Raw genomic sequence first — 55739 nt, forward strand, 5'->3', positions numbered from 1 at the left:
TCATCGCCCCGATCGCGATGGAGGAGCGCCTCCGCTTCGCCATCCGCGAGGGCGGCCGCACCGTCGGCGCCGGCGTCGTCGGCACCATCATCGAGTAATCGCCGTACCGGCGATACGAAGGGCCGCCCTCCGGGGCGGCCCTTTTCGTTTGCGCCGGACTCAGGCGATGGCGGCGTGAACGAGCGCCTTCAGTTCCGGCCTCGCCGGATAGGCGGACGACGGCGTGAGCTGGGTCAGGAAGATCGCCGTCAGGTCGAGGACCGGATCGGTCCAGAACACGGTTGAGGCGATGCCGCCCCAGGAGAAGTCCCCGACGCTGCCCGGCGCATGGGAGAGCGCCGGGTCGAGCACGACCGACCCGCCAAGCCCGAAGCCGACCCCGGTCATCGCCGTCTCGGCGAAGCTCTTCGGGCCCATCGAGGCGATGTCTCCCGGCAGGTGATTCCGGCGCATGAAGGCGACGGTCGCCGGGGAGAGGAGCCGCGCGCCGTCATGCGCGCCGCCCTTCCGGATCATTTCCGCGAAGAGGAAATAGTCGTCGATGGTGGAGACGAGCCCGCCGCCGCCCGAAAGGCAGCGCGGCGCGCGCCATGCGGAGCCCTCCGCCGTCTCCACCACGCGCATAGCGCCGTCCTGCACGCGCGTAAGCGCGAGGCCTGCGCCTTCGGGGAGCGCCGTGTAGAGCGTTGCGAGCCTGTCCAGTTTCCGGTCCGGAACGGCGAAGCCGGTGTCCACCATGCCAAGCGGCTCGAAGATCTCCGATTCCAGCCATTCGTCGAGCGGCTTTCCGCCCACGGCCTCGATCACCCGCCCGAGCACGTCGGTTGCGTGAGAATATTCCCAGCGCGCGCCGGGCGCGAAGGCGAGCGGCAGGGCGGCGAGGCGTTTCGTCATCTCCGCGAGCGGAACGGGCGCGTTCGGCCCGAAATTGATCTCCGCCTTCGCATAGGCTTCCGAAAGCGGGCCGGGGTTGAAGCCGTAGGTGAGGCCGGACGTATGGGTGAGGAGATGGTGCAGCGTCGGAGGCGCGCAGGGTTCGGCTTCCTCAACGCTCTTCGCGCCGGGGCGGAGCGCGCGGGGCTCGGCGAATTCCGGCAGGAAGGCGGAGACCGGCGCGTCGAGATGGAAGAGGCCACGCTCCATCAGCATCAGGATTCCGACCGAGACGACGGGCTTCGTCATCGAATAGATGCGCGCCACCGTCTCCTCCCCGAAGGGTTTCTTCCCCGCGACGTCGCGAAAGCCCACCGAGGCGCGATGCGCGACCTTGCCGCCCTTTGCAAGAAGGAAGGTGGAGCCGGGGAAGCGGCCCATCTCCACATATCGGCGCATCCAGTCGTCGATGCGGGCGAGGCGGGGCTTGTCGAATGCGCTCATGATGGCTCCTCGTTCGGACTTGGCGGAGGATAGAGCGGCTTCGCGCAACGGCGCCAGACCCGGAGGCGCAGAGCGCCGCCTTTCCGCACCGGCGCCGGCTAAGATGCTGCAATGCAAAAAGGATATGCCGGGGCCCTGGCGAGAAATGCGCCTTGTGGACGTAGCGTAAGGCTTGACCTTCCGCGCCGATGTGCGACGCTCCGCCGCAATCTGGGCTCCAGAGGCAAGCGCGGCGAACCGCGCCGCGACAATTTGGGAGGACTGCGCATGAAACGGGCTTCGCGCCTTTCGCTCGGCGTCTTCGCCGCGCTTTCCATCGCCGCGTCGGCGGCTTCGGCTGAGGCGATCAAGATCGCCTTCATCGATCCGCTCTCCGGCCCCTTCGCCGCCACCGGCGTCAACGGCCTCCACCAGTACGAGTTCGCCGCCGAGGAGCTGGTGAACAAGGCGGGCGGCGTGCTCGGCGGCAAGACCTTCGAGATCGTGCCCTTCGATAACCAGACGAGTCCGAAGGAATCCCTGATCCAGCTCCAGGTCGCCATCGACCAGGGCATCCGGTTCGTCGTTCAGGGTAATTCCTCCGGCGTCGCCAACGCGATCACCGAGGCGGTGGACAAACACAACCGGCGCAATCCGGATAGCCGGGTGCTCTTCCTCAACTACTCCGCCGTCGACCCGGCGCTGACGAACGACAAGTGCAATTTCTGGCACTTCCGGTTCGACGCCCATGCCGACATCAAGATGGACGCGCTGACCGACGTGATCGCCGCCAATGACGCGATCAAGAAGGTCTATGTCATCGGGCAGGACTATTCCTTCGGGAAGGCGGTGGCCGCCGGCGCGACCTCGATGCTGGCGGAAAAGCGCCCGGACATCGAGATCGTCGGCAACGAGCTGCACCCGATCGGCAAGGTGAAGGACTTCACGCCCTATGCCCGCAAGATCGTGGCAGCCGGGACGGACGCCGTAATCACCGGCAACTGGGGCACGGACATGCTGGGCCTCGGCAAGGCGATCCTCGAGAACGGGTTCACCGGCCCGATCTACACCTACTACGCCGCGGCGGACGGCATCACCGCCGCCTTCGGCGCGGCGGGCGACGGCTCGCTCCGCCTCGTCTCAGAGGGCGCGATCAACCCGCCGGCCTCCGAGCGGATGAGCGCCTATGTCGAGGCCTTCAAGGCGAAGTATCCGGACGGCAACGTATCCCAGCCGCGCATCGCCAACACGGTGGAGATGCTCGCAAAGGCGATCGAGGCGGCGGGCACCGCGGATGATGTCGTCGCCGTCGGCAAGGCGCTCGAAGGCATGAAGCACGAATCGATCTGGGGCGGGGAGCTCTACATGCGCCCCGACGACCACCAGCTGATCCAGGACGTGCACATCTTCAAGCACACGAAGGACGGCGTCGTCTTCGACTACGACAATTCGGGCTATGGCCTCGTCGTCGAATCGACCGTGAAGAACGCCTCGGCGGACATTGCGACGACCTGCGAGATGGAGCGCCCGTAAGAGGCGCCGGGCGCCCGCCCTACCGGGGCGGGCGCTACCTTCAAGATGTTCCGGGCGGGGAGGCGCGGGCCGATGGACCTTGTTCTGGTCAATCTCATCGACGGGCTTGTGACGGGCCTTCTGCTCTTCATGCTGTCGAGCGGGCTGACGCTCATCTTCTCGATGATGGGCGTGCTGAATTTCGCCCATGCCAGCTTCTACATGCTCGGCGCCTATTTCGCCTATCAGATCTCGAAATCGGTCGGCTTCTGGCCGGGCCTCCTGATCGCGCCGCTGATCGTCGGCGTGCTCGGCGCGCTGGTGGAGCGCTACGGGCTCCGGCGGGTGCACAAATACGGCCATGTGCCGGAGCTGATCTTCACCTTCGGCCTCGCGCTGCTGATCGAGGAGATCGTGCAGTTCTTCTGGGGGCGCGCGCAGGTGCCCTTCCTTGCGCCGGAGGCGCTGAACTTCGCGCTCTTCTCGATCTCGGGCAATTCGATCCCGGCGTACAAGGTCTTCATGATCTTCATCTCGATGGCGATCTTCATCGGGCTTCTGCTCGTTCTGACGAAGAGCCGGGTGGGACTCATCATCCAGGCCGCGCTCTCTCATCCGCAGACTGTGGAAACGCTGGGCCATAACGTGCCGCTGATCTTCATGGGGGTCTTCGGCGTCGGCACCGCGCTCGCCGGGGTGGCGGGGGTGATCGCAGGGCCGGTGCTCGGCACCTTCCCCGGCATGGCGATCGTGCTCGGCTCCATCGTCTTCGTGACCATCGTCGTCGGCGGGCTCGGCTCGCTCTGGGGCGCGCTCGTCGCCTCGCTGCTGATCGGCTGGGTGACGACCTTCGCCGCCTCCTACAATGTCGGGATGATGGACGTGCTGATAGGGCTCGGCTTCACGCCGCCGGAAGATCTTTCTGAGAGCCTCTTTCGCGATCTCTGGTCGCTCACGCTGCCGCAGGTCGGCCCGATCCTGCCCTATCTCCTGATGGTGATGGTGCTTGTCTTCCGGCCCTACGGCCTTTTCGGGAAGCGCGACGTATGACTTCGCTCGACCAGACCCGCACGCGCGCCGCCGCCGGGGGCCTCAGCCTCGCCGCGCTCGCGCCATGGCTGATGGCGGCGCTGTTCCTCGCCGTCATGCCCTTCGTTTTCACGGACAACAGCGCCATCACGATCATGAACCAGATGGCGATCACGATCATCTTCGCGCTCGCCTACAACATGCTGTTGGGGCAGGGGGGCATGCTCTCCTTTGGCCATGCCGTCTACATGGGTCTCGGCGGGTTCATGTGCGTCCACATCATGAACTGGATGGAGGACGGCGGGATCTCCATGCCGCTGCCGCTCCTGCCGCTCTTTGGCGGCTTGTTCGGCCTCGGTTTCGCGATGCTGATCGGCTCCTTCTCCACGCGGAAGGCGGGGACGGTCTTCGCCATGATCTCGCTCGGCGTCGGCGAGCTGATCGCCGCCTGCTCCGTCATCGTGGTGGTGTTCTTCGGCGGGGAGGAGGGGGTGAGCGGGGACCGGACCTACGGCATTCCGGTCTTCGGCGTCGAATTCCTCCAGCAGATCGAGGTCTATTACCTGACCGCCTTCTGGCTGATGCTCTCCGCCGCGCTTATGTATCTCTTCTCCCGCACCCCTGTCGGCCGCATGGCCAATGCGGTGCGGGACAATCCGGAGCGGGCGGAGTTCCTCGGATATTCGCAGCGCTGGGTGCGCTATTATTCCTTCTGCGCCTCGGGCTTCTTCGCCGGGATCGCGGGCGGGCTCTTCGCCATCAACTACGAGATCCTGACGGAGGAGAACCTGAACCTCGCCACATCCGGCATGATCCTGCTCGTCACCTTCCTCGGCGGCGTCGGCTTCTTCTTCGGGCCGATCATCGGCGCCATCGTCTTCACGTTGCTGGCCACGGTGCTGAAGCTCCATACCGAGCTCTGGCAGCTCTATGTCGGCGCGATCTTCGTTGCGACGGTGATGTTCTTTCCCGGCGGGCTCGCCGGGCTCCTCGCCATGCATGTCGCGCCGTGGCGGCTGGGGAAGATGGGGCACCTTGTGAAGCCCTATCTCACGACGCTCCTTCCCGGCGTGATCGGCGGGCTCGGCCTCGCCGGGGTGACGGAGATGCTCTTCCATGCGCGGGAGGCCGCGGAGGGAGACGAGGCCATGGGGCTCTTCTTCATGGAGGTCTCCTCCCATTCGCCGGTCGCATGGGCGGCGGTCCTGGCGGTGACGGCCGCCGGCTTCTGGCTCGCGCGGCGCGGGGCGCCGGGGCTGAAGGCGGCGTGGGACGAGGCGAACACGGCGCCGCGGGGGCGGGCATGAGCGCGGCGCTGGAGCTCGAGGGCCTCCGCAAGTCCTTCGGCAAGACGGAGATCATCCGCGGGGTGGACCTTTCCATCGGACGGGCGGAGCGGCATGCGATCATCGGGCCGAACGGAGCGGGCAAGTCCACGCTCTTCAATCTCATCACGGGCCGCTTCCCGAAGACTTCGGGCGCGATCCGGCTGCACGGGAAGGACCTGACGGGCCTCGCGCCCTACGAGATCAACCGGCTCGGCCTTTCCCGCTCCTTCCAGATCACTAACATCTTCCCGAAGATGTCGGTCTTCGAGAATGTGCGCTGCGCGCTCCTCTGGGCGCAGGGGCATCGGTATTCCTTCTGGTCGCTCGTCTCCCGCAGCCGGGAATTGAACCAGGGGGCGGAGGAGATCCTCGAGCAGATCAACCTGACGGCGCGGCGGGACCTGCCGGCGGGCGTTCTCTCCTACGCCGAGCAGCGGGCGCTGGAGATCGGGATCACCATCGCCGGCGGCGCTGACGTCATCATGCTGGACGAGCCGACGGCGGGCATGAGCCATTCGGAGACGGATTACATCGTCAACCTCATCCGCGAGGTGACAAAGGGCAAGACGCTGGTGATGGTGGAGCACGACATGGGCGTGGTCTTCGGCCTTGCCGACCGCATCTCCGTGCTCGTCTACGGTGAGATCATCGCGACGGGAACGCCGGAGGCGGTGCGCGCCAATCCGAAGGTGCAGGAGGCCTATCTCGGCGCCGCCCTCGAAGCGGAGCATTGAGATGCTGAAGGTGACGGACCTCCACGCCTATTACGGCAAGAGCCACATCCTCCAGGGCGTGACCATGAACGTGGAGGAGGGGGAGATCGTCGCCCTGCTCGGGCGGAACGGCGTCGGCCGCTCGACCACCTGCAAGGCGGTGATGGGGGCGGTGGAGCCGGTCGGTTCGGTCCTGTTCAAGGGGCAGGAGATCGCGGGCAAGAAGCCCTTCGAGATCGCCAATCTCGGCCTTGGCTACGTGCCCGAGAACCGGGACATCTTCCCCGGCATGACGACGCGGCAGAACCTCGTCCTCGGCCTCAAGCCCGGGCAGAAGGATGGCGCGGGCCGCTGGTCGATGGAAGATATGTTCGCGCTCTTCTCCAACCTCCGGGAGCGGGCGGATGTGGAGGCGAGCGTGCTTTCGGGTGGGGAGCAGCAGATGCTCACCATGTGCCGCACGCTGATGGGCGACCCCGACTTCATCATGATCGACGAGCCGACCGAGGGCCTTTCCCCCCAGATGACGACGCGGGTGGGCGAGCTTCTGAAGGAGATCGCGCGCCGCGGCGTCGCCATCCTCCTCGTCGAGCAGAAGCTCTCCATCGCGCTCGACATCGCGCAGCGGGTCTATGTGATGGGCCACGGGCGGATGCAGTTCGAGGGGACGCCGACGGAGCTGAAAGGCCGGGCGGACGTGCGGAAGGAATGGCTGGAGGTGTGAGGCGCGGGGGGCGCCCGAGCGTGTGCACACAGTGAGCAGAGGGGTCAACCCTCTGGAATCATACGGCAATCAAAAATTTCGAAATTTTTTCGGCGACTGGAATCGGGGCGTAGAGGTGGGGTTTCCGCCTCCGGCTCGATCCGAGAAAGGGAGCGCCCGACCTATCCATCTTGCTTGCGGACCGGGCCCGGCAACGGGGGCCGCCTTTGGCCGCGTCGTTGGATTGTCGGCCGTCCTCTCGCCCCTCCCGGCGTGAGGGAGGATGCGCCGGAGCCCCGGTCTGCGCCTTAGCCCGCCTTCCGCGGGGCGAGGGCGGGTTCGGCGCCGGCGGTGAGGCCGGCGACGGATTCGGCCAGCGATTCCCGGTCTATCCGGAAATGGCGGCGGAGGTCCCCGATCGTGCCGGTCTGCCCGAAATGCTCGACCCCGTGCGGGATCGTCCGGTGCCCGGCGACGCCGCCGAGCCATGAGAGGGTGAGCGGGTGGCCGTCCACCACCGTCACCAGTGCGCAGCTCTTCGGCAGCGGCTCCAGCAGCGCCTCGACATGGCTCCGCGCGCCCTTCGCCCCGCGCGCCCGCGCGCGCTGCGCCGCCGTCCAGCCCGCGTTCAGCCGGTCCGCCGAGGTGACGGCGAGGACGCCGACATCGCGCCTGACCTCCCCGATCAGGCCCGCAGCCGCGACGGCCTCCTCCGCCACCACGCCCTGATAGGCGATGACCACGGCGGCGTTCGGCCCCGGCTCCCGCAGCCAGTAGGCGCCGTCGATCACGCCCTGCCGGAAGGCTTCGCCCCCGCGCCTCGCGGGCTGTTCGAGCGGCGCGGTCGTGAGGCGGAGATAGACGGAGCCGCCCGTCTCGTCCCGGAGCCAGGTCCGCTCGTCCGGGTCGCCCTCGCCATCCCTCTGCATGTAGTCGAAGGCCCATTCCATGATCACGGCCAGCTCGTCCGCGAACGCGGGCTCGAAGGCGGCGAGACCGTCCTGGCTCATGCCGATCAGGGGCTGGGCGACGGATTGATGCGCCCCGCCTTCGGGCGCGAGTGCGACGCCGGAGGGCGTGCCGACGATCATGAAGCGGGCGTCCTGATAGCAGGCGTAGTTGAGCGCATCGAGCCCGCGGCTCACGAACGGATCGTAGACCGTGCCGATGGGGATGAGCCGCCGCCCGAAGAGCGAATGGGAGAGGCCGGCGGCGGCGAGGAGCAGAAAGAGGTTCATCTCCGCGATGCCGAGCTCCACATGCTGGCCGGCGGGCGTGAACTCCCATTTCGCGAGGGAGGGGATGCGATGCTCGATGAAGGCGTCGGGCAGGGCGGCGCGGGCGAAGAGCTTCCGGCGGTTCACCCACGGGCCGAGGCTCGTCGTCCCCGTCACGTCCGGCGAGGTGGTGAGGATGCGGGCGGCGAGGGGGCTGTCGCCCCGCGCCAGCTGGTCGAGGATCTTGCCGAAGGCGGCCTGGGTGGAAATCTCCCGATCCTCCGGCGCGGCGATGCGCGGCGCGGGCAGGCGCGCGTCCGAGAGCCGCCGCGGGCCGGCGGCGAAGAAGGGGACGCGGGCGAGGAAGGCGCGGAAGCCCGCCTCATCCTCCACCCCCGCGAAGGGCTTCCATTCGGCGCCCTCGGGGACGCGCATGTGCGCCTGCCATTCCGCGAACTGCTTCGCCGTCATCAGCCCGCCGTGATTGTCCTTGTGGCCGGCGATAGGGGTGCCCCAGCCCTTGATCGTGTAGGCGAGAAAGCAGGTCGGCCGGTCATGCGTCACCGAGGCGAAGACCTCCGCCATGGTCGAGACGCAGTTGCCGCCGAGATTCTCCATCAGCGCGGCGAGTTCCGCGTCGGAGCGCCGCGCAATGAGGGCGGAGACCGGGCCCTGGTCGCCGAGATCGTCCATCAGCCGCGCGCGCCAGACGGCGCCGCCCCGGAAGGTGAGCGCGGCGTATTCGGCGTTCGGGCAGGCGTCGATCCAGCTCCGCAGCGCCTCGCCGCCCGGCTCCGCGAAGGCTGCGCGCTGGAGCGCGCCGTATTTCGCCTTCACCACATCCCAGCCGAAGGCGGAGAAGATGCGCTCGATCCGGTCGAAGAGCCCTTCCCGCACGATCCCGTCGAGCGACTGGCGGTTATAGTCGATGATCCACCAGCAGTTGCGGAGGTCGTTCTTCCAGCCTTCCTGGAGGACCTCGTAGACATTGCCCTCGTCGAGCTCGGCGTCTCCCGCCAGCGCGATCATCCGGCCGAAGGGCGCGCCTTCGCCCCACTCCTTCGCGGCGATGAAGTCCTGCACCAGCGAGGCGAGCGCCGTGATCCCGACGCCGAGGCCGACGGAGCCGGTGGAGAAATCCACGTCGTCCACGTCCTTCGTCCGGCTCGGATAGCTCTGCGCGCCGCCGAAGCCGCGGAACGCCTCCAGCTTCTCCCGGCTCTGGCTCCCCATCAGGTAGTGCATGGCGTGAAAGACAGGGGAGGCGTGCGGCTTCACCGCCACCCGGTCCTCCGGCCGGAGGGCGGAGAAATAGAGCGCCGTCATGATCGAGACGATGGAGGCGGAGGAGGCCTGGTGCCCGCCGATCTTGATCGCGTCCTCCTTCGGGCGGACATGGTTGGCGTGATGGATCATCCAGTGGGAGAGCCAGAGGAGGCGCTGCTCCACGGTCTTCAGATGGCGATGGTGTTCGGTCATGGCGGCTCCCGCTTCCGGCGCCTCAACGATGGCGGGCGGGGCGCGGCTGTCAATGCGCCGCCCTTGCCGCCGCCGCGCCGATATGGCGTTCTCCGGCCCGCGCCGGGCGATTCCGGCGCGAGGAGGAAAGATCAGCCCGATGCAGCTTCCCCCCGGCTTCGCCTCCGCGCCGAAGAAGAGCGCCTATGACGTGGTGATCGTGGGCGGCGCGATCATGGGCTCCGCCGCCGCCTGGTTCCTGACCGAGAATCCGGATTTCGACGGCTCGATCCTCGTTCTCGAACGGGCGCCGGATTACGCGGCCTGCTCGACGGCGCATACGAATTCCTGCATCCGGCAGCAATTCTCCACCGAGCTCAACATCCGGATCAGCCAGTTCACCGCAGATTACGTGAAGAACCTGCGGGAGCGGATGGGGGACGAGCGCATCCCGGACCTGCCCATCCGGAATTTCGGTTATCTCTACCTTGCGGATAATGAGGCCTTCGCCGCCCATCTCCGTGCGGCGCAGGCGATCCAGCTGGCCGTGGGGGCGGAGACGCGGCTGCTGACTGCGGAGGAGATCGCGGCGGCCTATCCGTTCTACAATGTCGATGACATTCTCCTCGGCTCGATCAACACGAAAGACGAAGGCTATTGGGACGGCGCGGCCGTCTTCGACTGGCTGCGCCGCCTCGCGCGGGAGCGGGGGGCGGAGTATGTGGCGGACGAGGTCGTCTCGATGAAGCTGAACGCCGCCGGAACGCGGGTCGGGAGCGTGCGGCTGGCGGGCGGGGCGGAGGTCGCTTGCGGGCATGTGGTCAACTGCTCGGGCCCGCGCGCGGCGCGGACGGCGCGGATGGCGGGGATCGACCTGCCGGTGGAGCCGCGGAAGCGGTATTCCTGGATCTTCAAGGCGGAGCGCCCGCTCGACCGCGACCTGCCGCTGACCATCGACCCTTCGGGCGTGCATGTGCGGGAGAACGGGGGCGGGACCTATCTCGCCGGCGGCCATCCGGAGCATGACCCGGCCGCGGAGCCGGACGATTTCACCATGGATCACGGTTTCTGGGAGGAGCACGCCTGGCCCATCATCGCCACGCGCATCCCGCAATTCGAGGCGGTGAAGGTGACGAGCGCCTGGATCGGGCATTACGCGATGAACGTGCTGGACCGGAACGCCATCGCCGGGCCGCATCCCGTGGTCGGCAACTTCCATTTCATGAACGGCTTCTCCGGCCACGGGCTCCAGCAGGCGCCGGCGATGGGGCGCGGGCTGGCGGAGTGGATCGCGTATGGCGAGTATCGCAGCCTCGATCTCTCGCCCTTCGGCTTCGGGCGGATCGCGGAAAACCGGCCGATCCCCGAAAGCGCGGTGATCTGACCCCAAGGGAAAGACGGACCATGAAACGCATCGTTCTCACCGGCGCCGCCGGGCGGCTCGGCTCCTGGCTTCGGGAGCCGCTGACGAAGCTCTGCGAGGAGCTTGTGTCTTCCGATATCGCGGAGGGACTCGGCGCGCTCTATCCGGGCGAGCGCTATGTGCGGGCCGATCTCGCGGACCTCGCGCAGATCGGGCCGCTGCTCGAAGGGGCGGAGATGGTCGTCCATTTCGGGGCGATCGGGGACGAGGCGCCGTTCGAGGAAATCCTCGGGCCGAACATCGTCGGCGCCTATAACATCTGGGAGGCGGCGCACCGGAACGGGGTGCGGCGCGTCGTCTATGCGAGTTCGATCCACGCCGTCGGGATGTATCCGAAGACCGAGCGGATCGGGACGGACGTTCCGCACCGGCCGGACACGTTCTACGGCCTCGCCAAGTGCTTCGCGGAGGATCTGGCGCGGATGTACTGGGAGAAGCGGGGGCTGGAGGCGGTGTGCCTCCGCATCCTTTCCTGCGCGCAGGTGACAGGGCCGCGCGCGCTCGGGACATGGCTGAGCTATGATGACCTCATCCATCTCGTCACGCGCGCGATCGATACGCCGGTGACGGGGTTCACGGTGATCTACGGCGTTTCGGACAATGACCGCGCGCCGGTGGACAATTCGGCGGCGCATTTCCTCGGCTATCGGCCGAAGGACAACGCGGAACGGTTCGCGGCGGAGATCCTCGCGGCTGCGCCAGCCTCGGACCCTTCCGACCCGGCGCAGTTCTGTCACGGCGGGCCCTTCGCTTCCGTGCCGCTCGGGGAGAGCGGGGTCGCGCGGATGAAGATCGTGGACGACCGGAAGGCGACCTGAGGCGGCCCGTCCTGCGCCGGTCAGCCCCCCCAGCCCGTCGCGGGCGGCGCGCCGCCGATGCGCTCCGTGATCGAAGCCGCGGCGCGGCGCACGACGGGGCCGAATTCCGCCGTCGCCTCGGGCGAGAGCCGGGCGGCGGGGCCGGAAATCGATACCCCGGCCACCGCCTCGCCATGATGGTTCCAGACCGGGGCGGCGACGCAGCGCATGCCGAGATACCGCTCCTCATCGTCGAGTGACCAGCCGCGGGCGCGGATTGACTCGAGATCGTCGAAGAGCGCCTGCGGGCTCGTCAGCGTCTTGGGCGTGAATTCGGGAAGGCCGGATTTCAGGAGGAGCCGCTCCGCCGCTGGCCGGCCCATCGCTGCGAGAAGCGCCTTGCCGATGCCGGAGGCGTGCATGTGCGCGCGCATCCCCGGCGCGAAGAAGGCGCGGACGGGCTGCGCCGTCTCCACCTGGCCGACGAAGACGACCTCGGGGCCGTCCGGCACGGCGAGATTGGCGGATTCGCCCGTCTGTTCGACAAGGGCGCGCATCGCCTCCCGCCCCGCCTCGGCGACGCGGGTCCGGCGGAGGAAGGCGGCGCCGGCGCGGAACGCCTCGACGCCGACGCTCCATTCCCCGGTCGGCTCGTCGAACTCGACATAGCGCGCGGCCTGAAGGGTCGTCAGCAGGCGATGGGCTGAGGAGGGCGGCACGCCGGCGCGGAGGGCGAGCTCCGTCAGCGTCGCCTTTTCGGATCGGGAGAGGAGTGAAAGGAGGGAGAGCGCCCGCTCCAGCGTCTGCACCGAGCCCGCCTCGCCCCCCGCTCCGCGGGGGCGCCCGCGCGTCTTCCGCATCGCGCCGTCCATGCCGTCTCCTTCCACATCGCCTCGCGTATCCGATAGGATATTTTTCCGAACTCGGAAAGTGCGAGTCTATGGAAATAATATATATTCATATTTTCAATGGCATAAAACATATTTTTCGATATTGGAAAATCATTCCAGAAAAATTGCAGATGCGCTCGAATCAGGGTATTTCCCATTGCAACAAGAACAAGGAGGACGCGCCATGAAGGGCCTGAATCCGGTCTTCATTCCCGGGCCGACCAACATCCCCGAGGCGCTGCGCCATGCGATGGCCGCGCCTACGATCGACCATCGCGGCCCCGCCTTCGCTGAGATGCTGCCGTCGCTCCTCGCCGATCTCCGGATCGTCTTCGGTGCGAAGAATGCGGGGATCGTCACCTTCCCCTCCAGCGGCTCCGGCGGCTGGGAAGCGGCGCTCGCCAACACGCTCTCGCCCGGCGACCGGGTGCTGGCGGCGCGGCACGGCATGTTCTCCCACAAGTGGATCGACATGTGCCGGCGCTTCGGCCTCGATGTCGAGGTGATCGACGCGCCCTGGGGCGAGGCGGCGCCGGCGGCGGAGATGGCCGCGCGGCTGGACGCCGACAAGGCGCGGAAGATCAAGGCCGTCCTCGTCACCCATAACGAGACGGCGACAGGCGTGACGAGCGATGTCGGCGCCGTCCGCGCCGCGCTCGATGCGGCGGAGCACCCCGCGCTCCTGCTGGTGGACGGGGTCAGCTCCATCGCCTCGATCCCGTTCAGGATGGACGAATGGGGCGTCGATGTCGCCGTCACCGGCTCGCAGAAGGGCTTCATGCTCGCGACCGGCCTCGCCATCGTCGCGGTCAGCGAGAAGGCGCAGGGCGCGATGGCGGAGGCGAAGCTGCCGCGCTGGTTCTTCGACTTCCGCGACATGCTGAAGGCGGGCGCCACCGGCTCCTACCCCTACACGCCGCCGACGCAGCTTTTCGCCGGGCTGCGCCTCTCCACGACGATGCTGCTGGAGGAGGGGCTCGACAATGTCTACGCCCGCCACCGCCGGATTGCGGACGGTGTGCGCGCCGCGATCGCGGCCTGGGGGATGCCGCTCTGCGCCGCGCGGCCGGAGATCGCCTCGGACACGGTGAGCGCGGTGATGACGCCGCCGGGCTTCGACGCAAACCGGCTGACGGCGCACGCCTTCAACGCCTATGACGTCTCCTTCGGCGTCGGGCTCGGCGATGTCGCCGGAAAGCTCTTCCGCATCGGGCATCTTGGCGCCATGACGGACGTGATGGCGCTTTCGGGCCTCGCCGCGGCGGAGATGGCGATGGCCGATCTTGGCCTCAAGGTCGAGCTCGGCTCCGGCGTCGCGGCGGCGCAGGCGCATTATCGGAAAGCGGCGGCGAAGCCTGCGGAAAGAAAGGCGGCGTGAGATGAGGGGAGAGGATGATATGGACCTGCCGGTCTGGGCCGATGTCGAGGCCGCGCATGAGCGCATCAGGCCTTACATCCACCGCACGCCGATCCTGACGAGCGAGACCTTCAACCGCATGGTCGGGGCCGAGCTCTTCTTCAAGTGCGAGAACTTCCAGAAGGCCGGCGCCTTCAAGGCGCGCGGCGCCTCCAACGCCGTGTTCGGCCTCTCCGACGAGGAGGCGAAGCGCGGCGTCGCCACGCATTCCTCCGGCAATCACGGGCTCTCGCTCTCCTACGCGGCAGGGCGGCGGGGCGTGCCCTGCACGGTGGTCATGCCGCGGACGGCGCCGGAGCCGAAGAAGGCCGCGGTGCGCGGCTATGGCGGGCGCGTGGTGGAATGCGAGCCCTCCACCTCCTCGCGGGAGGCGGTCTTCGCCGGGGTGCTGGAGGAGACGGGGGCGGAGTTCGTCCATCCCTACAACGACCCGCGGGTGATCGCGGGGCAGGGGACCTGCGCGAAGGAGATGTTCGAGGATCTTGGCGCGATGGACGCGCTGGTGGCCCCGATCGGCGGCGGGGGGATGATCTCCGGCTCCTGCCTCACGCTCTCGCATCTCTCGCCCAAGACGAAGATCTACGCGGCGGAGCCGACGGCGGCGGACGACGCTTACCAGAGCTTCAAGACGGGCGAGATCGTCGCCTATGACGCGCCGGTGACCATCGCGGACGGGCTCAAGGTGCCGCTCAAGGAGCGGACCTGGCATTTCGTGAAGACCTATGTGGAGGATGTGCTGCTCGCCGACGAGGAGGAGATCGTCGCCGCCATGCGCCTCACCTGGGAACGGATGAAGATCGTCATGGAGCCGTCCTGCGCCGTGCCGCTCGCCGCCATTCTCCGCAACAAGCATCTCTTCGCCGGCAAGCGCGTCGGCGTCGTCATCACCGGCGGCAATGTCGATCTCGACAAGCTGCCCTGGCTCAAGTCCTGACGGGAGGAACGATCATGAACGCCCCAACGACCTTTGAAGGCTACGAGGTCGGATACGACATTCCCGCGGTGCCGGGCATGGCCGAATCCGAAATCCAGACGCCCTGCCTCATCCTCGATCTCGACGCGCTGGAGCGGAACATCGCCAAGATGGGCCGCTTCGCGAAGGAGATGGGCGTGCGGCACCGCGTCCACGGCAAGATGCACAAGTCGGTCGACGTCGCGAAGCTGCAGGAGCGGCTCGGCGGCGCCTGCGGCGTCTGCTGCCAGAAGGTCTCGGAGGCCGAGGTCTTTGCCCGCGGCGGGATCAAGGACGTGCTTGTCTCCAACCAGGTGCGCGACCCCGCGAAGATCGACCGGCTCGCCCGCATCCCGAAGCTTGGCGCGCGGGCGATCTGCTGCGTCGACGACCTCGCCAACATCGCGGACCTCTCGGCGGCGGCGCAGAAGCACGGCACGACCATCGAATGCCTCGTCGAGATCGATTGCGGCGCCGGACGCTGCGGCGTGACGACGACGCCGGCGGTCGTGGCGCTCGCCAAGGCTATCGGGGCGGCGCCGGGGCTCAAGTTCTCCGGAATCCAGGCCTATCAGGGCGCGATGCAGCACATGGACAAGTATGAGGACCGGAAGGCGAAGATCGACATCGCGGTGGCGATGGTGAAGGACGCGGTCGATACGCTGAAGGCCGAGGGGATCGCGTGCGACATCGTCGGCGGCGGCGGCACCGGCTCCTATTACTTCGAGGGCAATTCCGGCGTCTATAACGAGCTCCAGTGCGGCTCCTACGCCTTCATGGACGCCGATTACGGCCGCATCCTCGACAGGGACGGCAAGCGGATCGACCAGGGCGAGTGGGAGAACGCGCTCTTCCTGCTCACCTCCGTCATGTCCCACGCCAAGGCGGAGAAGGCGATCTGCGATGCGGGGCTCAAGGCGCAGTCGGTGGACAGCGGGCTGCCGGTGATCTTCGGGCGGACGGACGTGAAGTACGTGAAGTGCTCGGACGAGCATGGCGTGATCGAGGACCCGCAGGGCGTGCTGAAGGTCAACGACAAGCTCCGCCTCGTCCCCGGCCATTGCGACCCGACCTGCAACGTCCATGACTGGTATGTCGGCGTGCGGGACGGCAAGGTGGAGACGGTCTGGCCCGTTTCCGCGCGCGGCAAGGCCTATTGAGCATGGCGCACGAGGTCGCCTTCGTTTCCGAGGAACTTTGCCGGAAGCTGGTGACGGAGGCGGACGCCTTCGCCGCCGTGGAGGCGACCTTCGCGGCCATGGCCGCGGAGCAGGCCCGGAACTTCCCCGTCGTCCGCGAGGCCGTGGCGCATGGCGCGCTCTACGGCTTCAAGGGCGGGATGGATGAGCCGGGCGGGCTCCTCGGCGTGAAGGCCGGGGGCTATTTCCCCGGCAACGCGGCGAAGGGGCTCATCAACCATCAGTCGGTCGTCGCGCTCTTCGAGCCGGAGACAGGGCGGCTCGCGGCGATCGTCGGCGGGAATTACCTCACCGGGGTGCGGACGGCGGCGGCGGCGGCCGTCTCCGTCCGGCATCTGGCGCGGGAGGATGCGAAGGTTCTTGGGATTCTCGGCGCCGGGCATCAGTCCCTCTTCCAGCTCCGGGCGGTCGCGGCCGCGCGTGGCTTCGAGCGGGTGATTGCGTGGAACCGCGACGAGGCGAAGCTCAAGCGCCTCGCGGATGCGGCGGCGGCGCTCGGGCTTCCTTTCGAGGCGGTGGAGCGGGCGCGGCTCGGCGCGGAAGCGGATGTGATCGTCACCATCGTCTCGGCGCATGAGGCCCTCATCATGGCCGAAGAGGTGAAGCCCGGCGCGCATCTCGCCTGCATGGGGACGGATACTGTCGGCAAGCAGGAGGTCGATCCCGCGCTTCTCGCCCGCGCCGAAGTCTTCGCTGAGGAGCCCTCGCAGAGCGTTACGATCGGGGAGGCGCAGCATGCCCTCCGGCTCGGGCTCATCGCGGCGGAGGCGGTCACGCCGGTGGGCGCCGTCATCAACGGCGCGCATCCGGGTCGGAGCGGGCCGGAGGCGGTGACGCTGTTCGACGGGTCGGGCGTCGGCCTGCAGGACCTTGCGGTCGCCTCGCTCGCGCTGAAACGGGCGAAGGAGGCCGGGCTTGCGGGCGCGGCGAGCCTTTGAGCCGGGCCATGGCGCTTCCGGCCCCGGACTTGATCCGGGCCCCCGCAGTTCCGGGCGCGCATTGTTCTTCGAGGCCCCGGCTCAGGGCCGGGGCCCTGCGAAAGGCCCTATCCCCGGAAGCTCCGGAAGCGGAGCGCCGCCCGCGTCTCGCTGCCGAATTCGCGGCGGAAGAGCATCGCGGCGACGAGAAGCGACGCGACCATGTAGGGGACGGGGCCGAGATACCAGGCCAGCGTCGCCAGCGCGAAATAGATCGCGCGCAGCCCCTCGTTGAAGTTGCGGGCGGCGATCCGGTTGATCGCGGCGCTGCGGGCGGCCTCGTTCTCGATCTCTTCCTCCGTATCCTCCGGCCGGTCCCCTGGCAGGGCGCCGAGGACAACAAGCCCGTAGCCGAAGACGCGAAGCGACCAGACGAACTTGAGGAAGGCGTAGACGAGGAAGGCGATGAGACAGAGCGTCTTCGCGAGCTGCGCCGGGCGGGAGGAATCCACTTCCCCCGCCACGCCCATGGCGACCGATTCGAGCAGCTCCATCTGCCCCAGCAGGGCGACCGCGCCGCCGATGGCGAACATCGTCATGGAGGCGAGGAAGCTCGCGCCGGAGCGGAGATGGCCGAGGAGCGCGACATCGCCGATCCGCACCTCCCGCCGCGCGGCGCGCCGCATCCATTGCAGCCGATAGGCCGAGACCATTTCCCCGGTCGAGCGCCAGCCGCGCGGGTGATGGGTCACCACCCATCCCGTCCCCCAGTGCAGGAACACGGCGAAGGCGAGCGCCGCCCAGTCGAGCGGGGAGAGGGCGTCAAGCCAGGCGGGGAGCGATCCGGTCATGGCCGGAGAGTGCTTCGGCGGCGGCCCGCGCGCAACGGGCGCCTTGCGGCGCGGCGCGGGGGCGCCATCATGGGCGGCGAAGCGAAGGAAGGAGCCTGAGCCATGCAGATGCCGGAACCCGAGGCGCGCATCCTTTCCCGCAAGGCGGAGATCGTGGCGCGGCTCGAAGCCGCGCTCTCCCCCGGCGCGGTGATCCATGCGGAGGAGGAGGTGCGCGTCTATGAATGCGACGCCCTGACCGCCTATCGCTGCCCGCCGCTCGCGGTGATCCTGCCGTCTTCCACAGCGGAGGTCGCCGCCGCGCTCCGGATCCTGCATGAGGAGCGCGTGCCGGTGGTGCCGCGCGGCTCCGGCACCTCGCTCGCGGGCGGGGCGTTGCCGACGGCGGATTCGGTGATCCTTGGCGTCGCGCGGATGAACAGGGTGCTGGAGACGGATTACGCCAACCGCTTCGTCCGGGTGGAGACGGGGCGCACCAACCTTTCCGTCACCGGGGCGGTGGAGGCGGAGGGGTTCTTCTACGCGCCCGACCCTTCGAGCCAGCTCGCCTGCGCCATCGCGGGCAACATCGCGATGAATTCGGGCGGAGCGCATTGCCTGAAATACGGGGTGACGACCAACAACCTCCTCGGCGTCACCATGGTGACGATGGAGGGCGAGGTGCTGGAGATCGGCGGGCCCGCGCTCGACGCGCCGGGGCTCGACCTTCTCGGCGTGATCTGCGGCTCGGAGGGGCAGCTTGGCGTCGTCACCGAGGCGACGCTCCGGATTCTGGCGAAGCCGGAGGGGGCGAGGCCGATCCTCCTCGGCTTTGACGCGAACGAGGTCGCGGGGGCCTGCGTCTCCGACATCATCCGGGCCGGAGTTCTGCCCGTCGCCATCGAGTTCATGGACCGGCCCTGCATCCGCGCCTGCGAGGATTTCGCCCATGCCGGCTATCCGGACGTGGAGGCGCTGCTCATCGTCGAGGTCGAGGGCTCGGAGGCGGAGATCGACGACCAGTTGGCGAAGATCCGGGAGATCGCGGCGCGGCATTCCCCGCGCGAGATGCGCGAGAGCCGCAGCGCCGAGGAGAGCGCGGCGATCTGGAAAGGCCGGAAGGCCGCCTTCGGCGCGATGGGGCAGATCAACGACTACATGTGCCTCGACGGGACGATCCCCGTCTCCGCGCTGCCGCTCGTCCTGCGGCGGATCTCGGAGATGAGCAAGGAGTTCGGGCTCGACGTCGCCAATGTCTTCCATGCGGGGGACGGGAACATGCACCCGCTGATTCTCTTCGACGCCAACAAGCCCGGCGACCTCGAATTGTGCGAGGCGTTCGGCGCGGAGATCCTGAAGCTCTGCGTCGAGGTCGGCGGCTGCCTCACGGGCGAGCACGGGGTGGGCGTGGAGAAGCGGGACCTGATGGAGCATCAATATGCAGCGGCGGATCTCGAGGCGCAGCTACGGGTGAAGGACGCGTTCGACCCGCGCTGGCTCCTTAACCCGGCGAAGGTGTTTCCGCTGCATGTGACGGCCGGGCGGAGGATGGCGGCTTGACGACTGCGCCCTACGCCGCCGCCGAATCTGCGCTCGCGGCGGAGATCGCCGCCGCGCATGAGGCTGGCGAGCCTGTCGAGATCGTCGGCGGCGGCACGCGCCGGGCGCTCGGGCGGCCGGTTCAGGCGTCGCGGGCCGTCTCCACGGCCCCGCTCTCGGGGATCGCGCTGCATGAGCCGGGCGCGCTGACGCTCGTCGCCGGGGCGGGGACGCCGCTTGCCGAGGTCGAGGCGGCGCTGGCGCGGGAAGGGCAGCGGCTCGCCTTCGAGCCGATGGACCATCGCGGGCTGCTCGGCTCCGCCGGGGAGCCGACGCTCGGCGCCGTCGCGGCGATGAACAATTCCGGGCCGCGGCGCATCCAGGCGGGGGCGGCGCGGGACGCGATGCTCGGCGTGCGGCTGATCGACGGGCGGGGCGAGGTCGTCTCCAATGGCGGGCGGGTGATGAAGAACGTCACCGGCTACGACCTCGTGAAGCTGATGGCGGGAAGCTGGGGGACGCTGGGGCTCCTGACAGAGATCGCCTTCAAGGTGCTGCCGATCCCGGAGGCGGAGGCGACGGTGGTCCTGAGCGGGCTGGACGATGCGCGGGCGGTCGAGGCGCTCTCCGCCGCGCTCGGCTCGCCTTACGATGTGACCGGGGCGGCGCATGGCGAGGGGCGGACGCTCGTCCGCGTCGAGGGTTTCGCGGCGCAGATCGCGCATCGCGGGCCGGCGCTGGCGCGGCTGCTCTCGCCCTTCGGCAAGGCCGAGATCGTGAGCGGGGAGGCGAGCGCGGCGCTCTGGCGCGGGGTGCGGGACGTGGCGGGGTTCCACGGGCTGGAGGGGGCCGTCTGGCGCGTCTCCGTCAAGCCTTCGGAGGGGCCGAAGCTGGTCTCGGCGCTGAAGGCGAAGGGGGAGTTCGCAGCGCTCTACGACTGGGGCGGCGGGCTCGTCTGGCTGCTGACGCCGGAGGAGGGCGACGCCGGCGCGGCGCTGATCCGTGCGGAGACGCGGGCGCGCGGCGGCCATGCGACGCTCGTGCGCGCCGCCGCGGCGACGCGCGCGGCGGTCGAGCCCTTCGAGCCGGCGGCGCCGGGGATCGCCGCGCTGGAGGCGCGGCTTCGGGCCGCCTTCGATCCGAAATCCGTCCTGAACCCGGGCCGGATGGGACCCTAAAGGAGAGAGCTTCGATGTTGCCGCAGGCCGCCCTGATCGCCCTCGCCTCCGCCGCCGCCTTCGGCGCGCTCACGCTCATGTCCGACCGCAAGCGCGGCGCGTTCCTGGCGCAGGTCGGGCTGGCCCTTGCCGCTTCGCTGGTCTTCGTGGCGATCATCGCGGACGGCCCCGTCCTCGGAGTCGAGCCCGAGGGCCTCGCGGCCTTCGCCGTCGGCCTGATCTCGGCGGCGGCTGCGGGGATGCTCTATCACCTCTATCTCGGCCGGTTCGAGCGGGTCTGGACGGCGAGGGGGGTGTTCTCCGCCGTCTATCTCGCCCTGTCGGCGATGTTCGGCCTCGTCTTCGCCTCCCTGATCTGAAAGCGCGGCCATGCAAACCTCCTTCACTGCCGAACAGCTCGAAGTTCCTGCGATCAAGCGGTCGAACCAGATCCTCCGGACCTGCGTCCATTGCGGGTTCTGCACGGCGACCTGCCCGACCTATCAGGTTCTGGGGGACGAGCTGGATTCCCCGCGCGGGCGCATCTACCTCATCAAGGACATGCTGGAGAAAGGGCGCCCGGCGGACGAGAAGACGGTGAAGCATATCGACCGCTGCCTCTCCTGCCTCGCCTGCATGAGCACCTGCCCTTCGGGCGTCCACTACATGCATCTTGTCGACCATGCCCGCGAATATATCGAGGAGACCTATCGCCGGCCGCTCGGCGACCGGGCGCTGCGCTGGCTGCTGGCGCGGATCCTGCCCTATCCGATGCGGTTCCGCTTCGCGATGCTGGGGGCGCGGTTCGCCAAGCCCTTCGCGTTCATGCTGCCGGGCAAGCTCCGCTCCATGGTCGCCTTCGCGCCCTCATCCATGCCGCCGCCGAGCCGGATGGAGGAGCCGCAGGTCCACAGGGCGGAGGGCGCGCGGCGGATGCGGGTCGCGCTGATGACGGGTTGCGCGCAGCGGGCGCTCAACACCGACATCAACGAGGCGACGATCCGGCTTCTCACCCGGCTCGGCTGCGATGTGGTGATCGCGGAGGGAGCGGGGTGCTGCGGCGCGCTCACGCATCACATGGGCAAGACGAAGGAGAGCCATGCGACGGCGGCGAAGAACATCGACGCCTGGGAAAGAGAGATGGCGGGGGAGGGGCTGGACGCGATCGTCATCAACACTTCGGGCTGCGGCACGACGGTGAAGGATTACGGGCACATGTTCCGGACGGACGGCGCCTATGCGGAGAAGGCGGCGAAGGTGGCGGGGCTGGCGAAGGATGTCTCGGAAGTGCTGGTGAAGCTCGCGCCGGAGCCGACGGGCGGGGCGCCGAAGCTGCGCGTCGCCTATCACGCGGCCTGCTCGCTCCAGCACGGGCAGCAGATCAAGGATCATCCGAAGACCCTCCTGCGGAAGATGGGGTTCGAGGTCGTGGAGCCGGCGGAGGGGCATCTCTGCTGCGGGTCGGCGGGGACCTACAACCTGATGCAGCCGGAGATCAGCGCGCAGCTCAAGGCGCGGAAGGCGGCGAACCTGGCGGCGACGAAGCCGGAGGTCATATCGGCGGGCAATATCGGCTGCATGATGCAGATCGGCTCGGCGATGGAGGTTCCCGTCGTCCATACGGTGGAGCTGATCGACTGGGCGACGGGCGGGCCGAAGCCGCCCAGCTTGTGCTGAGGGCGCTCGCGCTCCTTCTCCTGCTGCCGCTCGCCGCGGCGGCGGAGGGGCGGGCGATCCTGCCGGCGCATGAGCAGGCGGAGTGGAACGCGGCGGGGCGGCTCAATCTCGGCGGCGGGTTCTGTTCGGGGGCGCTGATCGCGCCCGATCTCGTCGTCACCGCCGCGCATTGCCTCTATGCGCCGCGGACGGGGGTGGAGCGGCGCCCCGAGCGGCTGACCTTCGTCGCGGGCTACCGGATGATGAAGCATCAGGGCTTCGCCAAGGGGGCGCGGTTCGCGATCCACCCCGACTACGTCTACGACCCCGAGGCGGGGATGGAGGAGATCGCCGCCGATCTCGCGCTCGTGCGGCTTGCGGAGCCGCTGGCCCCCGCGCCCTTCGGCCTCGCCCCGGGGATCGAGGAAGGGGACGAGGTGACGATCCTCTCCTATGCGCGGGACCGGCCGGAAATCCCCTCCCTGCAATCGCCCTGCGGCGTCCTCGCCCGGCGGGGCGCGGTGGCGGTGCTGGATTGCGACGTGACCTGGGGCGTCTCCGGCGCGCCGGTCTTCCGGCGGGTCGAGGGGGAGTGGCGCGTCGTCGCCGTCGTCTCCGCGATGGGGCGATGGCGGGGGGAGAAGGCGGCGTTCGCGGTGGCGCTCGACGCGGCGCTCGGGCCCGTTCTGGCGGCGGATTGAGGGCGGATTCGGAGGATTTCCATGGAAATCGACCTCGGAGCATTGATTTAAAAAGAAAAAAGTCGTGATCGATTGTTTCAGGCTTAGCGAGAGGCGGCTGCGCCCCCTCCCCATCCCTCTCCCCGGCGGGGAAGGGGAGCCGGTTGCGCGGGGCGTTGGCGGGGCTCTTGAAGCGGCGATTTCGCCTTCCTACTTCCCTTATGTCGGGCGCCCGGACGGGGCCCGGCGAAGACGTAGAGAGGCGCCGCCCGGCAGGGGGCGCCGCATCAGGATCGCTCCAAGGAGGACAACTGACATGCGCACGTTCGACCTTTCCCCGCTCTATCGCTCCACCGTCGGCTTCGACCGCTTCGCCAACCTGCTCGACCAGGTGCTGACTGCCGAGGGCGCGCAGCCCGCCTATCCGCCCTACAACATCGAGAAGACGGGCGAGAACGCCTATCGCATCTCGCTCGCCGTCGCCGGCTTTTCCATGGGCGACCTCGACATCGAGGCGCGCGAGGGCGTGCTGATCGTCAAGGGCGGCAAGGCGCAGGAGCAGGGCGAGAACGCCCCCGTATATCTCCACCGCGGCATCGCGGAGCGGAGCTTCGAGCGCCGCTTCCAGCTTGCCGACCATGTCCGCGCCACGGGCGCGACGATGGAGAACGGGCTTCTCCATATCGACCTCGTCCACGAGGTGCCGGAGGCGCTGAAGCCGCGGAAGATCGAGATCGGCGGGATGAAGACCATCGAGGGCCGCCGCGGAAACGGGGGCAAGGCCCGCGCCGACGCCTGACCCTGCGCCGCAAGGCCAATGATTCTGCGCGCGCCGGGCGACCGGCGCGCGTTTCGCGTTACGGGCGGCGCAATGCAGGCTCTTGTTCCGCAACGCTTCCTCCGGAATCTCGAAATTCCTGCCCTCCGGCGCTTGACCGCGGCAAGAATGCTGCGCACTTTCCGCCCGCTCTGACATAAAATGACAGAGGGCCCGCAACGACGGGCGAACAGGGAGGGTTCAGTTTGGGCGACCATGTCGCGCCGCCGGAGGCGCTCGATACGCTGCCGAAAATCCTCGACTGGAACGCGACCGCGCGGGCCGGCCTTCCCGCGAGCCGCGAGAAGGCGTTCGGCATCTGGCAGAGCTCCACCTGGGCCGAGGTCCGGGAGGAGGCGCGCGCCTTCGCGCTCGGCCTCCTCAATCTCGGCCTCGCGCCCGGGGACAGGGTGGCGATCGTCGGGGAGAACCGGCCGCGCCTCTACTGGGCGATGGCGGCGGCGCAGATGTGCGGCGCGGTGCCCGTGCCCGTCTATCAGGACAGCGTGGCCGAGGAGATGCAGTATGTGCTCGACCATGCCGGCGCCCGCTTCGCCGTGGTCGAGAACCAGGAGCAGGTGGACAAGCTCCTTTCGGTGAAGGACCGGCTGCCCGCGCTCGAACGGATGATCTATGTCGAGCCGCGCGGGCTCCGGCGCTATGACCATGACCGGCTCCACGCCTTCGGCGAGGTGCAGGCGCGCGGCCGCGCGGGGGCGGACCGGGCGGAGGAGCTCGACGCGCTGATCGCCTCGGCCAGGGGCGCCGACACCTGCGTTATGCTCTATACCTCCGGCACGACGGGCAAGCCCAAGGGCGTGGTGCTGAGCCATGACAACATCCTCTCCGCCGCCCGCTCCTCCTCCGTCTTCGACGATCTTTGCGCCACGGACAGCGTGCTGGCCTATCTGCCGATGGCCTGGGTGGGGGATTTCATCTTCTCGATGGGGCAGGCCTATGTCTGCGGCTTCTCCGTCGCCTGCCCGGAGAGCGCGGAGACGATGCTCTCGGACCTGAAGGAGATCGGGCCGACCTATTTCTTCGCGCCGCCGCGGGTGTTCGAAAACCTGCTCACGAGCGTGATGATCCGGATGGAGGATGCGGGCGCTCTGAAGAAGCGGCTCTTCCGCGTCTTCATGGACCATGCGAAGCGCGTCGGCCCCGACATCCTCGACGGGAAGCCGGTGGGACTCATGGACCGGCTGAAATACCGGCTCGGCGATCTCCTCGTCTATGGCCCGCTGAAGAACACGCTCGGCATGTCCCGCGTCCGGCTCGGCTATACGGCGGGGGAGGCGATCGGGCCCGAGATATTCCAGTTCTACCGCGCGCTCGGCGTGAACCTGAAGCAGCTCTACGGGCAGACGGAAGCCTCCGTCTTCATCACCATGCAGCCGAACGGGCAGGTGCGCGCGGACACGGTCGGCGTGCCCTCGCCCGGCGTGGAGCTGCGGATCGACGAGAAGGGGGAGGTCTGGTACCGCTCCCCCGGCGTTTTCGTCGAATACTACAAGCAGCCGGAAAAGACCGCCGAGACGAAGGACCCGGAGGGCTGGGTCGCCACCGGCGACGCCGGCTTCATCGAGGAGGGGACGGGCCACCTCCGCATCATCGACCGCGCGAAGGACGTGGGGAAGATGGCGGACGGCTCGCTCTTCGCGCCCAAGTTCATCGAGAACAAGCTGAAGTTCTTCCCCGACATCCTCGAGGCGGTGGTGTTCGGCGCGGGGCGGGAGATGTGCTGCGCCTTCGTCAACATCGACCTCGGCTCCGTCGGCAACTGGGCGGAGCGGAACAACATCGCCTACGCCTCCTATACCGAGCTGGCGCAGCATCCGCGCGTCTACGAGACGATCCGGGCGCATGTGGAGGCGGTGAACCGCTCGCTGGCGGAGGACCCGATGCTGGCGGGCGGGCAGATCCACCGTTTCGTCGTGCTCCACAAGCAGCTCGACGCCGATGACGGCGAGCTGACGCGGACGCAGAAGGTGCGGCGGAGCATCATCGCGGAGCGCTATGCGCCGATCATCGAGGCGCTCTATTCCGGGGCGAAGGAGATCTTCGCCGAAACCGAAGTGACCTATGAGGACGGGCGGAAGGGCAAGATCAGCGCGACGCTGAAGATCGAGGATGCGGCGGTCGTTCCCGCCCAGCGGAGGGCGGCGGCGTGAAGGACATGGGGCAGGGCTTCGTGACGCCGGACGGGCGGCGGATCGGCGGGCCGGTGATGGAGGTGAAGAACATCACCCTCCGCTTCGGCGGCGTCACCGCGCTTTCCGACATCTCCTTCGACATCCGCGAGGGCGAGGTGCGGGCGATCATCGGGCCGAACGGCGCCGGCAAATCCTCCATGCTCAACGTCATCAACGGGTTCTATCACCCGCAGGAAGGCGAGGTCTGGTTCCGGGGCGCGAAGCGCGGGCCGATGAAGCCGCACCAGATCGCGCATCAGGGCATCGCCCGCACCTTCCAGAACATCGCGCTCTTCAAGGGCATGTCGACGCTGGACAACATCATGTCCGGCCGGCTCACGAAGATGAAGGCCTCGATGTTCGCCCAGGCCTACTGGTTCGGCGCGGCGGAGCGGGAGGAGACGGAGCATCGCGAGGCGGTGGAGCGGATCATCGACTTCCTGGAGATCCAGGCGATCCGCAAGACGCCGGTGGGGCGGCTGCCCTACGGCCTCCAGAAGCGGGTGGAGCTGGGGCGCGCGCTGGCGGCGGAGCCCTCGCTCCTCCTCCTCGACGAGCCGATGGCGGGCATGAACGTGGAGGAGAAAGAGGACATGAGCCGCTTCATCCTCGACGTGAACGACGAGTTCGGAACGACCATCGCGCTCATCGAGCACGACATGGGCGTGGTTATGGACATTTCCGACCGCGTGGTGGTGCTCGACTATGGCCGCAAGATCGGGGACGGGCCGCCGGACGAGGTGCGGAACGACCAGGCGGTGATCGACGCCTATCTCGGGGTGCCGCATGAATAGGGCGCTCGCCGCCGCGCTCGCGGTCTCTTTCGCGGCGGCGCCGGCCGCGGCGTCCGACGATGTTGCGGAGCGGTTCGTCAGCTGGTTCCAGGAGCGCTGCGCCCGGCCGATCCAGCAGGGCGCGGCGCCTGACGTCTCCTTGCTCGTCTCCGCGGGAGCCGAGGTGATCCAGCGCTATCCCACCGTGCCGGATTACGCCGATCTCGAAGGGCGGAGCCTCTCCTACTGGGTCTCCCGCGACGATCTGGCGGGGGAGATCGTCATCGTCGTCGAACACACGCCGAAGAGCGAGCGCTGCGCCGTCGTCACCCGCGCGTTCACCGCCGAGCGCTTCGCGCGGCTGATGAAGGAGACCTATCCCGATTATGTGGGGCAGTCCTCCGACGAGGCGGTGATCAACGCCCGCGCCTTCCTCGAAGACCCGAGCGGGCAGGGCCGCAGCCTCGTCTATTCCTCCTACCATGACGCCCAGCACGGGGTTTCCGCCGGGGTCGTCTCCATGAGCGAGGCCGAGTGATGGATCCCGTCGTTCTCAACACCCTGGAAGTGATCCTGAACGGGCTGATGGCCGGGGTGATGTATTCGCTCGTCGCGCTCGGCTTCGTGCTGATCTTCAAGTCCTCCGGCATCTTCAACTATGCGCAGGGCGTCATGGCGCTCTTCGCGGCGCTGACGCTGGTGGGGTTGCAGACGGGGCAGGTGCCCTTCGCGCATCTCATCAACGCGATCTTCGGGACGCAGCTGCATCATTTCGGCTGGGAGCTGCCCTCGATCCTCGCCATTCTCGGCTCGATGGCGGTGATGATCCTCTTCGCCTTCCTCGTCGAGCGCTACATCCTCAAGCATCTGGTGAACCAGGAGCCGATCATCCTCTTCATGGCGACGATCGGCCTCGCCTTCTTCATGGAGGGGTTCGGGGACCTGATGTGGGGCGCCGATATCAAGAAGCTCGATGTCGGCCTGCCGCAGGGCGGCTCCTTCTGGCTCGAAGAGCAGACGATGGGCTGGGCCTCGGAGGGCTCCGAGTATTACGGCATGTATATCGACGTGCTGGACGTCTGGGCGACGATGATCGCCGTGGCGCTGGTGATCGCGCTCACGCTCTTCTCGCAATACACCAAGACGGGCCGTGCGCTCCGCGCGGTGGCGGACGACCATCAGGCGGCGCTTTCCGTCGGCATCTCGCTCCGCGCGATCTGGGTGATCGTCTGGGCCATTGCGGGGTTCGTGGCGCTGGTGGCGGGGATCATGTGGGGCGCGAAGCTCGGCGTGCAGTTCTCCCTATCGCTCATCGCGCTGAAGGCGCTGCCGGTGCTGATGCTCGGCGGCTTCACCTCGATCCCCGGCGCCATCGTCGGCGGGCTCATCATCGGCGTGGGGGAGAAGCTCTTCGAGTTCTCCATCGGCCCGATGATCGGCGGCGCGACGGAGAACTGGTTCGCCTACATGCTGGCGCTCCTCTTCCTCGTCTTCCGCCCGCAGGGGCTCTTCGGCGACAAGATCATCGAGAGGGTGTAAGATGTTCTACCGCGAGGCCGGAGACTTCAAGACGTCCTACCCGGCGGACGCCGCGACCTTCCCCATCGCCTTCGACCGCTGGCGCTATTTCCTCGTCATAGGCTTCGCCTTCCTCGTCGTGCCGTTCATCATCAACGACTACTGGGAAAAGGCGATCCTGCTGCCGTTCCTGATCTATGCGCTGGCGGCGATCGGGCTCAACATCCTGACGGGGTATTGCGGGCAGGTCTCCCTCGGCACGGGCGGGTTCATGGCCTGCGGGGCCTTCGCCTGCTACAAGCTGATGACGGCCTTTCCCGACCTCAACATCTTCTTCATCATCCTGCTTTCGGGCGGGATCACGGCCTGCGTGGGGCTGCTCTTCGGCCTCCCCTCGCTCCGCATCAAGGGCTTCTACCTCGCGGTGGCGACGCTGGCGGCGCAGTTCTTCCTCGTCTGGCTCTTCAACAAGGTGCCGTGGTTCTACAACTATTCCGCCACGGGGCAGATCACGGCGCCGGAGCGGACGATCTTCGGGATTGCGGTGACGGGGCCGGAAAGCCCGGCCTGGGCGACCTATCTCTTCTGCCTCGTCTTCGTCTTCGTCTTCGCCTGGGTGGCGCGGAACCTGACGCGGGGGCGGAACGGGCGGGAATGGATGGCGATCCGCGACATGGACATCGCGGCGGAGATCATCGGCGTAAACCCCTTGAAGGCGAAGCTGACGGCCTTCGCCGTCTCCTCCTTCTATGTCGGGCTCGCGGGCGCGCTCTTCTTCTCCGTCTATCTCGGCGCGGCGGAGGTGGGCGAGGCGTTCAACATCGACAAGTCCTTCCTCGTCCTCTTCATGATCATCATCGGGGGGCTCGGCTCGATCTTCGGCTCGTTCGTCGGCGCCGCGTTCATGGTGCTGCTGCCGGTGCTGCTGAAGAACCTTCTGGTCGGCTCGCTCGGCTGGCCGGCTGACCTTGCGCAGCATGTGCAACTTCTGGTCGTCGGCCTGCTGATCGTCGGCTTCCTCATCGTGGAGCCGCACGGGCTGGCGCAGCTCTGGCGGCTCGCCAAAGAAAAACTTCGGCTCTGGCCCTTCCCGCACTAGGATGGCCGGACCGCGAGACTCCGGGGCAGCCGGGGCAGGACTTCAAGACGTGAACCCTCAGGGAGGACTGACCAAGATGAAAACGGGCGCTTTCACCGCGATGGCGGCGGCGACGATGCTGGCGGCCGCGCCGGCTCTCGCCGACCTCGTCATCCCGACACTGAACTACCGGACCGGGCCCTACGCCCCGAACGGCATTCCCTATGCGGACGGCTTCTCCGACTACCTGAAGCTCGTCAACGCGCGCGACGGCGGCGTGGGCGGCGTGCCGATCGTCGAGCGGGAATGCGAGACGGCCTACAACACGGAGAAGGGCGTCGAGTGCTATGAGGCGCTGAAGGGCGAGGGCTCGCTCGTCTTCATCCCGCAGTCCACCGGCATCACCTACCAGCTGATCCCCAAGGCGACGGTGGACCAGATCCCCGTCCATTCCATCGGCTACGGCCGCACCTCCGCCGCCAACGGCAAGGTCTTCGAATGGGTGTTCAACTATCCCGGCACCTATTGGGACGCGGCCTCGATCATCGTGAAATATGCGATGGACCAGTCCGGCGGCTCCCTCGAGGGCAAGAAGATCACGCTGGTCTATCACAACAGCGCCTATGGCAAGGAGCCGATCCGGACGCTGGAGGACCTCGCGAAGAAGCACGGCTACCAGCTGACGCTGATCGCGGTGGACCATCCGGGGCAGGAGCAGAAATCCCAGTGGCTCCAGATCCGGCGCGAGCGGCCCGATTTCGTGTTCATGTGGGGCTGGGGCGTGATGAACCAGGTCGCCGTGCAGGAGGCCGCGAACATCAAGTTCCCGATGGAGAATTTCATCGGCGTCTGGTGGTCCGGCGCGGAGACGGACGTGCTGCCCGCGGGCGACGGCGCGAACGGCTACAAGGCGATCACCTGGCACAGCCCGGGGAGCGACTTCCCGATCTATGCGGACCTCAAGACCCATGTCTACGACAAGGGGAACGCCGCCGGCGACGGCACGAAGGCGGGCGAAGTGCTCTACAACCGCGGCCTCTATGCGGCGATCGTGACGGTCGAGGCGATCCGCAAGGCGCAGGAGATCCACGGCGTCGCGCAGATCACCCCGGCGATGATGCGGGACGGGATGGAGAACCTCTCGATCTCTGCGGAACGCTGGGCCGAGCTCGGCTTCCCGAACTTCACCGCGCCGATCGCGATCTCCTGTGCGGACCATGGCGCGCCGGGCCTCGGCGCGATCCAGCAATGGGACGCGGCGGCGAAGACCTGGACGATCGTCTCGGACTACTACACGCCGGACGAGGAGGTGGTGCAGCCGCTGATCGAGGCGGACAGCATGGCCTACGCCTCCGAGAACAACATCACGCCGCGCACCTGCGAGTGACCTGACCGCGCCCCCGGCCCCGATGCGGGCCGGGGGCGACCCATGCCACAGGATTTCCCCGATGCTCGACGGCGCCAAGACCGAAACCCTGCTCGACGTCTCGAATATCGAGGTGATCTACAACCACGTCATCCTCGTGCTGAAGGGCGTCAGCCTTTCCGTGCCGAAGGGCGGGATCGTCGCGCTGCTCGGCGGCAACGGCGCGGGCAAGACGACGACGCTGAAGGCGATCTCCAACCTGCTCCATTCGGAGCGGGGTGAGGTGACAAAGGGGCGCATCCTCTACAAGGGCGAGCCCATCGCGGACCTCAACCCCTCCACGCTCGTGAAAATGGGCGTGATCCAGGTGATGGAGGGGCGGCACTGCTTCCAGCATCTCACGGTGGAGGAAAACCTCCTCACCGGCGCCTATACGCGCAAGAGCGCGAAGGAGACGGCGGAAGACCTGGAGCTTGTCTATACCTATTTCCCGCGGCTCAAGGAGCGGCGGAAGAGCCAGGCGGGCTATACGTCAGGCGGCGAGCAGCAGATGTGCGCCATCGGCCGCGCGCTGATGAGCCGGCCGGAGACGATCCTCCTCGACGAGCCCTCGATGGGCCTCGCGCCGCAGCTGGTGGAGCAGATCTTCGAGATCGTGAAGCGGCTGAACGAGGAGCAGGGGGTGACGTTCCTCCTCGCGGAGCAGAACACCAACGTGGCGCTCCGCTACGCGCATTACGGGTATATTCTGGAGTCCGGCCGGGTGGTGATGGACGGGCCCGCGAAGGACCTGCGGGAGAACCCGGACGTGAAGGAATTCTATCTCGGGATGTCCGACAAGGGGCGGAAGAGTTTCCGGGATACGCGGTCTTATCGGCGGCGGAAGCGCTGGTTGAGCTGAGCTATCTCCGCTTCCGGCAATACAGCTCCAGCCGGTGCCGCACGACCTCGTAACCCAGCTCCTCCGCGATCAGGGCCTGAAGCGCCTCGATCTTCTCTGACCGGAACTCGATCACCGCGCCCGTCTCCACGTCGATGATGTGGTCGTGATGCGGGGCGTCCGTCGTCTCGAACCGCGCGGGGGCGCCCTCGAAGGCGAGGCGGTGGACGACGCCTTGTGACTCAAGCGCGGAGAGGGTGCGGTAGACGGTGGCGAGGGAGACCGTTTCCTCGATCTCCCGCGCGCGGCGGTGAAGCTCGTTCGCGTCCGGGTGGTCGTCCGCCTCGGCGAGGACCTTGAGAAGGGCGGCGCGCTGGCGCGTTATGCGCACGCCGTCGGCGCGGAGCGCCTCCTCCATTTCCGCTGCGGTGGCGTTCGATCCGGTCATGGTCCCATCATAACGGCGGCTGCGGGGCGCGTAAATGCGAAGGGTCGCAACTGGCCGCGCCTTGACAAGATGCAAATCGTTCTCATTATCATTCTAAACTTCCAACGGAGCCCCCCATGACGCGCCTCGCCGCATTCGCACTCGCGTTCGCCGCCCTCGCAAGCCCCGCCGCCGCCGAAAAGCTGAAGGCGGTCACCACCTTCACCGTCATCGCGGACATCGCGCAGAACGTCGCGGGCGATGCGGCGGAGGTGGAGTCGATCACCAAGCCCGGATCGGAAATCCACAATTACCAGCCGACGCCGCGCGACATCCTCAGGGCGCAGGAGGCCGATCTCGTCATCTGGAACGGGCTCGGCCTCGAACTCTGGTTCGAGCGGTTCTTCCGGAACCTGAGCGACGTTCCCGCCGTCGTCGCCTCCGAGGGGGTGGAGCCCATCGGCATTTCCGAAGGCCCCTATGAGGGCAAGGCGAACCCGCATGCCTGGATGAGCCCGACGGACGCCAAGACCTATGTCGCCAATATCCGCGACGCCTTCATCGCCGCCGACCCGGCGAATGCGGAGACCTATCGCGCCAACGCCGAAGCCTATATGGCGGAGATCGACGCGGTGGCCGAGCCGATCCGCGCCGCGCTCGAAGCCCTGCCGGAGAACCGGCGCTGGCTGGTGACGGGGGAGGGGGCGTTCAGCTATCTCGCCCGCGACTTCGGGCTCCGGGAACTCTATATCTGGCCGATCAACGCGGACCGGCAGGGGACGCCGAGCCAGGTGCGGAATGTGATCGATACTATGCGGGCGAACGACATCCCGGTGATCTTCTCGGAGAGCACGGTCTCCGCCGACCCGGCGCAGCAGATCGCGCGGGAGACGGGCGCCTCCTATGGCGGCGTGCTCTATGTGGACAGCCTGAGCGAGGCGGACGGGCCGGCGCCGACCTATCTCGACCTGCTGCGGGTGACGGCGCAGACCATTGCGGAGGGGCTATCGGAATGAGCGAGGCGGCGGGGCTCGACGTTTCCCATGTCACCGTCGCCTATCGCAACGGCGTCGTGGCGCTCCGGGATGCGAGCTTCACCGTCCCGAAGGGCTCCATCACCGCGCTCGTGGGCGTGAACGGGGCGGGAAAATCCACCATCTTCAAGGCGGCGATGGGCTTTCTCGAAGCCGCCTCGGGCGAGGTGCGCATCCTCGGCCTGCCGGTCAGGGAGGCGGTGCGGAAGAACCTTGTCGCCTATGTGCCGCAGGCGGAGGAGGTGGACTGGTCCTTCCCCGTCCTCGTCGAGGACGTGGCGATGATGGGCCGCTACGGCCATATGGGCTTCCTCCGCCGCCCCTCCGCGAGGGACCGGGCGGCGGTGGACCTGGCGCTGGAGCGGGTGGGGATGGCGGCCTTCCGTCGCCGGCAGATCGGGGAGCTTTCGGGCGGGCAGCGGAAGCGGGTGTTCCTCGCCCGCGCGCTGGCGCAGGACGCGCAGGTGATCCTGCTCGACGAGCCGTTCACCGGGGTGGACGTGGACACGGAGGCGGCCATCGTCGCGCTGCTGAAGGCGCTCCGGGAGGAAGGGCGGGTGATGCTCGTCTCCACCCACAATCTCGGCTCGGTGCCGGAATTCTGCGACCGGGTGGCGCTGGTGAAGGGGACCGTTCTGGCCTACGGGCCTACGGCGGAGGTCTTCACCCACGCCAATCTCGCCCGCGCCTTCGGCGGCGCGCTGCGGCGCTTCGACCTCGGCGGGCCGGACCTCCATGACGACGACGACGCGCGCACCGTCACCGTGCTGACGGATGACGAGCGGCCCTTCGTCCTCTACGATGAGAAGGCGAAGTGAGCGCGCTGGCCGAACCCCTCGCCTATGGCTACATGGTCAACGCCATGTGGGTTTCCGCGCTTGTCGGCGCGCTCTGCGGCTTTCTCTCCGCCTTCCTGATGCTGAAGGGCTGGTCCCTGATCGGGGATGCGCTGGCGCATTCCATCGTGCCGGGGGTGGCCGGCGCCTTCATGCTCGGCCTGCCGCTCGCCTTCGGCGCCTTCCTCTCGGGCGGGCTCGCCGCCGCGGCGATGCTGTTCCTCAACCAGCGGAGCGGATTGAAGGAGGATGTGGTGATCGGCCTCATCTTCACCTCCTTCTTCGGGCTCGGGCTTTTCATGGTGTCGCTCTCGCCCGCCTCGGTGAACGTGCAGACGATCATCATGGGGGAGATTCTCGCGATCACGCCCGAGGATACGCTGCAGCTTGCGATCATCGGCGGGGTTTCGCTCACGATCCTGCTTCTGATCTGGCGGGACCTGATGGCGGTGTTCTTCGACGAGGCGCATGCGCGGGCGATCGGGCTCCGCGCGGGATTGCTGAAAGGCGTGTTCTTCACGCTGCTCGCGGCGGCGACGGTGGCGGCGATGCAGACGGTGGGCGCCTTCCTCGTCATCGCCCTCGTGGTGACGCCGGGGGCGACGGCCTATCTGCTGACCGACCGGTTCCCGCGGCTCATCCTCCTTGCCGTCCTCCTCGGGGCGGGGAGCTGCCTCGCGGGAGCCTATCTCAGCTATTTCCTCGACGGGGCGACGGGCGGGACGATCGTGGTTCTCCAGACGCTCCTCTTCCTTGCCGCCTTCTTCCTCGCGCCGAAGCACGGGCGGATCGCCGCGCGGCGTATCCGGGCGGCGGCGATCCGGCGGGCCGCGTGATGGAGGCGCTGTTCCTGCCGTTTCGCTTCCCGTTCATGACGGATGCGATGCTGATCGCCGCGCTCGTCTTCGTTCCCGCCGCGCTCCTCTCCTGCTTCCTCGTGCTCAGGGGCTGGGCGCTGATGGGGGATGCGATTTCCCATGCCGTGCTCCCCGGCGTCGTCGGCGCCTGGATGATCGGCCTGCCGATCGCGCTCGGCGCCTTCGCCGCCGGCATGGTCTGCGCGCTCGCCGCCGGATATCTGCAGGAACACAGCCGGGTGAAGCCGGATACGGTGCTCGGCGTGGTGTTTTCCGGCATGTTCGGCCTCGGCGTGGTGATGTTCGCGGCCTCGGAGACGGACCTCCATCTCGACCATATCCTTTTCGGGGACATTCTCGGCGTCTCCGCGCGGGACCTTTGGGAGACCGGCGCGGCGGCGGCATTCGTTTCTCTGGTGCTGCTGGTCAAGTGGCGGGATTTCATGCTGCACGCCTTCGACCCGGCCCATGCGCGCGCGGCGGGCCTGCCGGTGCGCGTGCTGCATTACGGGCTCCTCGCGCTCCTCGCGCTCACCATCGTCGCGGCGCTGAAGGCGGCGGGGATCATCCTCGCCATCGCGCTCCTGATCGCGCCGGGGGCGGTCGCCTTTCTCGTGACGCGCCGGTTCGGGGCGATGCTGGCGGTCGCCGTCGCGGTCGCGCTTGGCTCCTCGCTCCTCGGCGTCTGGCTTTCCTTCTTCCTCGACAGCGCGCCGGCGCCGACCATCGTGCTGCTGATGACGGCGGCCTTCATCGCCGCTTTCGCCGCGGCGAACGTGCGGGCGCGCAGGGCGGCCTGAGCGCGAAGCGGGGCGTCACAGAACTTTTACGAATCCGTAACGGAATCGCCTCCCGGCGCCTTTAGCGCGGCTCCTGAAGCTTCAAAGGGCCGCCATGTTTCTGCACATCGAGAGCCTGACCAAGACGTTCGGCGCCGCCACGGCTGTCGACCGGGCGGAGATCGTCGTCGAGACGCCGCAGATGATCGGCGTGATCGGCCGCTCCGGAGCCGGCAAGTCCACGCTGCTGCGCATGATCAACCGGCTGACGGACGCGACCTCGGGGCGCATCCTCGTCGAGGGGCGGGACGTGCTGGCGCTGAAGGGCGCGGAGATGCGCCGCTGGCAGGCCGAATGCGCGATGGTGTTCCAGCAGTTCAACCTCGTCCCCCGGCTCGACGTCGCCTCCAACGTCGTCTTCGGCGCGCTGAACCGCCGTTCCGCCCTCGCCACTATGTTCAACCTCTTTCCGCGCTCCGACATCGAGCGCGCGCTCGACATCCTGGAGCGGCTCGGCATCGCGGAGCATGCGGCGAAGCGGGCGGAGGCGCTCTCAGGCGGGCAGCAGCAGCGCGTGGCCATCGCCCGCGCGCTGATGCAGGACCCGAAGATGGTGCTGGCGGACGAGCCCATCGCCTCGCTCGACCCGATGAACGCGCAGGCGGTCATGGAGGCGCTGCGCCGGATCCATACGGAGGACGGGCGGACGGTGATCTGCAATCTCCACACGCTCGACACCGCGCGGCGCTATTGCGACCGGGTGATCGGAATGCGGGCGGGCCGGATCGTGTTCGACGGCCCTTCCTCCGAGCTGACAACCGCGGTTGCGCGGGAGATCTACGGCGCCGGCGAGGATTTCTCGGAGGCGGCGACGTCGACGGAGCTCGAGACGCTCAACATCGAGGACAAGGTCGTCGCCCGCGCGCTGAAGACGAAGGCGCCGACCCTGAACTGAGGCCGACATCCGGCCCGGCCCTCCCGGCCGGGCCGTTTTTCATGGGAGAGTGAACATGAAGACGACGAAGACCTTCATCGCCGCCGCTATCGCGGCGCTGACGCTCGCCGGCGCCGCCGGCGCGCAGGAGATCACCGAGTTCCGCATCGGCGTGCTCGGCGGCGAGAACGCGCAGGACCGGATGACCTCCAACGAGTGCTTCCGCGCCAAGACCGAGGAGCTGCTCGGCGTTCCGACCAAGCTCTTCACCCCCGCCGATTATGACGGCGTGATCCAGGGCCTGCTCGGCGGCACGATCGACATGGCCTGGCTCGGCGCCTCCGCCTACGCCAAGGCCTATCTGACGGACCCCGAGGCGGTCGAGCCGGTCATGGTCAAGACCAATCTCGACAAGTCCTACGGCTATTATTCCATCGGTTTCGCCCGCAAGGACCGGAACATCGCCTCGCTCGACGACATGAAGGGCAAGGTCTTCGCCTTCGGCGACCCGAACTCCACCTCGGGCTACCTCATCCCCTCCATCGAGATCCCGCAGCAGACCGGCGCCACGATGGAGAACGGCGCCTATTTCGGCGAGGTGAAGTTCACCGGCGGCCATGAGCAGACCATCGTCGCCGTCGCCAACGGCGAGGTCGACGCGGGCGTGACCTGGGCCGACGGCATGGGCGCCTGGGAGGACGGGTTCAATTCCGGCGCGCTCCGCAAGGCGGTGGACGCCGGCCTCGTCGACATGAACGACATGGTCGAGATCTGGCGCTCCAAGCCGATCCCGGAAGGCCCGGTCGTGCTGCGCAAGGCGCTGCCGGAGCGGGTGAAGATCGACATGACCACGCTGATCGCGTCGCTGCCCTACATGGACCCGGAATGCGCCTACAACTTCATGGCGGGCGATGCGCTCGGCTTCCAGCCGATCAACCATGACGCCTACATCTCGATCATCGAGGCGCGGAAGTCCAAGGGCTGAGCCGCCTCCGCTGAACCGGGGCGGGGGGCTCCGGCCCTCCGCCCCTCTTCCGACAGGATGATCCGATGACAGAGGCGACAGCCGGGGCGGCGCGCGCGGGCGGGCCGACGATCCGCGAGGCGTATTTCGCCGAAGTGCGGCGCAAGCGGCTCTATGGCGGCGTGCTCCTCGCCATCTTCATCGTGCTGATGGTCGCCGGTTTCCGGCTCGCGGACGACAGGAACGCGGGCGGATTCTGGAGCGGCATCCTCAACATCTTCCAGTTCCCCTCCGAGGTCGTCTCCGAGGCGGCGGAGAAGGCGGCGAACCTTCCCGGCCTCGTGGTCCATTTCATCCCCTCGATGGTGGAGACGGTGAACATCGCCGCCGTCTCGACGCTGCTCGGCGGGCTTCTCGGAATCGTGCTTGCGCTTCTCTCGACGCGCGGGCTGGCGCGCTGGCCGCGGCTGATCGGGCTTTTCCGGCGGATGATGGACGGGATGCGCGCGATCCCCGAGATCGTGATCGCGCTCGTCCTCATCTTCATCATCGGCGGCGGCCCCGTGCCCGCAATGATCGCCATCGCGATCCACACCGCCGGCGCGCTCGGCAAGCTTTTCTCCGAGGCGGCGGAGAATGCGGACATGAAGCCGGTGGAGGGGCTGCAATCCGTCGGCGCCGGCTGGCTCCAGCGGATGTGGCTCGGCGTGCTGCCGCAGGTCGCCCCGAACTGGATCAGCTATGCGCTGCTGCGATTCGAGATCAACATCCGCGCCTCCGCCATCCTCGGCTTCGTCGGCTCGGGCGGCATCGGCTATGACCTGCGCATCGCCTTCCAGTGGGGGCAGGGGCGGTATGACGAGGTGGTGGCGATCTTCATCGTGCTCTTCATCACCATCGTGGTGGTGGACCAGATCTCCAGCGTCTATCGGGACCGGCTCGTGAAGGGAGCGATGCGATGAGCGTGGCTTTGGGAGGCGGCCATCGGGAGGCGGCGCACGGGTTGTTCCGGCGGAAGCGGATCGTCGCCTTTGGCGTTCCCGCCGCGATCCTCCTCTATTTCGTCTATATCTTCTTCGCCTTCGACCTGCCCGGCCTCGCGCAGCGGGCGCGGCTCGACAATGCAGCGATCCTTGTTTCCGATTTCTGGAGCTACAAGACGCATGTCACGAAGGACAACCGGAACGGCGAGATCACGGCCGCCATCGAGGGCGAGGCGAAGGGCGCCTATCCGGCGGGAACCTTCCCCGACTGGGTTGAGGAGACGGAAGGCGGCGTCCGCATCGCGCTGCGGGACGGCCATGCGGCGGTCTTCGAGCCGGAGGGCGCGCGCTATCTCCACCCGGAATTCGGGGAGATCGTCTTGCGGACCGAGGGGCGGCGGATCGCGCTGGTTCTTCCGCCCGCGCTTTCCGAGGTCCCCGACTGGATCAACGCCTCCGACACGCGCGTCGCGATCAACACCGAGGCGGGGCGCCTTTCCCTCACCCGCAACAGGACGGAGGCGTTCCGCTATTTCGCGGGCTGGGAGCTCTTCTTCTTCACGCTGGACAGCCCGTTCTCCGGCCGCTCCCTCGGCGAGCTCACGGCGCTCGCGCTCTGGGAGCCGCGGATCGACGAGGCGCGGTCCAATCTCGGCTACATGCTTTCCGAGTTCTGGACCAACAGGATGTGGCGGCACGGGGATGTCGCCTGGGCGATCTTCGAGACGATCCTGATGGCCTTCCTCGGCACGATGGGCGCGGCGATCATCGCCTTGCCGCTCGGCTTCGTCGCGGCGAAGAACTTCGCCCCGGCGGCGGCGGCCCGGTTCGGCGTGCGGCGGCTCTTCGACTTCCTGCGCGGGGTGGACGGGCTGATCTGGACGATCATCCTCTCCCGCGCCTTCGGGCCGGGGCCGCTGACCGGCTCGCTCGCCATCCTGATCACGGATACCGGGACATTCGGGAAGATCTTCTCCGAAGCGCTGGAGAACGTGGACGAGAAGCAGATCGAGGGGGTGCGCTCCACGGGCGCGAAGCCGGTGCAGCGCTATCGCTTCGGCGTCATCCCGCAGGTGATGCCGGTGATCCTCTCCCAGGTGCTCTACTATCTCGAGTCCAACACCCGTTCGGCCACGGTGATCGGCGCCATCGTCGGAGGCGGGATCGGGCTGCTGCTCACGCAGGCGATCATCACGCAGAAGGACTGGGAAGAGGTGACCTATTACATGGTCCTCATCGTCCTCATGGTGATGTTCATGGATACGGTTTCCGGCTGGCTGCGGCGGAGGCTCATCAAGGGCGCGTGAACGCCCGGCCCTTTCGGGCCGGGCGTCGTGCGGTTTGCCGCAGGGGTTTGCCACAGGGGTTTGCGCGGGGCGATGTGCGCGGTTCGTGGGATCCTCGACTCCGTCGCGACCGCCCTGCCGGGGAAGGCGCCGCCGCCCGCGCCCTTATGTCGCCGGCGGGCGGATGAACGTCGTCGCGTGAAGCACGCGCTGCGAGGGAGCGAACGAGGCGGAGAAGCCTGAGGCCGAGCCGCCGCCCACGTCCTCCACCACGCCGAGCCGGGTCCAGTGCGAGCCGCTCAGCTCGACGGCGGCGGCGTCCCATGCGCCTGCGCCGCCGAGCGTCACGCCCGTGGTCGGGCCGCTCGCCATGATCATGTGCAGCGCGGTCGAGCCGCCCTGCGGCGAAGCGACGCCGGGCGCCATCGTCGTGATCGGCGTCCCGCCGCTGGCGGCGACGGTCGGCGGCGAGCCGAGCTGGCCCGCGTCCACCCTGACGACCATGAAGGTGCCGCCGTTGGCGTTCGCCGCGTATCCGACATCGAGGTCCAGGTCGCCCGTCCCTGGCGAGGCGACGTGGTAGAGGTTGAGCTTGAAGGCGCTGCTCGCCCACCGGACCGTCTGCGGGTGGATGCTCGCGCCGCCGAGGGTCGCCGCGTTCGGATAGCCCGTGTCGGAACCGGACGAGCTGCTGGTCGCCACGAAGATGATGAGAGGGGAGCCGTCGTGCCCGGCGATTGTCGCCAGGTTGGCTGGGGCGCCCGCCGCGATGGCGTCGAAGCCGGCGTGTTCCACCACGGTGTAGGATACGGCGGACGCGGGGAGCGGGTTCGTGAAGAGCCCCGCCTCGACCTGGCCGAGGAGCGGCAGGCCCGGCTTCGTGGCGAGGCCGCTTTCGACGATCGGGAAGTCCAGGAACCGCGCGAGCGTGTCCTTGAGGTCGTCGCCCTCCGGGTCCGGCGGCAGGCCGACATAGTTGATCGAAGGCGGATCGTAGGCGAGCACGTCCGCGTTGGTCCAGTCCGAGCCGTCCTGCTTCCCGACGCGGATGCGCCGGAAGCCTTCATGGGTCACGAGGGCCGTGTCGATCGTCCGCGCTCCGTTGACGGTGAAGCCGAGGACGCCGCCGAGCACCTGATCGCCGCCGATCTCCACCGGCGGAACCTCCGCCGCGTGGAGCTCGCGCATCGTCGTGACGTCCCGCCCCGCGATGCCGACATGGACGTATCTCGGATCGTCGCCCGGCGCCGTCGGCCAGTCGACATAGTCGAGCATGATGTCGCCCGGATCGAAAGCGCCCACGGCGTAGGCCATGCCCGCCGCCGCCAGCGCGGCGATCTCCGAGAAGCCGCCGACCTGATTATTGGAGGCGTGGCCGGCGTCGAACCATGTCCCGTCCGGGTTGCGCGTCCCGTTCGTGAGCCATGCCGGGGAGAAGACATTGGGGAAGCCGAGAACGTATTGCCCGTACACCGGATGGCCGATGAACGCCTTCTGCGCATCCACGACCGGCGGGTTCGGGTGTTCCCGGAAGGCGAGGCGGCTGTGCGTCCAGTCGTAGATCTCCGCCCAGGAATGGTCCTGGATGTAGTTGAATGACCCGCCGAACTCGGTGATCAACGCGCCGGGCGCGACCGGGGCCCCGGACGGGTCCACCCCGAAGGCGATGCGCCCCGTGATGCCTAGCGCCTGGGCAGAGGTGGTGTAGTTGGCCGACGAGGAATAGGCCCAGTAGACAAGATCGAGCGCCACCGGCCGGTCCGTCTCGACGAGATGCGGCTGGCCCGCCTGCGCGATGAGGACTTCATCCTCCCAGAAGCGGCCGTTGTCGCTGTCGTTCACCGTCTGGCGGTCGTTCGTGCCGGAAACGGCGTGGCCCATGACGACGATGGGGCCATCCGTCAGCACCTCCGCCAGCGTGTTCGCAAAGCGCCAGACCGGGTCGCGCCCGGCCGCGGGCGAGCCCGCCACGTCGAAGACGAGCAGGTTGGCGGCTGTCACCGGCGCGGGCGTGAGCGCGTCCCGCTGGAGCGTGATGACGCGGACGGCGTTGTCCGCCAGCGCCACGGTCGGCGTGAGCGAGACGCCCTCGAAATTCGTGTCCCCGAGCCACCGCTGGTCAGACTGCGCGAAGAGCGACATCACCCAACCGATGAAGCAGGCGTTCGAGGTCGCGGCCGGGGCGTTGCCCGCATCACGGTAACGGACCTCGGCGCGCAGCGCGTCGAACCCGCGCGGCGCGCCCTCGATCCAGCCCTCGAAGGAGCCGTCGCCCGCGTCGGCCGTCGCGATGTCCATCCATGCGGAGACCGCCGCGCCGTCCGAGGCGCGGACCATCCGCCCCTGCACGATCTCGCCGGGCTCGCCCGCGCCCGAGACGAAGACAAGGCCGCTGTTCTGCTCCCGCCGCCCGGAGAAGATCGGCGCAGCGCCGCCGGGGCCGGTCGCGAAGGGCGAGAGCGTGAGTTCGGTCGCAAAGCTCACGCCCGAGACGACGACGGACCCGCTGGTCACGCTGGCCGCGCCAAGGTTGTTGGACGCCGTGACCTCGACGGAGAGGCTCGCGCCGACATCGGCGGCGGTCGCGAGATAGGCCTCGCCAGTCTCGCCGGGGATGGCGACGCCGTTTTGGAGCCACTGGTATCCGAAGGTCGGCTCTGGCTGGCCCGTCCATGAGCCGGGCTCGGCCGTCAGGCTTCCGCCGATGGCGGCGGTTCCGAGGATTTCGGGCGCGGCGGTGTTGACCGGCAGGCTCGCCGCCTCGATCCGCCAGGAGAAGCTCGCAAGGGCCTGACCGCTCTCGTTCGCGGCCGTCACGGTGACCGTGCTGGCCCCGACGGCGGTCGGCGTGCCGAAGACGATGCCCGTCGTCGGATCGATGGAGAGACCGGGCGGCAGGCCCTCGGCCGAGAAGGTCAGCCCGCCCCCGGAAAAATTGAGCGAAACGTCGAGTTGAGTTGTCATGGGAGAAGGTCCACCTGATCGGGAATCGGGCCGAGAAGCTGCGGCGGGGCATAGGCGCGGCGCACGGTCACCCGAAGCCGCGCCGGGACGGACGAGACGCCGTCGGCGACGGCCGGGCCGATCGCGGTCGTGACCGACTCGCCCTCGGCGAACCCGTCGCCGAGGCCGTTCCTGTCGAAGGTCACGGAGATCGCGCCCGCGGCGGTCGACGTCGTGAAGCGCCCGCCGGCGCTTCCCGGCGCTGCGGAAAGGTCGCCGCCGGGCAGGGAAAGGGGGCCGGCGGCGCCGAAGGCCCGGATCGGGCCGAGCGCGGCGACCGCCGCGTCATGCGGGATCGTCGCCGACAGGGACGCCGTGAGCCCGCCGGGCCCGCGCCGCGCCACGAAGGCGGGAATGGGAGTGAGCCGCATCCCGGCGCCTCAGCTGACGACGATGGCGTGGATTCCGCCGGCGGTCGTTCCGGTCGCGAGCACCTGCCGGACGCCGCAGAGCACCCAGCCGTAATCCGGGACCGTCACTGTCCGCGTGGCGCCCTTCTGGCTCACGAAGCGCACCGCGCCGCCCGCCTCCACATAGAGCGCGATGGCGACGTCGGGCAGCGCCGCCGAATTCGACGGGTCGACCGGCGCATAGTCGAGGCCCGGGCCTGAAAGGGAGGCTGCGCGGGAATCGAAAGGGTTGGACATGGCTGATCTCCGTGACGGCGCGGCCTCACCGCGCATGCGAAATTCGGGAGACCGCAGTTAGCAAACGAAGAGTAAATGATTTCGGCTCAATGCAACGCGCGATCAACGCGCAACAGGCGATCAATAAGCGGATCTCTGAAAGAATACCACCAGCGCCGTCATCACCAGGATCCGGAGATCGAAAAGGAGTGACCAGTTCTCGGCATAATATATGTCGTGCCTGATGCGCGCCTCCATTTTCGCGATATCCTCGGTCTCGCCGCGCAACCCTTTGACCTGCGCCCATCCGGTGATCCCCGGCTTGACCTTGTGGCGGGTGAAGTAGCCGCGGATCTGCCTGCCGTATTCCTCGTTATGGTCGAGCGCGTGCGGCCGCGGGCCGACGAGGGACATCGTCCCGTTCAGGACGTTGAAGAGCTGCGGCAGCTCGTCGATCGACGTCGCGCGGATGATGCGGCCGACGCGGGTGACCCGCGGGTCGCCCTTCGTCGCCTGACGGACGACGGCTTCGTCCGGCCGGTTGTGATACATCGAGCGGAACTTGTAGATCTCGAACGGCCGGTTGTTGAAGCCGAGCCGCTTCTGCATGAAGAAGACAGGCCCTTTCGGATCGTCGATCTTGATCGCCACGGCGACGATCAGCAGAAGCGGGCTGAGGAGGAGCAATGCGACTCCGGCGAAGAGATAGTCCTCCAGCGCCTTCAGCAGCGAGCTCCAGCCGGCGATCGGCCGCCGCTCCACCTCGAACATCGAGAGCTGCTGCAGCGAGCCGAGGACAGGGCGGAACCTGAGCCGGAAGCCCACGAGATCGCTCGCGATGTGGACGTTGACCGGCAGCTCCTTCAGCCGCTCGACGATGCGCGCGAGTTCGAGATCCTCGCTCCAGGGCAGGGCGATCACGATGTCGTCGATCCAGCCGGCGCGCACGTCCCGCAGGAGCCTGTCCGTTCCGCCGAGGACGGGGCGGCCGGCGACCTCGGTCGGCGCCTGCTCGCCCGCATCGGCGTAGACGCCGCGCACCACGGTGAAGTAGGGGCGGACCTCGTCGATCCGCTTCAGGAACCGGCGGGCCTGCTCCCCGTCCCCGTAGACGACGAGACTGCGGCCGATGAGCTCCTTCCGCGAGAGTCTGAGAAGAAACAGGTAGACGAGCATGCGCGCGGTGATCAGCACCACGACGCCCGAGCCGGCGAAGGCGAGGAGCCAGGTGAAGCTCAAACCCGCGCCCGCCTTGAGCGCGACCACGATGCTGAGGAAGAAGAGGACGGAGGTCGCCATCGCGGCGATCACCGTGTCCGAAAAGCGAAGCGGGCGCATGATCGCGTCGATCTCGTAGAGGCCGGCGCGCTGGAAGAGGAAGAGGGCGAGGAAGCAGACGAAGAAGGTCGTCGCCACGTAGATGTCCACGGTCTCGTACGAAAAGATCACGAGCCGGCGATAGGTGAGCAGCGCGCAGAGGCCGAGAAGGAACGCGTCGAGAAGGCCGACCAGGCCGGGAACGATCGCGACCGAGGACTTGCGGCCGCCATCGAAAGAGACCGATGCGCCCGGAGCCGGATCAGACACGCCTGCATACCTCGCTACGCGACAGAGACACGCCTCTCGACGCCGGATTCCACATGACCACCCCCCAAGCCCTTATGTCGCAACAAGGCCCGCCCTGCAATTCGCCTGTCCCCCTGCGGCAAGGGGGCGGCGGCCTTTCAGGGTTGGAGCGTAAAGGCCTTCGAGATCGTGAAGAACAACCGGTGGGATGCGGAATCCAGACTCTCCTCCGGCTGCAGCCGGAGGCTGTAGTTCAGCCCGGCGTTAAGCTCCGGCGTGATCGCGAACTGATAGCCGACGCTTGTCTGCACGAGGGTTGAGCCGGAGCCGCCGCCAACCAGAGTCGATGCGAGGCTCTGCCGCGAGAGGCCGAGGGACAACGAGAAGTTTTCCCGCGTGTTGATGCTGTGGCCAAGGCCGAGGTTGACCCGCAGACGGTCCTGCAACTCGCCGGTGGCGCTGGCCTGGAGCGACTGACCCGCGCTGAAGGAGAGGCTGGTGGCCTCGTTCACGGCGTAGCCGGCGCTGGTCGAGAAGCTGAAGCCGACGCGGCTGCTGTCATTGTCGCCGGGGCGCGTCGTTTCCGTGTAGTTGAGCCCGACCTGGCCGCCGAAGGTGAAGCCGGGATTGATCGAGGTGCTGACGCCGCCGCCGAAGCTGGCCGTGACCGATTCCGAATCGTTGGTCCCGCCAAAGGTCACGCGGCTCAGCCCGGTGCTCAGATTGACCGTGGTCCGGTCGGTTATGCTGTGGGCGAAGCCGCCGCTTGCGCCGATCGTCGTGCTGGGCGTCAGCGTGTCCGCATCGTCGGTGAAGCGCCGGATGGACAGGTTCGTGCCGAGATTGAACCGGTTGCGCGAGTCGATCCGGTAGCCCGCGCCGGCAGAGGCGCGCAGGCTGATCGCGGTGGCGTTCCGCTGGATGACGTCAAGATCGGTGGAGCCGTCATCCAGTTCTTCCAGTTCGGAAAAGACCGTCGGCCGGATGTCGAGAGAAAGGCCGCTGCTGAGGTCGAGCGACCCGACGCGGTGCGAGAGGCCGCCGCTGAAGCTCGGGGTGATCTGGTTCTGGCCGCCCTCGCCGATGAACCGCGTCGCCCGGAAGCCGGGGCTGAAGCTGAGCGACGTTCGCGGGGTCTCGCTGGAGATGGCGAGGTTCCCGGTCGTCGTCGAGCTGAAGGTCGGGTCGTCGCCGCCTTGCGAGAGGGTCAGGTTGCTGTCCGCGCCGAAACGCTGCGAGAGGGCGCCGGAGATGGTCCATCCATCCGCCTTCGCCGCGCCGACGGCGAACGACGCCAGCGCCGCCCCGGCGAGGACGCTGCGCCAGCGCGGGCGGATTTCGGCGCCGGGGAATGGCATCGGGGTTTGCGCCTCAGTCGAAGAGGCTGCGTTCGGGCACGATGATGACATCGCCGTCGCCGAGAATCGGGCCGGCCTCGGTCGACAGCCCGCTCTCCAGCGCGTCATAGTCGAAGAGTTCGACGGTCTTCACCCCGTCCACCTCGCGGTGGATCTGGATGCGCTTGCGCGCGGCGAAGGGCGCCGGGCCGCCAACGAGGGCGAGGGTCTGCACCACGGTCAGCGGCGTCTCCTCGTCGAACGGCACCGCGCCGGGAGAGCGCACCTCGCCGAGAACGTAGATCAACGGTTGCGGCTCCGCCTCCTCGCCCAGCGCGCCGAGCCCGACGGCCGACACGGTGACGGTCGGCGGCGTCACGAAGATGCTGGCGAGCCGTCCCTGCACCTCCGCGGCGAGCTGCTCCGGGGTCTTGCCGGTGGCGCGGAGCGTACCGGCGATCGGAAGGGAGATGCGCCCATCCGGCAGGATCAGCGCCTGCCGGTTCAGCGACGGGTCCTCAAGGACCGAAATGTCGATACGGTCGCCCGGGGCGAGCACATAGCGCTCGACTTCCTCGTCGCCCTCCTCGACCACCTGCGCCGCCGGCGCCGTGACGAGGCCGATAGACAGGATCGCCGCGGCGGCGCCCAGCATTCTGAAAAAACGTGACATTCCGGTTCTCCGTTCATCCGTCCGCATTCACCGCCCGCCGGGCGGCGCCAGACCGCGCCACTATCAGTCTACAACACTTGAAGACTCTCTAACAACACCTTCTTTCATAGATGAGATTCCGGGATTGCGGGCGCTTGCCGGGCTGCTGGCTGCGGGCAGCCTTCTCTCCGCCCGAACCATGCAGCCCTCCGCACCCGCCGCCGCGGTCCGTATCAGAAGCCGCCGGAGCGGGGAACGCCCTGTCGCGCCGCCGCGTCATGGAGCCGAGCCGGATGCGGCCCGGCGGCCGCGTGGCAACGGCCTTTCCCGCTCCTCCTTCCGCGCCTCCGCCGCCCGCCGCGTGGCGCGCGCCTCCTTCAGGAGACGCTCGGCAGCCTGTTCGCGCCCGGCCGCGCCGGCGGCGACCCGCTCCGCGGCGAGGAGCTCCGGGCCGAGCGCCTGCCGCCGCGCCGCAATCTCGACTTGGCGCAGGCGGACCGCGGCGCGGAAGGCGTCGAGCGCGACCTGTGCGGCGAGACCGCCCTCGGCCGCGGCCGCCGCCTCCTCCCTCGCCGCCGTCTCCAGCTCGACCGAAGCGGCGATGAGCGCGGCGTCGCGGCGGCGGAGGGCCGCGAAGGCGGCGAGGTCCCGCAGCTTCGCCTGCGCCGCGAGCGCGACGAGCCGGCCTGCAGCCTCCGGCGTCATCGTCCCTGCTCCTTCGCGCGCTTCCGCATCGCCTCGGCAAAGCGGATCGCCGCAGCGACGGCCTGGTAATGCGCAGGCTCGATCTCCCGCCCGATCTCCGTGGTCGCCTCCAGCGCGCGCGCCGTCGGCGGATCATGCCGGATCGGCACGCCCGCGCGCTCCGCCGTCTCGCGGATGCGGAGGGCGACGCCGTCCACGCCCTTGGCCACGACGACGGGCGCGCCGCCCATGCTCCGGTCCCATTTCAGGGCGACGGCGTAGTGCGTGGGGTTGACGATCACGACCGCGGCCTTCGGCACGTCGTGCATCATCCGATTGGTTGCGATCTCCTCAGCCCGGCGCCGGCGCTGGGACTTCAGCATCGGGTCGCCCTCGGCGTTCTTCGCCTCGTCCCGCATTTCCTGGTAGGACATGCGCAGCTTCCGCGCATGGTCGAACCGCTGCCAGAGATAGTCCACCGCAGAGACGGCCGCCGCCACTACCGCGATCTGGATGAGGAGCGAAAAGGCGAGGCGGGACATCTCCGCCGCCACCATCGCCGGTTCGGCCCGGACGAGGCCGATCACCCGGTCCGCCTCTTTGGCGAGGAAGATCGTGAGCAGCGCCGCGATGATGAGAAGCTTCACCGCCGACTTGGCGAACTCGAAGAGGCCGGTCGGCCCGAACTTGTTCTTCGCGTTCGCGATCAGGGAGATGCGGCTGAGCTTCGGCTCCAGCTTCTCCGGAGCGAAGACGAAGGCCTGCTGCGCAATGAGCGCGACGATGACGAGGAAGAACGGAAAGGCGAAGAGCGGAAGGAGCCCGACCATCGCCTCCGAGACCATTCCGAGCGAGAGCGCGCCGCCGCCCATCGAGAGATGCCGCGGCGCCAGCGTCTCCGCCCGCGCAAGATAGGCTGCGAGGGTCGATCCCGAAGTGGAGACGGCGGCGGCGCCGAACAGACCGAGCCCGCCGAGGAGACCGAAATAGGCCGCCGCGGCGGAAATGTCGTTGGACTTGGCGATGTCGCCGCGCTTTCGCGCGTCGTCGAGCTTCTGCTGTGTCGGCTCGTAGGTCTTTTCGCCCGAAGAGCTGTCGTCTTCCTCCGACATCAGCGTCCCCGGAACGGCGCAGCGAGCGCCTCGTCGAGCATGCCGGACCAGTGCATGAGCATGGCTGGCGCGCAGAGAAGGAGGAAGAGAAGCGCGCCCGCCGTGATCGCCGGCGCGCCGACGAAGGCGACCATGAGCTGCGGCATCGCCCGGTTGATCGCGCCGAGCGCCACGTTGTAGACGAGCGCGGCGACGAGGAAGGGCGCGGCAAGCGTGAAGGCGAGGCCGAAGGCCGCGGAGGCCCGGCCGACGCCCCATTCCGCAAGATCGCCCGCCACCGGGAAGACGCCGAAGGGGAACACCTCGTAGGAGCCGATCATCGCCGCCGTCGCCTTCACATGAAGGCCCGACGCCAGCACGAGCGCGATGCCGGCGACGACGAGGATGTTGCCGATCGCGGGCATCGGGTCCGGCGTCGCGCCGCCGCCGAAGATCTGCGCCACCGAGGTCGCCTGCGCGGCCATCGCGCCGGCGAGCTGCAACGCGAAGACGAAGAAGCGGATCGCGATGCCGAGCGCGAGGCCCGAGGCCGTCTCCGCCAGGATCAGGCGGCCGAGCGCGAGACCCGGCTCCGCCGTCTGGCCGACCGGCGGCTCCGTCGGAATGTCGAGCCCGGGCAGGACCGTCGGCCATACGAGCGCGGTGAACGCGATGGCGGCGACGAGCCGCACCCGCGCCGGGGCGAGCATTTCCCCGAAGCCCGGCAGCAGCGCGGCGACGGCGCCGACGCGCGCGAAGACGGCTACAAGCGCGTTTATCTCCGCCTCCGAGAAGGCGAAGAGCTGGCCGAGCAGCGCGAAGAGCCGCATCGTTTCGGAAGAGGCCGGGTCGATCCCCTCCATGATCAGGCGACGCCGATCAGCGAGGGCCGGGCATTGGAGCCGATCTCGTCAAAGGAGAGGACGGCGTTGCGCACGCCCTTCGCCTCCAGCACCGTCTTGAGGAAGCGCCGCCGCGCCGCGCCCACGGCGATCACCGGATAGCGGCCGAGCCGCCCGGCCTCCGCCACCTTCTCCGCCACCGAGGCGGCGAGGCGGTTGAACTCGGAGGGCGGGAGCGCGATGTCGGGCACGCCTTCCGTCGATTCGATCGTGTGGCGGGTGAAGATCTCCTCCCATTCCGGCCGAAGCTGGATCATCGGCAGCGCGCCGTCCGGCTCGGTCAGCCCCGCGACGAGCTGGAAGCCGAGCCGCCGGCGCACATGCTCGACAATCGCGTCGGGCGCGGCGCCCATGCCCTTCGCCTCCTGGATCGCCTCTAGAATGAGCGGCAGGTTGCGGACGGAGACCTGCTCCTCCAGCAGCCGCCTGAGCACGCCCTGGAGGAGGTCGACAGGCACCTTGTCCGGCACGAACTCGTCCAGCAGGCGGCGATTCGCGGCGGCGCGGTTCGGGTCGGAGACGGCGACGAACTCGTCGAGGAGCTTGCGAAGCGCCCGGCGGGTGAAGAGCCGCCCGAAATTCGCCTTCACGATCTCGAGGAGATGCGTCGCCACCACTTCAGTCGGGGTGATGACGGAGAAGCCGGAGAGGGAGGCGTTCTCCTGCTCCTCCTCCGCGATCCAGCGGGCGGGGGCGCCGTAGACCGGCTCGGCGGCGTCCTCCCCCGCAGGGGCGAGATGCGGCTGGTCCCCGAGGAGGACGAGCGCGCGGCCCGGCCTGAGCGTCGCCCGCGCCATCTCAACGCCCTGGATGCGGATGACATAGCCGCCGGAGGGAAGACTCGCATCGTCCGTCAGCCGGATCTCGGGGATCACGACGCCGTAGAGGCCGATGATGTGGTTGCGCATGTTGGTGATGCGGTTGCCGAGGCCGGTGACCTCGTCGAGGACCGACTCCACCATGTCGGCGGCGAATTCGACATGGATGTCGTCAAGGTCGAGCATGTCTCCGACCCGTTTCTCCGTCGGCCGCTTCTTCTCCTGTTCGGCGCTTTTCGGCGCGGCGAGGGAGAGGAGCTTCGTCTTCCGCGCGCCGGCCCAGGCGGCGGCGCCGAGGACCACGGCGCCGAGCAGGAAGGGCGCCATCGGCAGGCCGGGAACAAGCGCCAGCAGCGTCATCAGCCCGGCGACCGTGGCGAGCGCGGCGGGAAAGCCGCCGAGCTGTCCGATCACCGCCTTGTCGGCCGAGCCGAGCACGCCGCCCTTGGAGAGGAGAAGGGCGGCGGCGATGGACATGATGACGGCCGGGATCTGGCTCACCAGCCCGTCGCCGACGGTGAGAATGGCGTAGGTCTCGAACGCCTCCCCGATCGGCATGCCGTGCCCGAAGACGCCCATCGCGAGGCCGATCACGAGGTTGAGCAGGGTGATGAGGAGGCCGGCGATCGCGTCCCCCTTCACGAATTTCGAGGCGCCGTCGAGCGAGCCGAAGAAGGTCGTCTCCTCCTGCTCCAGCTTGCGCCGGGCCCGCGCCTCCTCATGGGAGATGGCGCCGGCGGCCATGTCGCTGTCGATGGCGAGCTGACGGCCCGGCATCCCGTCGAGCGCGAAGCGCGCGCCGACCTCGGCCATGCGGCCCGCGCCCTTGGTGATGACGATGAAGTTGACGATCAGCAGCACGCCGAAGACGACGAGGCCGAGCCAGATCGAACCCCCCATCACGAACATCGCGAAGCCCTCGATCACCTCTCCCGCGGCATGGGTGCCGTTATGCCCCTCCCCGATGATTAGCTTGGTCGACGAGACGTTGAGCGAGAGCCGCAGCATCAGCGAGGCGAGCAGGATCGTCGGGAAGGCCGAGAAATCGAGCGGGCGCTGGATGAAGAGCGTGTTGGTGAAGACGAGGATGGAGAGCGCGAAGGAGATCGTCAGCCCGAGGTCGAGCACCCAAGCCGGCATCGGCAGGATCATCATGAGGATGACCGCCAGCAGCGCGAGCGCGAGCAGGATCGTCGGCTGGTAGAGCTTGGAGATGTTCATCATCGTCTAGTCGAAAAGAGGGCGGCCGGCGCGCAGGAGCGGCGCGCCGGCGGAGAGGGCGGAAAGCGCGACGCCGCCGCGCCAGTTCGAGCGCGCGCGGTCCGGCGCGCCGTGCGCGGGGCCGGCGACGAAGAGGCCGCCGGCCGAGGCGGGCCCGTCTCCGGCCGTGGCGAGGAGGATGCGCGGCGCGGCGAGGGCCGGGAGATCCTCCGCCGGGTCGAGGCTGGCGAGGATCGAGTCGAAGCGCTTCGTATAGCGGTTGGCGAACTCCGGCGTGCGCGAATGATACTTGCCGACCGCCACGCGCCAGTCCCCCCCCTCCGCCTTCAGCTCGTTCAGGAAGCGGACGGCGTAGGCGGCGTTGGCGGCGGGGTCGAACATCTCCTCGAAACTCTCGAAGGCCTCGCCGTGCCAGCGGAAGTTGATCTGGAAGCAGCCGATGTCGAAGGAGCGCGCGCCGGCCTTGTGCCGCGCGCGGACAAAGGCGAGGGCCTCCTCCCGGTTGTCGAACCAGAAGCCCTCGCCCTCCATGTTCACGGTCCAGGGCCAGGGGCGGAGCGCGCCTTCGAGCCGCCGCCCGGTCTCTGTCCGCGTCAGTGCGCGCAGAATCTCGATCGGCGGGCCGCCCCGCGCAGCCCCCGCCGCCGAGGCGTCGCAGATTGCAGCGGTCGCCGCCGCGGGGCTTTGCGCCGCGACGGACACGGACGGAGCCGCGATGAGGAGAAGGGCGAGAAGCGCGGCGCGCGGCACGGGGTCAGCCTCCTGCGATGACGGGGATCAGCGAATCGCGCCAGAGGGAGACGATCGCTTCGCTCATGAAGCCCATGCTGATCCAGAACGTGATGGCGACAGCGGCGAGCTTCGGCACGAAGGTCAGGGTCATTTCCTGGATCGAGGTCAGCGCCTGAAAGAGGCCGATCACGAGACCGAAGAGGAGCGCGACCATGAGAATCGGCAGCGAGACGACGAAGGCGACCCAAAGCATCGCCCTCGTCACGTCCATGATTTCGCCCGGGCTCATCGGAGCGCGACCCCGCGGGGCCGGGTCAGACCGGCATCCGCAGGATTTCCTGGTAGCTTTCCACCACGCGGTCGCGGATCGAGATCGCGCTCTGCACCGCGAGTTCGGCGCTGGCGAGGGCGGTGACGACCGATTGCGGATCGGCCTTGCCGACCATGCCGGCCTTCGCCGTCTCCTCGCCCTGTCGCAGCGTCTCGACGAAGCTCTGCGCCGCCTCCTGCGCCGTCTCGGCCATGCCGGGGCGCGCCTTCCGGTTCCCGTCGCCGGGGGCGAGGGCGCCCTGGACGTTCTGGTAGAGCCGGCTTGCGAGTGCTGAATTCACTTCCATGACGATCCCCTTTCTGGCGGATTATCGGATAGCGGGCGGGTCTCCGCGGCTATCGGCGGAGAAGTTCGAAGAGCGAGGAGAGCATCCGGCGGGACTGGTCGAACATCCGGAGATTCGCCTCGTAGCTGCGCTGCGCCTCGCGGGCGTCCGCGATCTCGATCATCGACTGGACGTTGGAGCCCTCGTGGTATCCTTCGGCGTCGGCCAGCGGATGCGCGGGGTCGTAGACGCGCTCCAGCGGGCTTTGGTCGAGCGAGACGCGGCGGGCGGCAACGGCGCGGGAATCGTCCGAGCCGTTCACCATCGCCTCGAAGCTCACCAGCTTGCGGCGGAAACCCGGCGTATCGGCGTTGGCGATGTTCTCCGAGACGATGCGCAGGCGCGTCGACTGCGCGTTCATCCCGCTCGCCGCCGCCGCCATGCCTTTCAGAAGGTCGCTCATCTCCGGCTCCTTTCACCGTTCACCGCGCGCGGCCGATGGCCATGCGGATGAGGTCCATCGATTTCCGCAGGACGCCGAGCGCCATGTCATGGTCCGCCTGGGCGCGGGCGCCGCGGACCATCTGGTCCTCGAGGCTCACGGTGTTGCCGTTGGGCGAGGCCGCGTCGATCTTGGTGATTTCATAAGCTGTCGCGGCGGCGGCGGCCGATTCGAAACCGGCATGGCCGGGCCGGCTCGCCGCGGGAGAGAAGCTGGCGGCGCGCAAGGCGTTCGGGCCGGCCGTTTCGGCGCCGGGGCCGCGATAGGCCTCCGCGAAGGGCCGAACGTCCCGCGCCGCGAAGCCGGGCGTGTCTGCGTTCGCCACGTTCTGGGTTACAAGGCCCTGTCGCGTCGTCGCATGGGCGGCGAGGCTCTTGGCCATTGTGAGTATTGTCAGGTCGTTCGACACGGAGAGTTCTCCATCCGCTTTCGAAACCGGGTCTTAAGGATCGAAACTTTACAAGCGGTAACCCGAAGCCGGCGATTTCCGTCGAATTGAGGAGAGTTCGGAATGGTCGACGTGACGCATCTGGAGGCTGAGCTCGCCCGCGCCCCTTCGCGCCGGAGATGCGGCCAGGTCGCGGCGGCGGGCGACGGCTCCATCCTCGTCACCGGCCTTGGCGCCGCTGCGCGGCTCGGCGACCGCATCCTGCTTGCGGAGCGTCCGGACGCGCAGGGCCCGGGCGGAGAGATCGTGGGCCTCACGGCCGAGGGCGCGCGGGCTATGGTGCTCGGCGCCGGGGCGCCTGTCGCGCTCGGCGATCCGGTCTGGCTCGCGCCGGAGGAGCCGCCGCGGCCCGCCGCTTCGTGGCTCGGCCGCGTGGTCGACGCCTATGGCGCCCCGCTCGACGGGCGGCCCTTGACCGAGGGCAAGGTCGCGGCCCCGATTCGCCGTGCGCCCCCGCCGGCGGCGACGCGCGGCGGGCTCGGGCCGCGGCTCAGGACCGGGCTTTCGGTCTTCGACACGATCCTCCCGCTCGCGCGCGGGCAGCGCATCGGCGTCTTCGCCGGCTCCGGCGTCGGCAAGTCCCGCCTCCTCGCGGCGCTCGCCCGCGGAGTCGAGGCGGACGTGGTCGTCTTCGGCCTGATCGGGGAGCGGGGGCGGGAGCTCAACGAATTCATCCACGAGGGGCTGGGGCCGGAAGGCCTGCGGCGGGCGGTGCTCGTCGTCGCGACCTCGGACGAATCGGCCCTCGCGCGCCGCCGCGCGGGCTGGACGGCGACGGCGGTTGCCGAGCATTTCCGCGACGAGGGCAAGCATGTGCTCCTCATCCTCGACTCCATCACCCGCTTTGCGGAGGCGCATCGAGAGATCGCGCTGACGGCGGGGGAGACGCCGAGCCTTCGCGCCTTTCCGCCCTCGACCGCCAACATGATCGCCGCGATGGCGGAGCGGGCGGGGCCTGCCGGGCGCCGTTCGGCGGATGGTGCGATCACCGCCATCTATTCCGTCCTCGTCGCCGGGTCCGACATGGACGAGCCGGTGGCGGACATCACCCGCGGCGTTCTGGATGGCCATGTCGTGCTCGACCGCTCCATTGCGGAGCGCGGACGGTTCCCGGCCATCGATGTCGGCCGCTCCGTCTCCCGCGCCCTGCCGGCGGCGGCGAGCCAGGGCGAGAACGAGACGATTCTCGAGGTTCGCCGTCTCCTCGGCGCCTATGAGAAGGCGGAGCCGATGATCCAGACCGGGCTCTACCAGCCGGGCGCGGATGCGCTCCTCGACCGCGCGGTGAAGCTTTGGCCCGCGCTCGACGCCTTCGTTTCGGAGCCGAGCCCGAAGGGCGACGGCTTCGCGCGGCTTCGCGCCATCCTTGCGCAGGGAAGCTGAGGGCAACCGCCGCGAACGCAACTAAAAAGCCCGCGAAAGTCTCCGCTCATCCCCTCCCCCCCGCAAGGCTTTGTTAAGCGCGGCCCGGCAGAACGACGGCGGGGACAAGAAGGCCCCGGCCGACGGCGCCGAAGGCGACGATCCGGCGGGACGCCAGCAAGGGCGTTTCACCTCCGGGGCGAGACCCGGAAGACGACATGGCGGCGGAAAATCGCCGCGACCGATGCAGGAGAGCTCAAGATGAGCAGCATTCTCACGAACAACAGCGCGATGATCGCGCTGCAGACCCTGAACACCATCAACAAGAACCTCACGACCGTCTCCAAGGAGATCTCGACCGGCTTCAAGGTCGGCTCCGCGAAGGACAACGCGGCCGTCTTCGCCATCAGCCAGGTCATGCGCTCCGACGTGAAGGGCTTCGAGGCGATTTCCGAATCGCTCTCGCTCGGCCAGTCCACCGTCGCCGTCGCCTCCGACGCGGCGAAGGGCATCGGCGACCTGCTGCTCGACATCAAGAAGAAGATCGTCACCGCGGGCGAGAACAACGTCGACCGCGCGAAGATCCAGGACGAGGTCGCCTCGCTCGTCAACCAGGTGTCCAGCATCGCCTCCGCGGCGCAGTTCAACGGCCTCAACCTGCTGAACAACGGCAAGGTCGTGGCGGACGGCGCGGCGGTGACG

The 55739-nt window shown here is 68.3% G+C and carries 55 protein-coding genes (1 of these 55 running past the window's edge); 35 read left to right on the forward strand and 20 right to left on the reverse strand.

Going from position 1 to position 55739, the window contains the following annotated elements:
- Positions 1-98, forward strand: a 98-nt coding sequence (locus tag ACE37J_RS20960; RefSeq protein ID WP_409711254.1) for a hypothetical protein, incomplete at its 5' end; no start/stop codon positions are given.
- A gap of 61 nt (positions 99-159) precedes the next feature.
- Here ACE37J_RS20960 and ACE37J_RS20965 read toward each other — a convergent pair.
- Positions 160-1377, reverse strand: coding sequence for a serine hydrolase domain-containing protein (locus tag ACE37J_RS20965; protein WP_409715510.1), 1218 nt, complete (start codon positions 1375-1377; stop codon positions 160-162).
- 267 nt (positions 1378-1644) lie between these two features.
- Here ACE37J_RS20965 and ACE37J_RS20970 point away from each other — a divergent pair, with 267 nt between their 5' ends.
- The 5 genes from ACE37J_RS20970 (at position 1645) to ACE37J_RS20990 (ending at position 6662) form a co-directional block, all read left to right on the forward strand.
- Positions 1645-2889: a branched-chain amino acid ABC transporter substrate-binding protein gene (locus tag ACE37J_RS20970; protein WP_409715513.1), complete on the forward strand. Its 1245-nt coding sequence runs from the start codon at positions 1645-1647 to the stop codon at positions 2887-2889.
- Between the two features lie 72 nt (positions 2890-2961).
- Entirely contained in the window at positions 2962-3918 is a 957-nt protein-coding gene (locus ACE37J_RS20975; protein ID WP_409715516.1) for a branched-chain amino acid ABC transporter permease, read from the forward strand.
- Positions 3915-5204 carry a branched-chain amino acid ABC transporter permease gene (locus ACE37J_RS20980; protein ID WP_409715519.1) on the forward strand — a complete coding sequence of 430 codons (1290 nt, stop codon included), beginning with the start codon at positions 3915-3917 and terminating at the stop codon, positions 5202-5204. Before ACE37J_RS20975 ends, ACE37J_RS20980 begins: the two co-directional genes overlap by 4 nt.
- Entirely contained in the window at positions 5201-5959 is a 759-nt protein-coding gene (locus ACE37J_RS20985; protein WP_409715522.1) for an ABC transporter ATP-binding protein, read from the forward strand. Before ACE37J_RS20980 ends, ACE37J_RS20985 begins: the two co-directional genes overlap by 4 nt.
- Position 5960: 1 nt before the next feature.
- On the forward strand, positions 5961-6662 hold the full coding sequence (locus tag ACE37J_RS20990) for an ABC transporter ATP-binding protein (RefSeq protein ID WP_409715525.1): 702 nt from the start codon (positions 5961-5963) through the stop codon (positions 6660-6662).
- A gap of 287 nt (positions 6663-6949) precedes the next feature.
- Here ACE37J_RS20990 and ACE37J_RS20995 read toward each other — a convergent pair whose 3' ends face one another.
- Positions 6950-9337, reverse strand: coding sequence for a transketolase (locus ACE37J_RS20995; RefSeq protein WP_409715528.1), 2388 nt, complete (start codon positions 9335-9337; stop codon positions 6950-6952).
- A 139-nt stretch (positions 9338-9476) separates the two neighbouring features.
- Here ACE37J_RS20995 and ACE37J_RS21000 point away from each other — a divergent pair, with 139 nt between their 5' ends.
- Positions 9477-10700 (forward strand): NAD(P)/FAD-dependent oxidoreductase, encoded by a 1224-nt coding sequence (locus tag ACE37J_RS21000; protein ID WP_409715531.1) that lies wholly within the window; start codon positions 9477-9479, stop codon positions 10698-10700.
- A 20-nt stretch (positions 10701-10720) separates the two neighbouring features.
- Complete coding sequence (locus ACE37J_RS21005) at positions 10721-11557, forward strand: NAD-dependent epimerase/dehydratase family protein (protein ID WP_409715534.1); 837 nt, start codon at positions 10721-10723, stop codon at positions 11555-11557.
- Positions 11558-11577: 20 nt separating this feature from the next.
- Here the strand turns inward: ACE37J_RS21005 and ACE37J_RS21010 are convergent, their stop codons facing one another.
- A complete protein-coding gene (locus tag ACE37J_RS21010; protein ID WP_409715537.1) occupies positions 11578-12408 on the reverse strand; it encodes an IclR family transcriptional regulator in 831 nt (276 codons plus the stop codon).
- Positions 12409-12610: 202 nt separating this feature from the next.
- On the opposite strand from ACE37J_RS21010, the gene bhcA reads away from it, so the two are divergent.
- Genes bhcA through ACE37J_RS21030 form a run of 4 tightly spaced genes read left to right on the forward strand, consistent with a single transcriptional unit; the run spans position 12611 to position 16932 of the window.
- Positions 12611-13804, forward strand: coding sequence for an L-aspartate--glyoxylate aminotransferase BhcA (gene bhcA, locus ACE37J_RS21015; protein WP_409715540.1), 1194 nt, complete (start codon positions 12611-12613; stop codon positions 13802-13804).
- Between the two features lies 1 nt (position 13805).
- The gene (bhcB, locus tag ACE37J_RS21020; RefSeq protein ID WP_409715543.1) at positions 13806-14777 is read left to right on the forward strand and encodes a beta-hydroxyaspartate dehydratase BhcB; all 972 of its coding nucleotides are present in this window, start codon (positions 13806-13808) and stop codon (positions 14775-14777) included.
- A gap of 14 nt (positions 14778-14791) precedes the next feature.
- Positions 14792-15955 (forward strand): 3-hydroxy-D-aspartate aldolase BhcC, encoded by a 1164-nt coding sequence (gene bhcC, locus ACE37J_RS21025; protein WP_409715547.1) that lies wholly within the window; start codon positions 14792-14794, stop codon positions 15953-15955.
- 2 nt (positions 15956-15957) lie between these two features.
- Positions 15958-16932, forward strand: coding sequence for an ornithine cyclodeaminase family protein (locus ACE37J_RS21030; RefSeq protein WP_409715550.1), 975 nt, complete (start codon positions 15958-15960; stop codon positions 16930-16932).
- A 107-nt stretch (positions 16933-17039) separates the two neighbouring features.
- Here the strand turns inward: ACE37J_RS21030 and ACE37J_RS21035 are convergent, their stop codons facing one another.
- Positions 17040-17762 (reverse strand): DUF599 domain-containing protein, encoded by a 723-nt coding sequence (locus ACE37J_RS21035; RefSeq protein WP_409715553.1) that lies wholly within the window; start codon positions 17760-17762, stop codon positions 17040-17042.
- Between the two features lie 102 nt (positions 17763-17864).
- On the opposite strand from ACE37J_RS21035, the gene ACE37J_RS21040 reads away from it, so the two are divergent.
- From ACE37J_RS21040 to ACE37J_RS21100, 13 genes are all read left to right on the forward strand, one after another.
- Complete coding sequence (locus ACE37J_RS21040; RefSeq protein WP_409715556.1) at positions 17865-19301, forward strand: FAD-linked oxidase C-terminal domain-containing protein; 1437 nt, start codon at positions 17865-17867, stop codon at positions 19299-19301.
- Positions 19298-20458, forward strand: coding sequence for an FAD-binding protein (locus tag ACE37J_RS21045; protein WP_409715559.1), 1161 nt, complete (start codon positions 19298-19300; stop codon positions 20456-20458). The genes ACE37J_RS21040 and ACE37J_RS21045 overlap by 4 nt, the downstream gene beginning before the upstream one ends.
- Positions 20459-20472: 14 nt before the next feature.
- Positions 20473-20817 carry a hypothetical protein gene (locus tag ACE37J_RS21050; protein WP_409715562.1) on the forward strand — a complete coding sequence of 115 codons (345 nt, stop codon included), beginning with the start codon at positions 20473-20475 and terminating at the stop codon, positions 20815-20817.
- 10 nt (positions 20818-20827) lie between these two features.
- On the forward strand, positions 20828-22114 hold the full coding sequence (glcF, locus tag ACE37J_RS21055; protein ID WP_409715565.1) for a glycolate oxidase subunit GlcF: 1287 nt from the start codon (positions 20828-20830) through the stop codon (positions 22112-22114).
- The gene (locus ACE37J_RS21060; protein ID WP_409715568.1) at positions 22108-22794 is read left to right on the forward strand and encodes a trypsin-like serine peptidase; all 687 of its coding nucleotides are present in this window, start codon (positions 22108-22110) and stop codon (positions 22792-22794) included. The genes glcF and ACE37J_RS21060 overlap by 7 nt, the downstream gene beginning before the upstream one ends.
- A 295-nt stretch (positions 22795-23089) precedes the next feature.
- Positions 23090-23572 carry an Hsp20 family protein gene (locus ACE37J_RS21065; protein ID WP_409715571.1) on the forward strand — a complete coding sequence of 161 codons (483 nt, stop codon included), beginning with the start codon at positions 23090-23092 and terminating at the stop codon, positions 23570-23572.
- Positions 23573-23796: 224 nt separating this feature from the next.
- The gene (locus ACE37J_RS21070) at positions 23797-25761 is read left to right on the forward strand and encodes an AMP-binding protein (RefSeq protein WP_409715574.1); all 1965 of its coding nucleotides are present in this window, start codon (positions 23797-23799) and stop codon (positions 25759-25761) included.
- Between the two features lie 5 nt (positions 25762-25766).
- On the forward strand, positions 25767-26576 hold the full coding sequence (locus tag ACE37J_RS21075) for an ABC transporter ATP-binding protein (RefSeq protein WP_409716052.1): 810 nt from the start codon (positions 25767-25769) through the stop codon (positions 26574-26576).
- The gene (locus ACE37J_RS21080) at positions 26569-27093 is read left to right on the forward strand and encodes a hypothetical protein (RefSeq protein ID WP_409715577.1); all 525 of its coding nucleotides are present in this window, start codon (positions 26569-26571) and stop codon (positions 27091-27093) included. The genes ACE37J_RS21075 and ACE37J_RS21080 overlap by 8 nt, the downstream gene beginning before the upstream one ends.
- Complete coding sequence (locus ACE37J_RS21085; protein ID WP_409715580.1) at positions 27093-28094, forward strand: branched-chain amino acid ABC transporter permease; 1002 nt, start codon at positions 27093-27095, stop codon at positions 28092-28094. The genes ACE37J_RS21080 and ACE37J_RS21085 overlap by 1 nt, the downstream gene beginning before the upstream one ends.
- 1 nt (position 28095) lies before the next feature.
- Positions 28096-29172, forward strand: coding sequence for a branched-chain amino acid ABC transporter permease (locus ACE37J_RS21090; RefSeq protein WP_409715583.1), 1077 nt, complete (start codon positions 28096-28098; stop codon positions 29170-29172).
- Between the two features lie 76 nt (positions 29173-29248).
- A complete protein-coding gene (locus ACE37J_RS21095; RefSeq protein WP_409715585.1) occupies positions 29249-30538 on the forward strand; it encodes an ABC transporter substrate-binding protein in 1290 nt (429 codons plus the stop codon).
- A 61-nt stretch (positions 30539-30599) separates the two neighbouring features.
- Positions 30600-31418 (forward strand): ABC transporter ATP-binding protein, encoded by an 819-nt coding sequence (locus ACE37J_RS21100; protein ID WP_409715588.1) that lies wholly within the window; start codon positions 30600-30602, stop codon positions 31416-31418.
- Position 31419: 1 nt separating this feature from the next.
- Here ACE37J_RS21100 and ACE37J_RS21105 read toward each other — a convergent pair whose 3' ends face one another.
- Positions 31420-31845: a Fur family transcriptional regulator gene (locus ACE37J_RS21105; RefSeq protein WP_409715591.1), complete on the reverse strand. Its 426-nt coding sequence runs from the start codon at positions 31843-31845 to the stop codon at positions 31420-31422.
- A gap of 116 nt (positions 31846-31961) precedes the next feature.
- Here ACE37J_RS21105 and ACE37J_RS21110 point away from each other — a divergent pair, with 116 nt between their 5' ends.
- The 8 genes from ACE37J_RS21110 (at position 31962) to phnE (ACE37J_RS21145) (ending at position 39518) form a co-directional block, all read left to right on the forward strand.
- Entirely contained in the window at positions 31962-32840 is an 879-nt protein-coding gene (locus ACE37J_RS21110) for a metal ABC transporter substrate-binding protein (protein WP_409715594.1), read from the forward strand.
- The gene (locus ACE37J_RS21115; protein WP_409715596.1) at positions 32837-33676 is read left to right on the forward strand and encodes a manganese/iron ABC transporter ATP-binding protein; all 840 of its coding nucleotides are present in this window, start codon (positions 32837-32839) and stop codon (positions 33674-33676) included. Before ACE37J_RS21110 ends, ACE37J_RS21115 begins: the two co-directional genes overlap by 4 nt.
- Positions 33673-34530, forward strand: coding sequence for a metal ABC transporter permease (locus ACE37J_RS21120; protein ID WP_409715599.1), 858 nt, complete (start codon positions 33673-33675; stop codon positions 34528-34530). The genes ACE37J_RS21115 and ACE37J_RS21120 overlap by 4 nt, the downstream gene beginning before the upstream one ends.
- Positions 34530-35351 (forward strand): metal ABC transporter permease, encoded by an 822-nt coding sequence (locus tag ACE37J_RS21125; RefSeq protein WP_409716055.1) that lies wholly within the window; start codon positions 34530-34532, stop codon positions 35349-35351. The genes ACE37J_RS21120 and ACE37J_RS21125 overlap by 1 nt, the downstream gene beginning before the upstream one ends.
- Positions 35352-35445: 94 nt before the next feature.
- A complete protein-coding gene (gene phnC / locus ACE37J_RS21130; protein ID WP_409715602.1) occupies positions 35446-36285 on the forward strand; it encodes a phosphonate ABC transporter ATP-binding protein in 840 nt (279 codons plus the stop codon).
- Positions 36286-36340: 55 nt separating this feature from the next.
- Positions 36341-37249, forward strand: coding sequence for a phosphonate ABC transporter substrate-binding protein (gene phnD / locus ACE37J_RS21135; RefSeq protein WP_409715605.1), 909 nt, complete (start codon positions 36341-36343; stop codon positions 37247-37249).
- A gap of 65 nt (positions 37250-37314) precedes the next feature.
- Positions 37315-38190 carry a phosphonate ABC transporter, permease protein PhnE gene (gene phnE / locus ACE37J_RS21140; RefSeq protein ID WP_409715608.1) on the forward strand — a complete coding sequence of 292 codons (876 nt, stop codon included), beginning with the start codon at positions 37315-37317 and terminating at the stop codon, positions 38188-38190.
- Positions 38187-39518, forward strand: a complete 1332-nt coding sequence (phnE, locus tag ACE37J_RS21145; RefSeq protein ID WP_409715611.1) for a phosphonate ABC transporter, permease protein PhnE — start codon at positions 38187-38189, stop codon at positions 39516-39518. Before phnE (ACE37J_RS21140) ends, phnE (ACE37J_RS21145) begins: the two co-directional genes overlap by 4 nt.
- A 144-nt stretch (positions 39519-39662) precedes the next feature.
- On the opposite strand, the gene ACE37J_RS21150 is transcribed toward phnE (ACE37J_RS21145), so the two are convergent.
- From ACE37J_RS21150 to ACE37J_RS21220, 15 genes are all read right to left on the reverse strand, one after another.
- Positions 39663-42461: a putative Ig domain-containing protein gene (locus ACE37J_RS21150; protein ID WP_409715614.1), complete on the reverse strand. Its 2799-nt coding sequence runs from the start codon at positions 42459-42461 to the stop codon at positions 39663-39665.
- Entirely contained in the window at positions 42458-42871 is a 414-nt protein-coding gene (locus ACE37J_RS21155) for a hypothetical protein (protein WP_409715617.1), read from the reverse strand. The genes ACE37J_RS21150 and ACE37J_RS21155 overlap by 4 nt, the downstream gene beginning before the upstream one ends.
- 9 nt (positions 42872-42880) lie before the next feature.
- A complete protein-coding gene (locus ACE37J_RS21160; protein WP_409715619.1) occupies positions 42881-43147 on the reverse strand; it encodes a hypothetical protein in 267 nt (88 codons plus the stop codon).
- 120 nt (positions 43148-43267) lie between these two features.
- Positions 43268-44713 carry an undecaprenyl-phosphate glucose phosphotransferase gene (locus tag ACE37J_RS21165; RefSeq protein ID WP_409715621.1) on the reverse strand — a complete coding sequence of 482 codons (1446 nt, stop codon included), beginning with the start codon at positions 44711-44713 and terminating at the stop codon, positions 43268-43270.
- Positions 44714-44850: 137 nt separating this feature from the next.
- Positions 44851-46050 (reverse strand): hypothetical protein, encoded by a 1200-nt coding sequence (locus tag ACE37J_RS21170; RefSeq protein ID WP_409715624.1) that lies wholly within the window; start codon positions 46048-46050, stop codon positions 44851-44853.
- A gap of 13 nt (positions 46051-46063) precedes the next feature.
- Positions 46064-46702 (reverse strand): polysaccharide biosynthesis/export family protein, encoded by a 639-nt coding sequence (locus ACE37J_RS21175; protein WP_409715626.1) that lies wholly within the window; start codon positions 46700-46702, stop codon positions 46064-46066.
- 255 nt (positions 46703-46957) lie between these two features.
- Positions 46958-47386, reverse strand: coding sequence for a hypothetical protein (locus tag ACE37J_RS21180; RefSeq protein WP_409715629.1), 429 nt, complete (start codon positions 47384-47386; stop codon positions 46958-46960).
- Positions 47383-48477 carry a flagellar biosynthesis protein FlhB gene (locus tag ACE37J_RS21185; RefSeq protein WP_409715631.1) on the reverse strand — a complete coding sequence of 365 codons (1095 nt, stop codon included), beginning with the start codon at positions 48475-48477 and terminating at the stop codon, positions 47383-47385. Before ACE37J_RS21185 ends, ACE37J_RS21180 begins: the two co-directional genes overlap by 4 nt.
- A complete protein-coding gene (locus tag ACE37J_RS21190) occupies positions 48477-49319 on the reverse strand; it encodes a flagellar biosynthetic protein FliR (RefSeq protein ID WP_409715634.1) in 843 nt (280 codons plus the stop codon). The genes ACE37J_RS21185 and ACE37J_RS21190 overlap by 1 nt, the downstream gene beginning before the upstream one ends.
- Positions 49320-49321: 2 nt before the next feature.
- Positions 49322-51400, reverse strand: coding sequence for a flagellar biosynthesis protein FlhA (gene flhA / locus ACE37J_RS21195; RefSeq protein WP_409715637.1), 2079 nt, complete (start codon positions 51398-51400; stop codon positions 49322-49324).
- Between the two features lie 3 nt (positions 51401-51403).
- Entirely contained in the window at positions 51404-52147 is a 744-nt protein-coding gene (locus ACE37J_RS21200) for a lytic transglycosylase domain-containing protein (RefSeq protein WP_409715640.1), read from the reverse strand.
- A 4-nt stretch (positions 52148-52151) separates the two neighbouring features.
- A complete protein-coding gene (locus ACE37J_RS21205) occupies positions 52152-52418 on the reverse strand; it encodes a flagellar biosynthetic protein FliQ (RefSeq protein ID WP_409715643.1) in 267 nt (88 codons plus the stop codon).
- Between the two features lie 25 nt (positions 52419-52443).
- On the reverse strand, positions 52444-52746 hold the full coding sequence (gene fliE / locus ACE37J_RS21210) for a flagellar hook-basal body complex protein FliE (RefSeq protein ID WP_409715646.1): 303 nt from the start codon (positions 52744-52746) through the stop codon (positions 52444-52446).
- A gap of 49 nt (positions 52747-52795) precedes the next feature.
- Positions 52796-53188, reverse strand: coding sequence for a flagellar basal body rod protein FlgC (gene flgC / locus ACE37J_RS21215; RefSeq protein ID WP_409715649.1), 393 nt, complete (start codon positions 53186-53188; stop codon positions 52796-52798).
- A 19-nt stretch (positions 53189-53207) separates the two neighbouring features.
- Complete coding sequence (locus ACE37J_RS21220) at positions 53208-53636, reverse strand: FlgB family protein (RefSeq protein WP_409715652.1); 429 nt, start codon at positions 53634-53636, stop codon at positions 53208-53210.
- Between the two features lie 102 nt (positions 53637-53738).
- Here ACE37J_RS21220 and ACE37J_RS21225 point away from each other — a divergent pair, with 102 nt between their 5' ends.
- Both ACE37J_RS21225 and ACE37J_RS21230 read left to right on the forward strand, forming a co-directional pair.
- On the forward strand, positions 53739-55058 hold the full coding sequence (locus ACE37J_RS21225; protein ID WP_409715655.1) for a FliI/YscN family ATPase: 1320 nt from the start codon (positions 53739-53741) through the stop codon (positions 55056-55058).
- 240 nt (positions 55059-55298) lie between these two features.
- Positions 55299-55739: the 5' portion of a flagellin gene (locus ACE37J_RS21230; protein WP_409715658.1), read on the forward strand. 837 nt of this gene lie beyond the right edge of the window; only the first 441 of its 1278 coding nucleotides appear in the window; its start codon is at positions 55299-55301; its stop codon lies off the right edge, out of view.

The organism is Pikeienuella sp. (assembly GCF_046290545.1).
Taxonomy (GTDB): Bacteria; Pseudomonadota; Alphaproteobacteria; order Rhodobacterales; family Rhodobacteraceae; genus Pikeienuella.

Coding starts and splice junctions, on each gene's coding strand:
- ACE37J_RS20965 (WP_409715510.1), bottom strand. CDS start 1,377: ATGAGCGCATTCGACAAGCCCCGCCTCGCCCGCATCGACGACTGGATG.
- ACE37J_RS20970 (WP_409715513.1), top strand. CDS start 1,645: ATGAAACGGGCTTCGCGCCTTTCGCTCGGCGTCTTCGCCGCGCTTTCC.
- ACE37J_RS20975 (WP_409715516.1), top strand. CDS start 2,962: ATGGACCTTGTTCTGGTCAATCTCATCGACGGGCTTGTGACGGGCCTT.
- ACE37J_RS20980 (WP_409715519.1), top strand. CDS start 3,915: ATGACTTCGCTCGACCAGACCCGCACGCGCGCCGCCGCCGGGGGCCTC.
- ACE37J_RS20985 (WP_409715522.1), top strand. CDS start 5,201: ATGAGCGCGGCGCTGGAGCTCGAGGGCCTCCGCAAGTCCTTCGGCAAG.
- ACE37J_RS20990 (WP_409715525.1), top strand. CDS start 5,961: ATGCTGAAGGTGACGGACCTCCACGCCTATTACGGCAAGAGCCACATC.
- ACE37J_RS20995 (WP_409715528.1), bottom strand. CDS start 9,337: ATGACCGAACACCATCGCCATCTGAAGACCGTGGAGCAGCGCCTCCTC.
- ACE37J_RS21000 (WP_409715531.1), top strand. CDS start 9,477: ATGCAGCTTCCCCCCGGCTTCGCCTCCGCGCCGAAGAAGAGCGCCTAT.
- ACE37J_RS21005 (WP_409715534.1), top strand. CDS start 10,721: ATGAAACGCATCGTTCTCACCGGCGCCGCCGGGCGGCTCGGCTCCTGG.
- ACE37J_RS21010 (WP_409715537.1), bottom strand. CDS start 12,408: ATGGACGGCGCGATGCGGAAGACGCGCGGGCGCCCCCGCGGAGCGGGG.
- bhcA (WP_409715540.1), top strand. CDS start 12,611: ATGAAGGGCCTGAATCCGGTCTTCATTCCCGGGCCGACCAACATCCCC.
- bhcB (WP_409715543.1), top strand. CDS start 13,806: ATGAGGGGAGAGGATGATATGGACCTGCCGGTCTGGGCCGATGTCGAG.
- bhcC (WP_409715547.1), top strand. CDS start 14,792: ATGAACGCCCCAACGACCTTTGAAGGCTACGAGGTCGGATACGACATT.
- ACE37J_RS21030 (WP_409715550.1), top strand. CDS start 15,958: ATGGCGCACGAGGTCGCCTTCGTTTCCGAGGAACTTTGCCGGAAGCTG.
- ACE37J_RS21035 (WP_409715553.1), bottom strand. CDS start 17,762: ATGACCGGATCGCTCCCCGCCTGGCTTGACGCCCTCTCCCCGCTCGAC.
- ACE37J_RS21040 (WP_409715556.1), top strand. CDS start 17,865: ATGCAGATGCCGGAACCCGAGGCGCGCATCCTTTCCCGCAAGGCGGAG.
- ACE37J_RS21050 (WP_409715562.1), top strand. CDS start 20,473: ATGTTGCCGCAGGCCGCCCTGATCGCCCTCGCCTCCGCCGCCGCCTTC.
- glcF (WP_409715565.1), top strand. CDS start 20,828: ATGCAAACCTCCTTCACTGCCGAACAGCTCGAAGTTCCTGCGATCAAG.
- ACE37J_RS21065 (WP_409715571.1), top strand. CDS start 23,090: ATGCGCACGTTCGACCTTTCCCCGCTCTATCGCTCCACCGTCGGCTTC.
- ACE37J_RS21075 (WP_409716052.1), top strand. CDS start 25,767: ATGGGGCAGGGCTTCGTGACGCCGGACGGGCGGCGGATCGGCGGGCCG.
- ACE37J_RS21080 (WP_409715577.1), top strand. CDS start 26,569: ATGAATAGGGCGCTCGCCGCCGCGCTCGCGGTCTCTTTCGCGGCGGCG.
- ACE37J_RS21085 (WP_409715580.1), top strand. CDS start 27,093: ATGGATCCCGTCGTTCTCAACACCCTGGAAGTGATCCTGAACGGGCTG.
- ACE37J_RS21090 (WP_409715583.1), top strand. CDS start 28,096: ATGTTCTACCGCGAGGCCGGAGACTTCAAGACGTCCTACCCGGCGGAC.
- ACE37J_RS21095 (WP_409715585.1), top strand. CDS start 29,249: ATGAAAACGGGCGCTTTCACCGCGATGGCGGCGGCGACGATGCTGGCG.
- ACE37J_RS21100 (WP_409715588.1), top strand. CDS start 30,600: ATGCTCGACGGCGCCAAGACCGAAACCCTGCTCGACGTCTCGAATATC.
- ACE37J_RS21105 (WP_409715591.1), bottom strand. CDS start 31,845: ATGACCGGATCGAACGCCACCGCAGCGGAAATGGAGGAGGCGCTCCGC.
- ACE37J_RS21110 (WP_409715594.1), top strand. CDS start 31,962: ATGACGCGCCTCGCCGCATTCGCACTCGCGTTCGCCGCCCTCGCAAGC.
- ACE37J_RS21115 (WP_409715596.1), top strand. CDS start 32,837: ATGAGCGAGGCGGCGGGGCTCGACGTTTCCCATGTCACCGTCGCCTAT.
- ACE37J_RS21125 (WP_409716055.1), top strand. CDS start 34,530: ATGGAGGCGCTGTTCCTGCCGTTTCGCTTCCCGTTCATGACGGATGCG.
- phnC (WP_409715602.1), top strand. CDS start 35,446: ATGTTTCTGCACATCGAGAGCCTGACCAAGACGTTCGGCGCCGCCACG.
- phnD (WP_409715605.1), top strand. CDS start 36,341: ATGAAGACGACGAAGACCTTCATCGCCGCCGCTATCGCGGCGCTGACG.
- phnE (WP_409715608.1), top strand. CDS start 37,315: ATGACAGAGGCGACAGCCGGGGCGGCGCGCGCGGGCGGGCCGACGATC.
- phnE (WP_409715611.1), top strand. CDS start 38,187: ATGAGCGTGGCTTTGGGAGGCGGCCATCGGGAGGCGGCGCACGGGTTG.
- ACE37J_RS21150 (WP_409715614.1), bottom strand. CDS start 42,461: ATGACAACTCAACTCGACGTTTCGCTCAATTTTTCCGGGGGCGGGCTG.
- ACE37J_RS21155 (WP_409715617.1), bottom strand. CDS start 42,871: ATGCGGCTCACTCCCATTCCCGCCTTCGTGGCGCGGCGCGGGCCCGGC.
- ACE37J_RS21160 (WP_409715619.1), bottom strand. CDS start 43,147: ATGTCCAACCCTTTCGATTCCCGCGCAGCCTCCCTTTCAGGCCCGGGC.
- ACE37J_RS21170 (WP_409715624.1), bottom strand. CDS start 46,050: ATGCCATTCCCCGGCGCCGAAATCCGCCCGCGCTGGCGCAGCGTCCTC.
- ACE37J_RS21175 (WP_409715626.1), bottom strand. CDS start 46,702: ATGTCACGTTTTTTCAGAATGCTGGGCGCCGCCGCGGCGATCCTGTCT.
- ACE37J_RS21180 (WP_409715629.1), bottom strand. CDS start 47,386: ATGACGCCGGAGGCTGCAGGCCGGCTCGTCGCGCTCGCGGCGCAGGCG.
- ACE37J_RS21185 (WP_409715631.1), bottom strand. CDS start 48,477: ATGTCGGAGGAAGACGACAGCTCTTCGGGCGAAAAGACCTACGAGCCG.
- ACE37J_RS21190 (WP_409715634.1), bottom strand. CDS start 49,319: ATGGAGGGGATCGACCCGGCCTCTTCCGAAACGATGCGGCTCTTCGCG.
- flhA (WP_409715637.1), bottom strand. CDS start 51,400: ATGATGAACATCTCCAAGCTCTACCAGCCGACGATCCTGCTCGCGCTC.
- ACE37J_RS21205 (WP_409715643.1), bottom strand. CDS start 52,418: ATGAGCCCGGGCGAAATCATGGACGTGACGAGGGCGATGCTTTGGGTC.
- fliE (WP_409715646.1), bottom strand. CDS start 52,746: ATGGAAGTGAATTCAGCACTCGCAAGCCGGCTCTACCAGAACGTCCAG.
- flgC (WP_409715649.1), bottom strand. CDS start 53,188: ATGAGCGACCTTCTGAAAGGCATGGCGGCGGCGGCGAGCGGGATGAAC.
- ACE37J_RS21225 (WP_409715655.1), top strand. CDS start 53,739: ATGGTCGACGTGACGCATCTGGAGGCTGAGCTCGCCCGCGCCCCTTCG.